40 protein-coding genes and 4 pseudogenes are annotated in these 53,406 nt (G+C 72.3%); 24 read left to right on the top strand and 20 right to left on the bottom strand.

The annotated features are described in order from the left end of the window. Positions 1-269 precede the first annotated feature (269 nt). Complete coding sequence (locus ACFYQA_RS31970) at positions 270-1,508, bottom strand: IS701 family transposase (protein WP_388925377.1); 1,239 nt, start codon at positions 1,506-1,508, stop codon at positions 270-272. A gap of 205 nt (positions 1,509-1,713) precedes the next feature. Here ACFYQA_RS31970 and ACFYQA_RS31965 point away from each other — a divergent pair, with 205 nt between their 5' ends. The 4 genes and pseudogenes from ACFYQA_RS31965 (at position 1,714) to ACFYQA_RS31950 (ending at position 5,167) form a co-directional block, all read left to right on the top strand. Then, a complete protein-coding gene (locus ACFYQA_RS31965) occupies positions 1,714-2,217 on the top strand; it encodes a GNAT family N-acetyltransferase (RefSeq protein ID WP_388925374.1) in 504 nt (167 codons plus the stop codon). Between the two features lie 231 nt (positions 2,218-2,448). Next, positions 2,449-4,014, top strand: coding sequence for an ArnT family glycosyltransferase (locus ACFYQA_RS31960; RefSeq protein WP_388925386.1), 1,566 nt, complete (start codon positions 2,449-2,451; stop codon positions 4,012-4,014). 97 nt (positions 4,015-4,111) lie between these two features. Beyond that, positions 4,112-4,437, top strand: a pseudogene (locus ACFYQA_RS31955) (MurR/RpiR family transcriptional regulator); the annotation flags it as partial. Between the two features lie 355 nt (positions 4,438-4,792). After that, a complete protein-coding gene (locus tag ACFYQA_RS31950) occupies positions 4,793-5,167 on the top strand; it encodes a hypothetical protein (protein ID WP_388925371.1) in 375 nt (124 codons plus the stop codon). A 40-nt stretch (positions 5,168-5,207) separates the two neighbouring features. Here the strand turns inward: ACFYQA_RS31950 and ACFYQA_RS31945 are convergent, their stop codons facing one another. Beyond that, positions 5,208-5,996, bottom strand: a complete 789-nt coding sequence (locus ACFYQA_RS31945) for a peptidoglycan-binding protein (protein ID WP_388925368.1) — start codon at positions 5,994-5,996, stop codon at positions 5,208-5,210. A 73-nt stretch (positions 5,997-6,069) separates the two neighbouring features. Continuing rightward, positions 6,070-6,909, bottom strand: a complete 840-nt coding sequence (locus ACFYQA_RS31940) for a hypothetical protein (RefSeq protein ID WP_388925364.1) — start codon at positions 6,907-6,909, stop codon at positions 6,070-6,072. Between the two features lie 227 nt (positions 6,910-7,136). On the opposite strand from ACFYQA_RS31940, the gene ACFYQA_RS31935 reads away from it, so the two are divergent. Beyond that, positions 7,137-7,553 (top strand): Zn-ribbon domain-containing OB-fold protein, encoded by a 417-nt coding sequence (locus ACFYQA_RS31935; RefSeq protein ID WP_388925361.1) that lies wholly within the window; start codon positions 7,137-7,139, stop codon positions 7,551-7,553. A 45-nt stretch (positions 7,554-7,598) separates the two neighbouring features. On the opposite strand, the gene ACFYQA_RS31930 is transcribed toward ACFYQA_RS31935, so the two are convergent. Continuing rightward, positions 7,599-7,985: a PPOX class F420-dependent oxidoreductase gene (locus ACFYQA_RS31930; protein WP_388925358.1), complete on the bottom strand. Its 387-nt coding sequence runs from the start codon at positions 7,983-7,985 to the stop codon at positions 7,599-7,601. Between the two features lie 217 nt (positions 7,986-8,202). On the opposite strand from ACFYQA_RS31930, the gene ACFYQA_RS31925 reads away from it, so the two are divergent. Then, complete coding sequence (locus ACFYQA_RS31925; protein ID WP_388925355.1) at positions 8,203-9,570, top strand: S1 family peptidase; 1,368 nt, start codon at positions 8,203-8,205, stop codon at positions 9,568-9,570. A 221-nt stretch (positions 9,571-9,791) separates the two neighbouring features. Here ACFYQA_RS31925 and ACFYQA_RS31920 read toward each other — a convergent pair whose 3' ends face one another. Beyond that, positions 9,792-9,977 (bottom strand): hypothetical protein, encoded by a 186-nt coding sequence (locus tag ACFYQA_RS31920; RefSeq protein WP_388925352.1) that lies wholly within the window; start codon positions 9,975-9,977, stop codon positions 9,792-9,794. A gap of 435 nt (positions 9,978-10,412) precedes the next feature. On the opposite strand from ACFYQA_RS31920, the gene ACFYQA_RS31915 reads away from it, so the two are divergent. Continuing rightward, the gene (locus tag ACFYQA_RS31915; RefSeq protein WP_388925349.1) at positions 10,413-11,615 is read left to right on the top strand and encodes a Gfo/Idh/MocA family protein; all 1,203 of its coding nucleotides are present in this window, start codon (positions 10,413-10,415) and stop codon (positions 11,613-11,615) included. Between the two features lie 32 nt (positions 11,616-11,647). On the opposite strand, the gene ACFYQA_RS31910 is transcribed toward ACFYQA_RS31915, so the two are convergent. The 3 genes from ACFYQA_RS31910 to ACFYQA_RS31900 all read right to left on the bottom strand — a co-directional run bounded on the left by ACFYQA_RS31910 (position 11,648) and on the right by ACFYQA_RS31900 (position 14,437). Next, the gene (locus tag ACFYQA_RS31910) at positions 11,648-12,574 is read right to left on the bottom strand and encodes an SDR family oxidoreductase (RefSeq protein WP_388925346.1); all 927 of its coding nucleotides are present in this window, start codon (positions 12,572-12,574) and stop codon (positions 11,648-11,650) included. Positions 12,575-12,719: 145 nt separating this feature from the next. Further along, on the bottom strand, positions 12,720-13,349 hold the full coding sequence (locus ACFYQA_RS31905; protein WP_332432446.1) for an MBL fold metallo-hydrolase: 630 nt from the start codon (positions 13,347-13,349) through the stop codon (positions 12,720-12,722). After that, the gene (locus ACFYQA_RS31900; protein ID WP_388925342.1) at positions 13,349-14,437 is read right to left on the bottom strand and encodes an S-(hydroxymethyl)mycothiol dehydrogenase; all 1,089 of its coding nucleotides are present in this window, start codon (positions 14,435-14,437) and stop codon (positions 13,349-13,351) included. The genes ACFYQA_RS31905 and ACFYQA_RS31900 overlap by 1 nt, the downstream gene beginning before the upstream one ends. A 204-nt stretch (positions 14,438-14,641) precedes the next feature. Between ACFYQA_RS31900 and ACFYQA_RS31895 the strand changes: the two genes are divergently transcribed. From ACFYQA_RS31895 to ACFYQA_RS31845, 11 genes and pseudogenes are all read left to right on the top strand, one after another. Next, entirely contained in the window at positions 14,642-16,396 is a 1,755-nt protein-coding gene (locus ACFYQA_RS31895) for an ABC transporter ATP-binding protein (protein ID WP_388925339.1), read from the top strand. Positions 16,397-16,589: 193 nt separating this feature from the next. Beyond that, positions 16,590-16,955: a nuclear transport factor 2 family protein gene (locus ACFYQA_RS31890; protein WP_388925336.1), complete on the top strand. Its 366-nt coding sequence runs from the start codon at positions 16,590-16,592 to the stop codon at positions 16,953-16,955. Between the two features lie 258 nt (positions 16,956-17,213). Beyond that, a complete protein-coding gene (locus ACFYQA_RS31885; protein WP_388925333.1) occupies positions 17,214-17,690 on the top strand; it encodes a (2Fe-2S)-binding protein in 477 nt (158 codons plus the stop codon). Further along, positions 17,687-20,083: a xanthine dehydrogenase family protein molybdopterin-binding subunit gene (locus ACFYQA_RS31880; protein ID WP_388925330.1), complete on the top strand. Its 2,397-nt coding sequence runs from the start codon at positions 17,687-17,689 to the stop codon at positions 20,081-20,083. The genes ACFYQA_RS31885 and ACFYQA_RS31880 overlap by 4 nt, the downstream gene beginning before the upstream one ends. After that, positions 20,080-20,934 carry an FAD binding domain-containing protein gene (locus ACFYQA_RS31875; protein ID WP_388925327.1) on the top strand — a complete coding sequence of 285 codons (855 nt, stop codon included), beginning with the start codon at positions 20,080-20,082 and terminating at the stop codon, positions 20,932-20,934. The genes ACFYQA_RS31880 and ACFYQA_RS31875 overlap by 4 nt, the downstream gene beginning before the upstream one ends. A gap of 83 nt (positions 20,935-21,017) precedes the next feature. Beyond that, entirely contained in the window at positions 21,018-21,875 is an 858-nt protein-coding gene (locus ACFYQA_RS31870; protein ID WP_388925383.1) for an AAA family ATPase, read from the top strand. A gap of 122 nt (positions 21,876-21,997) precedes the next feature. Continuing rightward, complete coding sequence (locus tag ACFYQA_RS31865) at positions 21,998-23,224, top strand: VWA domain-containing protein (protein ID WP_388925380.1); 1,227 nt, start codon at positions 21,998-22,000, stop codon at positions 23,222-23,224. Further along, positions 23,217-24,326 carry an XdhC family protein gene (locus tag ACFYQA_RS31860; protein ID WP_388925324.1) on the top strand — a complete coding sequence of 370 codons (1,110 nt, stop codon included), beginning with the start codon at positions 23,217-23,219 and terminating at the stop codon, positions 24,324-24,326. Before ACFYQA_RS31865 ends, ACFYQA_RS31860 begins: the two co-directional genes overlap by 8 nt. 90 nt (positions 24,327-24,416) lie before the next feature. After that, on the top strand, positions 24,417-25,100 hold the full coding sequence (locus ACFYQA_RS31855) for an SRPBCC family protein (RefSeq protein WP_388925321.1): 684 nt from the start codon (positions 24,417-24,419) through the stop codon (positions 25,098-25,100). A 360-nt stretch (positions 25,101-25,460) separates the two neighbouring features. Next, the gene (locus tag ACFYQA_RS31850; protein ID WP_388925318.1) at positions 25,461-27,398 is read left to right on the top strand and encodes a glycosyltransferase family 2 protein; all 1,938 of its coding nucleotides are present in this window, start codon (positions 25,461-25,463) and stop codon (positions 27,396-27,398) included. A gap of 3 nt (positions 27,399-27,401) precedes the next feature. Further along, positions 27,402-28,019, top strand: a pseudogene (locus ACFYQA_RS31845) (dTDP-4-dehydrorhamnose 3,5-epimerase family protein). Here ACFYQA_RS31845 and ACFYQA_RS31840 read toward each other — a convergent pair. The 5 genes and pseudogenes from ACFYQA_RS31840 to ACFYQA_RS31820 all read right to left on the bottom strand — a co-directional run bounded on the left by ACFYQA_RS31840 (position 28,009) and on the right by ACFYQA_RS31820 (position 34,993). After that, entirely contained in the window at positions 28,009-28,812 is an 804-nt protein-coding gene (locus ACFYQA_RS31840) for a class I SAM-dependent methyltransferase (RefSeq protein WP_388925315.1), read from the bottom strand. The pseudogene ACFYQA_RS31845 and the gene ACFYQA_RS31840 sit on opposite strands and share 11 nt — an antisense overlap. A 295-nt stretch (positions 28,813-29,107) precedes the next feature. Continuing rightward, positions 29,108-29,359: pseudogene (locus tag ACFYQA_RS31835) on the bottom strand (NAD-dependent epimerase/dehydratase family protein); the annotation flags it as partial. Then, positions 29,356-30,423, bottom strand: a complete 1,068-nt coding sequence (locus ACFYQA_RS31830) for a glucose-1-phosphate thymidylyltransferase (protein ID WP_388925312.1) — start codon at positions 30,421-30,423, stop codon at positions 29,356-29,358. The gene ACFYQA_RS31830 and the pseudogene ACFYQA_RS31835, both read right to left, overlap by 4 nt. Positions 30,424-30,775: 352 nt before the next feature. After that, positions 30,776-33,229: a SpoIIE family protein phosphatase gene (locus ACFYQA_RS31825; RefSeq protein WP_388925309.1), complete on the bottom strand. Its 2,454-nt coding sequence runs from the start codon at positions 33,227-33,229 to the stop codon at positions 30,776-30,778. A gap of 429 nt (positions 33,230-33,658) precedes the next feature. Continuing rightward, positions 33,659-34,993, bottom strand: a complete 1,335-nt coding sequence (locus tag ACFYQA_RS31820; protein WP_388925306.1) for a S1 family peptidase — start codon at positions 34,991-34,993, stop codon at positions 33,659-33,661. 638 nt (positions 34,994-35,631) lie between these two features. On the opposite strand from ACFYQA_RS31820, the gene ACFYQA_RS31815 reads away from it, so the two are divergent. The 4 genes from ACFYQA_RS31815 to ACFYQA_RS31800 all read left to right on the top strand — a co-directional run bounded on the left by ACFYQA_RS31815 (position 35,632) and on the right by ACFYQA_RS31800 (position 41,866). After that, complete coding sequence (locus tag ACFYQA_RS31815; RefSeq protein ID WP_388925303.1) at positions 35,632-35,847, top strand: type A2 lantipeptide; 216 nt, start codon at positions 35,632-35,634, stop codon at positions 35,845-35,847. A 160-nt stretch (positions 35,848-36,007) separates the two neighbouring features. Beyond that, entirely contained in the window at positions 36,008-36,814 is an 807-nt protein-coding gene (locus tag ACFYQA_RS31810) for an HlyD family efflux transporter periplasmic adaptor subunit (RefSeq protein WP_388925300.1), read from the top strand. Next, positions 36,811-39,036: an NHLP family bacteriocin export ABC transporter peptidase/permease/ATPase subunit gene (locus ACFYQA_RS31805; RefSeq protein ID WP_388925297.1), complete on the top strand. Its 2,226-nt coding sequence runs from the start codon at positions 36,811-36,813 to the stop codon at positions 39,034-39,036. Before ACFYQA_RS31810 ends, ACFYQA_RS31805 begins: the two co-directional genes overlap by 4 nt. 1 nt (position 39,037) lies before the next feature. After that, positions 39,038-41,866, top strand: coding sequence for an NHLP bacteriocin export ABC transporter permease/ATPase subunit (locus ACFYQA_RS31800; protein WP_388925294.1), 2,829 nt, complete (start codon positions 39,038-39,040; stop codon positions 41,864-41,866). Between the two features lie 178 nt (positions 41,867-42,044). On the opposite strand, the gene ACFYQA_RS31795 is transcribed toward ACFYQA_RS31800, so the two are convergent. Next, positions 42,045-42,479, bottom strand: coding sequence for a subtilase-type protease inhibitor (locus tag ACFYQA_RS31795; RefSeq protein WP_388925291.1), 435 nt, complete (start codon positions 42,477-42,479; stop codon positions 42,045-42,047). A 336-nt stretch (positions 42,480-42,815) separates the two neighbouring features. Between ACFYQA_RS31795 and ACFYQA_RS31790 the strand changes: the two genes are divergently transcribed. Beyond that, the gene (locus tag ACFYQA_RS31790; RefSeq protein WP_388925288.1) at positions 42,816-43,985 is read left to right on the top strand and encodes an alpha-hydroxy-acid oxidizing protein; all 1,170 of its coding nucleotides are present in this window, start codon (positions 42,816-42,818) and stop codon (positions 43,983-43,985) included. A 119-nt stretch (positions 43,986-44,104) separates the two neighbouring features. Here the strand turns inward: ACFYQA_RS31790 and ACFYQA_RS31785 are convergent, their stop codons facing one another. The 3 genes from ACFYQA_RS31785 to ACFYQA_RS31775 all read right to left on the bottom strand — a co-directional run bounded on the left by ACFYQA_RS31785 (position 44,105) and on the right by ACFYQA_RS31775 (position 46,697). After that, positions 44,105-45,733, bottom strand: coding sequence for an RICIN domain-containing protein (locus tag ACFYQA_RS31785; protein WP_388925286.1), 1,629 nt, complete (start codon positions 45,731-45,733; stop codon positions 44,105-44,107). A 337-nt stretch (positions 45,734-46,070) separates the two neighbouring features. Further along, positions 46,071-46,448, bottom strand: coding sequence for a hypothetical protein (locus ACFYQA_RS31780; RefSeq protein WP_055595341.1), 378 nt, complete (start codon positions 46,446-46,448; stop codon positions 46,071-46,073). Between the two features lie 3 nt (positions 46,449-46,451). Continuing rightward, positions 46,452-46,697 (bottom strand): hypothetical protein, encoded by a 246-nt coding sequence (locus ACFYQA_RS31775; RefSeq protein WP_388925283.1) that lies wholly within the window; start codon positions 46,695-46,697, stop codon positions 46,452-46,454. Positions 46,698-47,383: 686 nt separating this feature from the next. Here ACFYQA_RS31775 and ACFYQA_RS31770 point away from each other — a divergent pair. Further along, positions 47,384-49,771, top strand: a complete 2,388-nt coding sequence (locus tag ACFYQA_RS31770; RefSeq protein ID WP_388925280.1) for a SpoIIE family protein phosphatase — start codon at positions 47,384-47,386, stop codon at positions 49,769-49,771. 22 nt (positions 49,772-49,793) lie between these two features. On the opposite strand, the gene ACFYQA_RS31765 is transcribed toward ACFYQA_RS31770, so the two are convergent. The 3 genes and pseudogenes from ACFYQA_RS31765 to ACFYQA_RS31755 all read right to left on the bottom strand — a co-directional run bounded on the left by ACFYQA_RS31765 (position 49,794) and on the right by ACFYQA_RS31755 (position 53,299). After that, positions 49,794-51,722 (bottom strand): ricin-type beta-trefoil lectin domain protein, encoded by a 1,929-nt coding sequence (locus ACFYQA_RS31765; RefSeq protein ID WP_388925277.1) that lies wholly within the window; start codon positions 51,720-51,722, stop codon positions 49,794-49,796. Between the two features lie 463 nt (positions 51,723-52,185). Next, a pseudogene (locus ACFYQA_RS31760) lies at positions 52,186-52,786 on the bottom strand (flavoprotein); the annotation flags it as partial. Between the two features lie 12 nt (positions 52,787-52,798). Further along, positions 52,799-53,299, bottom strand: a complete 501-nt coding sequence (locus ACFYQA_RS31755) for a nuclear transport factor 2 family protein (RefSeq protein ID WP_388925273.1) — start codon at positions 53,297-53,299, stop codon at positions 52,799-52,801. Positions 53,300-53,406 lie beyond the last annotated feature (107 nt).

Raw genomic sequence — 53,406 nt, 5'->3', positions numbered from 1 at the left:
AGTTGCGCTCGCGTCATGCACTACGGACTACCTGATCCGCCCCCGATGAGGGGACGGAACTCGCAGATTGATCGCAACCGGATACAGGCCCTAGTACTCCAGCAGTACTTCGTGGCTTGACGTGGGGAAACGTCGAGCGGTGGGAGTGTAGCGGGCGGGATACCGTCACGGACGGCTTCTGCCCACAGGCCCCTCGAAGGAGTGCCCACGACGGCGATAGTGGCAGCGGCGGGCCACCGCCTGGCGTCGTCGGCGCCACCGCGACCAACTCAGCGCGCGGGTGCGGGCGCGGGGATCTCGGGGCGCACGAGCTGCCAGGAGCCGCCGCACTTCTGCCACAGTGAGCGCGATGACCTCTGCATCCTCACTGGTAGACCCCCCTTTTCGGCTGCTTGCGCGCTCATCACGGCGAGGAAGGCGTGGGCGAGCATGGCGAGGGTGATGTGCCGGTACCAGCCCACGTAGCGGCGGACCTCGTACTCGTCCAGACCGCACTCGTTCTTCGCCGCCTGGAAACACTCCTCGATCACCCACCGGACGCCGGCGACGCGCACCAGCACGTCCACGCCGACATCCAGCGGCGCATAGCCGAGGTAGTAGGCGATCTCGTCCGGCCGGCTCACGCTGCGCCGTGCCAGCGCCCACCGTCGACGGATCAGCACACCGTCCTGGTAGTCGTACTCGGCCACCGGGCGCAACTGCACGGCCGCCCAGTCGTACTCGCGCTGCCCCTTGGCTCCCGCGCCGCAGGAACGGCGTTCCCAGGCCTGTTCGGGGGCCTGGTCGAAGACCATGTCGATGCGCGGGCCGGCCAGGGAGAACTGGGACTTGGGAACGGCCAGGACGTAGCCGACGCCGGATGTTTCCAGCATCCGGCGGAAGCGGTTGTCCTGTCCGTAGGCGGCGTCCGCCGTCACCCAGGCGATCGGCAGCGGCGAGGCCAGCGCCCTGCGGACGATCGTCGCCGCGAGGGTGTTCTTGGTGGCGAACTCCCGCTGATCGGGGATCTTGGCCGCGCGGCAGCGGTCGCGGTCACCGGTCCAGGACTTGGGCAGGTAGAGCTCCCGGTCCACCAGGGCGCGGCCGGCCGTGCTGGCGTAGGCGGCGAAGACGCCGATCTGGCAGTTCTCGGTGCGGCCTGCGGTGCCGGAGTACTGCCTTTGGACTCCGGCGGAGGTGGTGCCCTTCTTCAGGAACCCGGTGTCGTCGATGATCAGTACCCCGTCGGGGCGGCCGAGGTGTTCGGCGACGTAGGTCTGCAGGTCGTCGCGGATGTCGTCGGGGTTCCAGCGGGCTCGGGAGAGCAGGTGCTGCAGTCCGTCGGGGGTGGAGTGTCCGGCGTGTTCGGCGAGTTGCCAGCTGTTTTTGCGGGCCACCGGGGCGAGCAGTGCGCGCACGTAGTCCCGCATGCGGCGGCGTGGTTCGATGCGGCCGAAGTGGTGCCCGATGGTGGTGAAGAGGTGGTCCAGGTCGCGGTCCCAGGTCTCGGCTGCCTGTTCGGTGATCACGGCCTGAGGCTTCCCAGGGCCCGGGTCGACCTTGCCGTCGTGGGCACTCCTTCGAGGGGCCTGTGGGCAGAAGCCGTCCGTGACGGCATCCTGCCCGCTACACTCCCACCGCTCGACGTTTCCCCACTTCAAGCCACGAAGTACTGCTGGAGTACTAGCTGCTGCCGATGGACGCGGCTCGGTCCGGTGACTCATGCTCCGGTCCATGATTCGAACCGCCACCGTGCACGACGTCCCCGAGATCCACGCGATGATCCGCGAACTCGCCGCCTACGAGAAGGCCGCCGCGCAGGCCCGCGCCACCGAGGAGCAGCTGCGCGAAGCCCTGTTCGGCGCGCACCCCGCCGCGTCCGTCCTGATCTCCGAGGACGACGCCGACGGCCGGATCGCGGGCTTCGCCCTGTGGTTCCCGCGTTTCTCCACCTGGACCGGCACGCGCGGGATGTATCTGGAGGACCTCTTTGTACGCCCGCACACCCGGGGTGCCGGGCATGGCAAGGCACTACTGGCCGCCCTCGCGGCGATCTGCCAGGAGAACGGTTTCGAGCGCTTCGAGTGGGTGGTGCTGGACTGGAACGAGCCGGCGATCGGCTTCTACCGGTCGCTCGGGGCGGAGTTCCTGGACGACTGGACGGTGTGCCGGCTGAGCGGCGGCCCGCTGGCGGACCTCGCCGCTCACGCGCCGGCCGTCGCGCGGCGCACTCCCTGACGGTCGCCGGGCGCACCCTGGGTCCGCCCCGAAGGAACGGCACGACCCACCGGCCCCTTGACACCCGTCCGGGGTTCGGCGGTGCGAGAGTGGGGCGGCATGAGTCGGCTTTCGGTGGGGCGCGGGCAGCAGCGAGCGTTGCTCGGCCGGGGTGAGCGGGGCCCTGTGCCGGCGGTGGCGGCCGTGGTCCACTCGCCCGGGCCGGGGCGGCGGTGGCTGGTGGCCGTGTTGATGGTGCTGCTGCTCGGGCAGATGGCCGTCGCGATGGTGACCGCCGCCGTGTGGCAGACGCCGACGATCGACGAGCCGGTGTACGTGGGCACGGCCGCCGTGTTTCTGGAGGAGCACAGCCTGCGGTACAACCCCGAGCATCCACCGCTCGGGAAGCTGGTGGTCGCCGCCGGGGTCGCGGTCGCGGATCCGCACCTCGATCCCGGCTTCCGCGGAAGCCAGAGCGAGTTGGGGCGGCATCTGCTGTACGAGTCGGGCAACGATCCCTGGCGGCTGATGCTGTGGGCCCGTCTTCCGGTGATCGCACTGACGCTGCTGTTCGGGCTCGTGGTGTTCGCCTTCGCCCGCCAACTCGCGGGTGACGCGGGCGCTTTGGTCGCGCTCGCGCTGTACTGCCTCTCCCCCGACGTGATCGCTCACGGTTCGCTGGCGACGCTCGACGTACCGGCCGCCGGGTTCGTCCTGACCGCGGTGTGGCTGCTGTGGCGGGCCCGGCTGCGGCCCCGGCTCCATCTGCCGCTCGTGGGTGCGGCGTTGGGGGCTGCGCTGGCGACGAAGATGAGCACCCTGCCCGTGGTTCCGGTGGTGTTGGCGCTCGCCGCGGTGTCCGTCCGGTACGCGTCCACGGGTGTGGCGGGGCGCCGGCTGCTGCGGGCGCTCGCCGGTTGCGTGGTCGTCGGGCTGATCGCGGTCGCCGTCGTCTGGGCCACATATCTGGCCGTCGATCCGCGACTGCGCTGGGCTCCGCAGCAGCAGGTGCCCGTGGTGCGCGGACTGCGGGGCCTGGCCGTGGAGCTGATGCCGTTTCCGGAGCCGTACCGGGACGGCATGCGCATCCAGTTCGCCCTCGAGAACCACCCATGGGAGGGCTTTCTGTTCGGCAGGCTCTACAGCGGTTCCCTCTGGTACTACCTGCCGGCCGCGCTGCTGGTGAAAACGCCGCTCGGCGCGCTCTCGCTGTGGGCCGCCGGAACCGTCGTGGTGGTGGCGGTGCGGCGGCTGCGGCCCGCGGCGTCCTACCTGCTGGCGGCCCCGGCGGTGCTGCTGGCCGCCGCCATGTACGGCAGCCGGGACTTCGGCACGCGGTACGCCCTGTTCCTGCCGATGTTCCTCGCGATGGCGGCGGGGTGCCTGGTCGCGGTGCGCCGACGGTGGGTGCCGGTGGTCGCCGCGGTGCTGGTGGCGTTCGTCGCGGCCGGCTCGCTGCGAGCGTATCCGTACTATCTGCCGTACGCCAACGAGGCCTTCGGCGGCCCCGCGAAGACCCGGCTGCGGCTGCACGACTCCAATGTGGACTGGGGCCAGGATCTCGGCCGGCTCGCCGACCGACTGCGCGAGCGGTACCGGGGTGAGCGGATCTGGCTGGTGTACAAGGGCAGCGGGGTGCCGTCGTACTACGGCATCCGCGCCACCGATCCGCTCCGGCTGCCGCCGGGCCGGGTGCACGGGGTGCTGGCCGTGTCGGACTCGGCGGCGGCCAAGGCGACCGGCAGGTTGGCCGAGTTGATCGACAGCAGCCGCCCGGTCGACGACGTCGGCCACTCCATCACCCTCTACCGGCGGTGACGCGGGCCCGTACGAACGTCGGCCGCCCGGCAGCCCTCGGTATCGCTCGGTATCGCTCGGTATCGCTCGGTATCGCTCAAGTCTGGTCGCCACCGTGCGTGAACCAAGCGGCATCTGGGTGCTGGCTTTCTCCATGTCGCGGCACGCCCAGGAGACCCTGACTGCGGTGCGGGTCGCCCGGGACGCCGGACTGAAGGTCGCACTCATCACCGACCGGGCACTGGGCCCCTCGCGGACGAGGCCGACGTCACCTTCGCCACCGGTACCGGTTCACGCCTGGTGTTCGACTCGTACGCGACTCCGGACGTGATGTGCGCGGCGCTGCTCCAGGCCATGACGGATGCGGACCCGGAGCGGACACAGGCCCTGCTCGACGAGTACGAGCAGGTCGCCGACCAGCACCAGTTCTTCCTCAGGCACTGAGCCCCTCAGGACCCGTTCCCCGCCGGCACCGCCAAGCGGACCTTTCACTTCAAAGCACGCATGAATGTTTTCATGCACCTTGCAAACCACATGGCATATGTAAATACTGCTGACGGATCACGACATGTCCACTCCGGACCGCGATCCCCATCCACCGCGTCATCACCCGCTCCGCCCGGAAAGCCGACGGTCCGCCCTTGCGCAGCCAGACACCTTCGCAGCGGATGACGCCGGCCCCGACCGGACACCTGCACGAACGTCCGAACCCGCCGGCTCCTACCCGCTCCGACGGCCGCGCCGGACCAGGGCCGCCCCACCCGTCGCCCACCCCAGCGACGCCGCACACCCGGAAGCGATGATCATGACCGTGACCTCCACGCGCCTCAGTCCGGACTGGCCCTGCCAGGTCAAGGCACCCGGCAGCTACGACTGGGAACGCTCGGCGGCCAAGTGGCTGCGCGAGCTGGTGCCGGCGCGCTACGCGAGCTACCCCGCGTTCATCCGGCACCCCGTCCTGCTGGCGCGGCACGCCCAGATCCAGGTCGAGCACGAGATCCGAGTGACGCGCACCGCCCTGCAGACGGCACGGGCCGACCTGCCCCGGCTCGGCCTGCACGAAGGAGTCATCGAGCACACGATCAAGCTGTACGCGGCCGAGGTCCTGCAGTTGCAGCACATCGCGCGCAGCGTGCGCGCGGTCACTCGGGCCCTGGTGGAATCGGGTCGCTGACCGGTCGGAACGCACCGGCTCGGAACGCACCGGTCGGGCGTCACCCCGTACGGGACTCCAGCGCGCGGCGGGTGTCGTCGCCGTAGACGCCGGTCTCGTCCCCCTGGACGCCGTACCAGAGCTGGAACCGGGCGACGGCCGCGGACAGGGTGGCGTCATAACGGCCGCCGGTGGCGCCGTCGCGGTAGACGTCCGGGACGCGCAGGAGGCGTTCCTGGAGTTCGGCCACCTCGGGGCCCGAGTCGCCCTCGCTGAGGAATCCGGGGGCGGCCGGGGCCCGCTCGGGCGGCGTGGCGGGCGCTGTCGCGGGCGGGCTCGCGGAGGGGCGCGGGTCCGGCACGGCTCGGTCCTCGGCGCGCTGCCCCAGGAGCAGGACCGCACCGCCGAAACCCAGTACCGCCGCCGCGGCCACGGCGATCGCCACGGCTGCCCGCCGCGTCGCGGGGCCGTGCGGGGGCGGACGCACGGGGGTGCGTGAGGTCCGGCCGGGCCCAGTGCTGTCGCACGAGGGGCCTTGGGGCGCACGGCGGCCGGGTGGCGTGCGCCCGGATGCCGGACCGTGGTGGGTGAAGCTCTCGTCGGCGGGGCCGGGCACGGTCGTCGGCGGCCGGGCGGGCGGTTCGGGAGCGACCGACGGGAGCTCCTGTGTCTCGTCCTCCGCGCCGGTCGCCGGCCGGGGCAGGGTGACGGACTCGTAGTCTCCGCACTCCTCCCGTTCGAACTCCTTGAACAGTTCGGCGAGGGCGTCCGTGCGGCGCGGGCGCAGGACGCGGACGGGCTCGAGGGGCGGGCCGTCGTGCGGCTGCCCGGGGTCGGACGGCGTCGGCACGCTGCTCTCCTTCCGCTGCGCACGAGGGCGGAGCCGCCCACGAGAAGAGATACGCGCCCAGAGGGGCGGAAGTTCAGCCGGCGGCGCGCAGAAAACGGTGCAGGGAAGCCGTCATGGCGGACACGAAGGACTCCCGGGACTCCGCGCCCAGGGCGTCGAGGGACAAGTACGGGTTCAGGTCCTCCAACTCGACCAGCAGCAGTTCGCCGTCCGGGGCGCGGCAGGCGTCGACCCGCTGGATGCCGTGGTCGAGGGTGTTCCAGTCGATGAAGCTCCGGGCGAACTCCAGGTCGCGCGGGGTGACTTCGTAGGGCTCCAGCTGCCAGCGCCGGCCGGGGTCCGGGGCGTACAGGGCGTACTGGAGGTCGTGGTCGACGAAGTAGAAGGAGACCTCGTACGCGAAGTCGATGTGCGGCTGCACCAGGACGCTGCCGTCGATGAACTCCCGCACGGTGTCCCCGGCGACGACGCGCAGCCCCATCGAGTCGGCACCGAGCCTGGGTTTGACCACGTACCGGTCCGCCGCGGGCAGCAGTCGCAGGTCCTCGGCGCGGTCGACGGTGGGGATCACCGGCCGCCCGGCGGCGCTCAGTTCGAGCAGGTACTGCTTGCCCGCCATGTCGCCCCGGCCGGTGAGCGGGTTGTAGACCGGCTTCCCGGTCTCCATGGCCCGCCGGCGGAAGGCTTCGTAGGCCTCCGGGTACGTCAGCACCGGGCCGCTGTTACGGACGACCACGGCGTCGAAGCCGTCCAGCAGCGCGGCGGTGTCCCGCGGGTGGCAGAGCGCCAGGTCGAAGTCGGCGCGCAGCCGGGAGGTGAGGTGGGCGTCCTCGTCGCCGTAACGGCGCCCGCGGGCCGGATACGCCAGGTCGGTGACGTACAGGAGGCGGGGACGGGGGTGGGCGGGCGCCATGCGGGGCTCCTCGGAGGACGACAGAGGCTTGATCATATGAATTGATACGCAGGTATAGAAACAGCCCGGGGACGCGGTGGACGCAAAGAAGGGGTACGGAGTGCCTTTACGGGTGGCACTGAGTGCCATACGCTGTCGCTGTGCACGGTGGCACACGACACACCGGGCACGTGCGTGCCGGGCATCGTGCACGCGGGATGGCGGCCGAGTGCAGGGAGTTGACCAGCGTGTACCACCACTCAGGAAGCGTGGCTCAGCAGGCAGCCGGCGCCACGACGGGGCTGCTCGCACCCCAGGGCGCGAACAGCGCGGAGGCCATGGCCTTCCAGCGGTGCACGTGGTGCGGCACCGCGATGTACCACCGGCTGCTGTGCCCCGTCTGTCAGGGCAGCGACCTGCGCACGGAGCACAGCGCGGGCGTCGGCACGGTCCGTCACTCCACGACGCTGCACCGCAATACGCCGGCCGCCAGGAACGTGTCCCTGATCGAGATGGCCGAGGGCTTCGTCATCCGCGGCCGGGTCATGGGCCCGCCCATCGGCATCCACAGCGGGGACCGGGTACGGCTGTCCACGGCCAAGGACCCGGTGCGCGGCGAGCCGGTCTTCCAGCTCGTCGACGAGCCCTACCGCGCCTGGACCTGACCGCCCGGAACCGGTCCGGGCGGCCCGAGTCCGGGCGGCCCGGGTTCAGCCGGCCAGGGTGACGCGGAGACCGACGGTGCCGTCCCGGCCCCGGCGCAGCCGGCTGCCGAGCAGCGTCAGCCGACCCGGTAGGCCGTACTTGCGGCCGATCAGCCCGCGGTAGCGGGCGGTGGTGGCCGCATCGCAGATCTCCGCGGTGGCCGGGACCTGGCCGCCGGTCGGACGGCCGCGCACGTCGCAGGGGCCGACCAGGACGTCGGCGCGGGCCCGGATCCGCTTGACCTTCCAGGAGTCGGCGACGGTCCAGACCCCGAGCGCGTTCCCGTCCCGCACCACCCACACCGGGGTGGCCACCGGCGTACCGTTCCGCCGGTAGCTGGTGACCAGCAGGTACTTTCCCGCTCCGAGCCGTTCGAGCAACGCGTCGTCCATACCCGGCAGTCTAGTGTTCGAGCACCGTCTCCTGCCCGTCGTGGGCGCCGCCCCATGCCTACGCCGGGCCTTTCGACACGCGGGCCGACGCCTCCCGCACATCGGATCGCTCCGGCGGTGAACACCGCGGGGCCCGCGTCCGTATGGACTGAGGGCACTCGACTCAGCGGAGGCCCCGTGGTGTTCGCACCGCGCTGTTCTGGTTCGGGAGTCTTGCATGAGGCACGCACGACGACGGGTCGTCCGGCGAGTGGCACGGCTGGCGGCCGTCGGCGGACTCCTCCTCGGAGCGACGATGGTGACCCGCGCCGTCGCAAGTGAACCGCCGGCGCCGGACCCGGTTCCGTACGCCGCGGCCGAGGAGGGCACCGGCCCCGGCTCCGCCCTCGTGGCGCGGCTCGGCACCTCCCGCAGTGCGGGCAGCTGGCTCGGCGAGGACGGACGAACGGTCGTCGCGGTCACCGACGAGAAGGCGGCGGCCGAGGTGCGGGAGGCCGGCGCCGACCCGAAGATGGTGCGCCACAGCATGCGCGATCTGAAGTCGGCCACGAAGACGCTGGGTTCGGCGCCGCGCGTGCCGGGGACGGCCTGGGCGCTGGACTACCGGTCCAACGAGGTGGTGGTCCGCGGCGACAGCACGGTGTCCGCGAACGACTGGTCCGACCTGACCCGGGTCGCGGAGGGGGCCGGTGGTTTCGTCCGTATGGAGCGCACCGAGGGCACCTTCACCACGCGGATCAACGGGGCGGAACCCATCCTGTCGACCGCCGGGCGCTGTTCCGCGGGCTTCAACGTGACCGACGGCAAGCGTGAGTTCATCCTCACGGCCGGGCACTGCGGGCCGGACGGGTCGGTCTGGTTCGCCGACGACGGGGGCAGGAAGAAGGTCGGCACCACGGTCGGCGGCAGTTTCCCCGGCGACGACTACTCCCTGATCGAGTACGACGGGGGCCGGGTGGGCGAAGGCGCCGGTGTCGTGTCGGTCGGCGACGGCCAGGGCGTACGGATCACCGGCGTGGGCGACCCCACCGTCGGCCAGCGGGTGTTCCGCAGCGGCAGTACGAGCGGACTGCGCGACGGGGAGGTGACCGCGCTCAACGCGACGGTGAACTATCCGGAGGGTACGGTCAGCGGCCTCATCGAGACCAACGTGTGCGCCGAACCCGGTGACAGCGGCGGCCCGATGTTCTCCGAGGGCATCGCGCTCGGGGTGACGTCGGGCGGCAGCGGAGACTGCCGGCAGACGAGCGGTACGACGTTCTTCCAGCCGGTCACGAAGGCGCTGGCGCAGCTGAAGGTGGACCTCCTGGTGGCCCCGAAGGCCGAGGGCGGCGCGGACACGACCGCTCCCGCTCCGTCGGCTTCGGCGGGCGCGGCGGCGGCCCCGGACGCCGCGTCACCGGGTTCGCCGGCGGCGGGGATCAACGCGTCGACGCTGCTGTCCCGCCTGGCCGACCCGCGGAACGTGGGACCCGGGATGCTGGTCATCGGGGGCAGCCTGATGGCCCTCGTGGCGACCCGCTGGATCCGCGCGGAGCAGGACCGCAAGGCGTACCAGCGGTACTACTCGACGACATGGGGCTGAGCCGGGTACCGGTACCGGTACCCGCGCGCGGACACCGGAGCCCGGGCGCCGGTGAGGACGCTCACACGTGACACAGGCGGCCCGGGCCACGAGAACGGCGATGCGCCCGGGCCGGCGAGCCGGGCCGGGGATACAGCCGGGATCAGGGCCCGAGCCGAGGCCGAGGGGCCGAGCGGAAGAAGCCCGGCGAGGATGACGGACGACGGGGCCTGTGCGGCGCCTCAGGCCGCCTCGGCCCGCTCCGGGAAGGCCTCGGCCCACTCCTGGACGAGACGCTGGTACTCCGCGCGCTGCTCGCCGCTCAGTGTCCCGCCCGACCGGAGCCACAGGGCCCGGATCTCCTCGTTGACCTCGGCAGCCGATCGCTCGGATGAAGGTTCAAGAGTGGTGGACATGTTGTGAAGCATAGGGCCACCGGTGTGAAAGCCGCGTGAGTAATCATAAGCCAACCAGGCATACCGGACAGTGTCGCTGATCACGTCCATCTGCCATGGAACATGGGCGAGTTCACATTCCCCACCCCCGGATGGCACCCCTCCCGGCCTCCCCGGCCCCTCCCCGCCCGGCGCGGTCGACGGATGACGGTGGGTGCGGAAGCCCTCGCGGCCTGCGAGCCGACGGAGTCCCCGTCGACATGAGCGAACCGTCCGGTGTCGGACAAGTGCCCCCGTACCGGGGGCCATTGCGGCATTGTGTTCCCCGACCCTCCGAAGGGCACCGAGGAGGCGGCCGCCGGCCGAAAGGACTTCCCGACGTTCAGCTCCCCGATCACCCACTACGCGGCCTGCGTGTGCGCGTCGCGGACCGGCCTCGTTCCCTCCCAGTGAAAGGGCACGCATTCCATGACGTTCTCGCTCGGCATCGTCGGCGCCGGCCAGTTCTCCGGCCAGTTCGCCACCCTGTTCCAGGCACACCCCGGCGTCGGTGACATCCACGTCACCGACCTGCTGCCCGAGCGGGCCCGGCAGCTCGCCGCCGCGCAGGGACTCGCCGGCACCTTCCCGTCGTACGGGGCCATGCTGGAGTCGCCGCGGATCGACGCGGTCGCGATCTTCACCCAGCGCTGGACCCACGGCCCCCTGGTGCTTCAGGCTCTCGACGCGGGCAAGCACGTGTACTCGGCGGTCCCCATGGCGATCCGTACGGAGGAGATCGCGGCGATCATCGGCGCCGTCAAGACGACCGGTCTGACGTACATGATGGGTGAGACCAGCCAGTACCATCCGGCAACGGTCCACGCCCGCGACCGGATCGCCGAAGGCGCCTTCGGCCGGCTGTTCTACGCCGAAGGCGACTACGTCCACGACATGGACCTCGGCTTCTACGAGGCGTACCGGTACAGCGGTGGCGACAACTGGAAGGCCACCGCCAGCTATCCCCCGATGCTGTACCCGACACACGCGGTGGGCGGGGTGCTGGGCGCCTGGCAAACGCACGCGATCGGCGTCTCCGCGATCGGCGTCAGGGACGAACGTGGGGACGGCGTCTTCGACAAGGAGATCAGCCGGTTCGACAACGACTTCTCCAACGCCACGGCCCTGTTCGAGGTGGCGGGCGGTGGCGCGTTCCGCACGAACGAGTTCCGGCGGGTCGGCTATCCCTCGCACATCAGGGAGTCGCGGTTCCGGTTCTTCGGTACGGAGGCGAGCATGGAGCAGCTCGCCACGGTCGCACTGTGGCAGGACAAGAGCGGCGTCCAGGACATCAGCGAGCTGCTGCAGCCCAAGGAGACCCTGTCCCCGGACGACCCGTCCCTCCGGCACGTGGCGCCCAAGCTACGCTCCGCCTTCACTTCGGGATCGGCGGCGGTGCACGATCGGTCCCGGCTTCCCCGCGAGTTCGACCTGCTGCCCAACGGCCACGAGGGCAGCCACCACTACCTCGTGGACGACTTCGTGACCGCCGTGAACACCCGCACCCTGCCCTCGGTGAACGCGTGGGTCGCCGCCCGCTACACCCTGCCCGGCATCGTCGCCCACCAGTCGGCGTTGCAGGGTGGCACCAGGCTGGAGATCCCGGACTTCGGGGACGCCCCGAAGGGGTGACCGCCGGTCACCGCGGCAGGGCGGGCGGACCGTCAGCGATACCCCGTGACGTCCGCCGGCCTACCCGGGTCCTGGACCTCGACGAGGTAGCGCCAGGCGTCCGGACGGCTGCCGTCGAGGTCGGTGAAGCCGTACTCCCGGGCGAGGCCGCCACTGGAGAGGGAGGTGCCGTTGAAGCGGGACACCCGCGGGTCGGCGGCGAGCGCGGCGACGGCCCGCCCCACATAGCGCGGGGTCTCCGAGATGGCGAAGTGGGGGACGCGGGGCAGGGCGTCCCGCCAGTTGTCCTCCCGCACCCCGAACTCGTCGAGCATGATCTCCGAGCGGAGCCAGCCCGGGGTGAGGGCCACCGCGGTGGCGCCGCGTGGGCCGAGTTCGTGGCCGAGGGCGAAGGCCATGCGCAGGACGGCCGTCTTGGCGAGGTCGTAGAAGAAGGAGACGCGGTAGGTGTCGCGGTTGTAGTCCGCGGTGCCGTCGGTGACCTCCACGACCAGGCCGCCGGGGTGGCGCAGCAGCAGCGGCAGGGCGTGGTGGCTGGTGACGGCGTGCGTGTCCACCGCGAGCCGGAGCAGGCGCAGCCCCTTGTCCAGGTCGTGCTCCCAGACGGGAGCGTCCCACTCGAAGAGCTTCTCGCCGCCCCAGATGTCGTTGACGAGGACGTCGAGGCGGCCCTGCTCGGCGGCGATGCGGTCGACGAGGGTCTTGACCTGGGCGGGGTCCAGGTGGTCGGTGGGGACGGCGATGCCCCGTCCGCCTGCCTCGGTGACCAGGTCGGCGGTGTCCTCGATGGTCTCGGGGCGGTCGTACTCGGAGCGCTCGGCGCGGGTGCTGCGTCCGGTGACGTAGACGGTGGCGCCCGCCGCGCCCAGTTCGACGGCGATGCCCCGTCCGGCTCCCCGGGTCGCCCCGGCGACCAGTGCGACCTTGTTCTGCGACGACCCGGTGGTCGACTCCGGCATGTCCGGCCTCCCGTCACGCGTGACAGCGATCTGCTGTCGCTACGAGAGTGACGGGTAAGCCGGACATCCTCTGTCACCTTTTCCCGGCAGTCGCCCGGTCGGACATGACCGCGCCGGGCACCGGGGCGAAGTCGCCGGAGCGGCCTCAGTGGCCGCGGGCGATCCACTCCTCGAGGTGCGGGGCCTCCGCGCCGATGGTGGTCGAGTCGCCGTGGCCGGTGCGCACCTTCGTCTCCGGCGGGAGCGTGAGCAGCCGCTCCCGGATCGAGTCGACGATCGTCGGGAAATGGGAGAACGAGCGGCCGGTGGCGCCGGGACCGCCCTGGAACAGGGTGTCTCCGGTGAACACGGTGGCGAGCCCGGCGTCGTACAGGCAGACCGCGCCGGGCGCGTGCCCCGGCGTGTGCAGCACCGTGAGGTCGGCGCCGGCCGCTTCGATCACCTGGCCGTCGACCAGCCAGGCGTCGGGATCGCGGTCCGGGTGGGTCTGCTTCCACAGCGGCAGATCGTCGTGGTGCAGCCAGATGGTGGCACCGGTGCGGTCGGCGAGGGCCGGCGCGGCGTCGATGTGGTCGTTGTGGGCGTGGGTGCACACGATCGCCTTCAGGCGGCGGTCGCCCACCGCCTCGACGATGGCGTCGGCGTCGTGGGCGGCGTCGATGACGATCACCTCGTGGTCGTCGCCGACGATCCACACGTTGTTGTCGACGTCCCAGGTGCCGCCGTCGAGGCTGAACTGTCCGGAGGTGACGAGGTGTTCGATGCGAGTGGTCATCAGAGCACCACCACCGAGCGCAGGACGTCGCCCTTGTGCATCCGTTCGAAGGCCTTCTCGACCTCGTCGAGCTGGATGGTCTCGGTGACGAACGCGCCGAGGTCCAGGCGGCCCTGCTGGTGCAGGTCGATCAGCATCGGGAAGTCGCGTGAGGGCAGGCAGTCGCCGTACCAGGACGACTTCAGGGAGCCGCCGCGGCCGAACACGTCGAGGAGCGGCAGTTCGAGCTTCATCTCCGGGGTGGGCACGCCGACGAGGACGACGGTGCCCGCCAGGTCACGGGCGTAGAAGGCCTGTTCGTACGTCTCGGGTCGGCCTACGGCCTCGATGACGACGTCGGCGCCGAAGCCGCCGGTGAGTCCGCGGATCGCCTCGACCGGGTCGGTCTTGCGGGAGTTGACGGTGTGGGTGGCACCCATGGAGCGGGCGGTCTCCAGCTTGCGGTCGTCGATGTCGACGGCGATGATCTTCGCCGCTCCGGCGAGCCGGGCCCCGGCGATGGCCGCGTCGCCGACGCCACCGCAGCCGAAGACCGCGACGGAGTCGCCCCGGCCGACGTTGCCGGTGTTGATCGCGGCGCCGATGCCCGCCATGACGCCGCAGCCGAGCAGTCCGGCGACCTGCGGGGAGACCGCGGGATCGACCTTGGTGCACTGGCCGGCGGCGACGAGCGTCTTCTCGGCGAAGGCTCCGATGCCCAGGGCCGGGGAGAGTTCCTGGCCCGTCGAGGCGAGGGTCATCTTCTGCTTCGCGTTGTGCGTGTCGAAGCAGTACCAGGGGCGTCCGCGCAGACAGGCGCGGCACGCGCCGCACACCGCGCGCCAGTTGAGGACGACGAAGTCACCGGGGGCGACGTCGGTGACGTCGTCGCCCACCGACTCCACGACACCCGCGGCCTCGTGGCCGAGGAGGAAGGGGAAGTCGTCGTTGATGCCACCCTGCTTGTAGTGCAGGTCGGTGTGGCACACCCCGCAGGCCTGGATGCGGACGACCGCCTCACCCGGCCCCGGGTCGGGTACGACGATCGTCTCGATGCGTACCGGCTCGCCCTTGCCCGGTGCGATCACGCCGCGTACTTCCTGCGCCATGGTGCTGGCTCCTTCATCTCCCGGTGGTACCTCCTTCCGACCCTACGCGACCTGCGCGGGAACCGACCGGTGGACTCCACGGCAGGTCGGAACGTGGGGAGGGCCGGGGGGTTTCGTGCCGAGTGCACGAGGGCGGGCCCGACGGCCCGTGGGCGGACCGCTGCGACGTAGCCTGAACTCTCCGCCCGACGCCGAGGGAGCGACGTGAGCATCGCAGCACAGAAGTCCAACCCGCCCGCCTGGCGGGCGCTCCTCGGTTACGTACGGCCGCACCGGTGGGCCCTGCTGGGCGGCGCCTCGCTGTCCCTGCTGACGGGGGCGACCGGCCTGATGCTGCCGCTGGTCGCCCGCGACCTGATCGACGACCTGTCCAACGATCAGACCATCACCGGCGCGCTGATGCTGATGTCGGCCCTGGTGATAGCCAACGCCGTGCTGGGCGCGCTGGGTTCGTACGTGCTGCGGCGCACCGCCGAGTCGGTGGTGCTGGGGGCGCGGCGCTCGTTGTCGTCGTATCTGCTGCGGCTGCGGATCACGGCCGTGGACCGCAGCGAGCCGGGGGACCTGATGGCCCGCATCACCTCCGACACCACACTGCTGCGGGAGGTCACCACGGACTCGCTGGTGGGCCTCGGCACGGGTGGTCTGACGCTGATCGCGACCATCGCGCTGATGGGTTTCGTCGATCCGGTGCTGCTGGGGGTCACCCTGGCCGTGATCGCGGGCGCCGGGACGGTCCTCACGCTGATCGTGCCGCACATCAGCCGGGCCAGCCGGCGGGCGCAGGACGCGGTCGGCGTGATGGGGGCCTCACTGGAGCGGGTGCTGGGCGCGCTGCGCACGGTGAAGGCGTCCGGTGCCGAACCGCGGGAGGAGCGTGCCCTGCACGAGGCGGCCGAGGAGTCGTGGCGGCAGAGCGTGCGGGCCGCCAAGTGGTCGGCGGCGGCGGGCAACACGGCGGGGCTCTCGATGCAGGTCGCGTTCATCACGGTGCTCGCGGTGGGCGGGGCCCGGGTGGCGACGGGCGCCATCGACATCGGCACGCTGGTGGCGTTCCTGCTGTTCGTCTTCTACCTCATGATGCCGATCCAGAGTGTCGTGGGCGCGATCACGCAGTACCAGACGGGCAGCGCCGCTCTGGCCCGGATCCAGGAGGCGCTGCGGCTGCCCGCCGAGCCTGCCGCGGGGCCCGCGGCCCTGCCCACGCCGGGTGCCGCGCCCGCCGCGCTCGCCTTCGAGGACGTGCGTTTCCGTTACGCGGACGATCTGCCGTACGTGCATCACGGGGTGACGTTCGCCGTGCCCGCGCGGGGCATGACCGCGTTCGTCGGTCCGTCCGGCGCGGGCAAGACCACCGTCTTCTCCCTCATCGAGCGCTTCTACGAGCCGGACTCCGGGATGATCACCCTCGACGGGCGGGAGCTGGCCGACTGGGAGCTGTCGCGGCTGCGGTCCTCGATCGGCTATGTGGAGCAGGACGCGCCCGTCCTGTCGGGTTCCCTGCGCGACAATCTGCTGCTCGGGAACCGGGAGGCGGACGACGACGAGGTGGCTCGGGTGGTGAAGACAACCCGGCTCGACGATCTGGTGGCCAAGCTCCCGGAGGGGCTCGACACGCTGGTCGGGCACCGTGGCACCAAGCTGTCCGGCGGGGAGCGCCAGCGGGTCGCGATCGCCCGCGCGCTGCTGCGCAGTCCCCGGCTGCTGCTGCTCGACGAGGCCACCTCGCAGCTCGACGCGGTGAACGAGGCGGCGCTGCGCGACACCGTCGCCGATGTGGCGCGGACGACGACGGTGCTGGTGGTCGCGCACCGGCTGTCGACGGTGACGATGGCCGACCGGATCGTGGTGATGGACGCGGGCCGGGTCCGCGCGGTCGGTACGCACCGGGAACTGGTGACCGCCGATCCGCTGTATGCGGAGCTGGCGGCGACGCAATTCCTGGCGACCGGCGGGTGATTCCCGATGGCCGCGCCCCCGCCGCCCCGGGGCGGCGGGGGCGCGGCCATCGGGTCCGGACGGCGGGGGCTGTGCCGAGTCAGGAGGAACGCGCGGGCCTGGCTTGCCGTGCCCGGCGGGCGGGGGGAGGCTCGTAGGTGAGGCCCGGCGTGGCCCTCTCCGGACCGGGCCGAGGCCCTCGAAGGAGGTCATCATGGCAACCTCGGCAGCACCTCGCTTCGGCACTGACACACTGCGCCGGGGGCTCGAGGCCCCGACAGCTGCGCCCCTGACGGCGCTCTACGCGGACGACGCCGAGCTGCGCGTCGTGGACCGCAACACCCAGCCCAGCCGCCCCATGGTCCTGCACGGCAGGGACGAGATCGCCACCATGCTCGACGACGTCTACAGCCGTGACATGACACACCAGTTGGAGCGGTGCGTCGTCCAGGACGACCAGGCCGCCTTCAGCGAGACCTGTGTGTACCCGGACGGGGTGCGGGTGTACTCGGAGTCGATGGTCTCGCTGCGGGACGGAAGGATCACCGAGCAGACGATGATCCAGGCCTGGGACGAGTGAGCGATCCGGTTCGGCCGGACGCCAAGGAACACAGGACGCGGTCGGCACACACGCTCCGGTAGTGGAGCACGGGTGCCGGCGTCGACGCCGGCACCCGCAGAAATCTGTCGTGCGCACGTCGAACAGTAGCAATCGACCAACGCTCAACAGATCCGTGCCGCACCACTCGCCGTCCCCCAGGGCCGGCCATAGAGTGACCTTCGTCACCCCAAGGTCCGCCGACGCTCCGTATCCGCCCGCACGGTCTCTGGAGGGCACATGACCCGCATCTCGGTGAAAGTGGACGGCACGGCATACGAGGACGAGGTGGAACCCCGTCTGCTGCTGGTTCATTACCTGCGCGACCGGCTCGGTCTGACCGGCACCCCGGTCGGCTGCGACACCTCGAGCTGCGGCGCCTGCACGGTCGAACTGGACGGCATGAGTGTGAAGAGCTGCTCGGTGCTGGCCGTCCAGGCCGACGGTGGCGAGGTGACCACCGTCCAAGGGCTGGCCCGGGGCGGCGAGTGGACGCCGCTGCAGCGGGCCTTCCACGAGCAGCACGCGCTGCAATGCGGCTACTGCACTCCCGGAATGATCATGGCAGCGCGTGATCTGCTGCGCGAGAACCCGGACCCCGACGCGGACGAGGTGCGCGAGGCGCTCGAGGGCAACATGTGCCGCTGTACCGGTTACCAGAACATCGTCCGCGCGGTGCTCGCCGCTGCCGCCGCTTCGGAGGAGGTCACGGCATGACGGATCAGAGTACCGACCGCAGCACCGGGCAGCGCGCCGAGCGTGAGGTGGGCCGGGGCCGGCTCCGCAAGGAGGACGCCCGGCTGGTCACCGGGCAGACCAACTGGACCGACAACATCTCCGTCACCGGTCTGCTGCACATCGCGTTCCTGCGCAGCCCCATGGCGCACGCCCGCATCGAGCGGGTCGACGTCTCCCCCGCCCTCGAACGCCCCGGGGTGGTGGCCGCGTTCAGCGGCCGTGACCTGGCCGAAGGGCTCGGTTCGCTGCCCTGCGCCTGGCCGGTCACCGAGGACATCGTGCTGCCGGACCACCCGCCGGTCGCGGTCGACGAGGTGCGGCACGCGGGCGACCCGGTGGCGGTCGTGGTGGCCCGCGACCGGTACGCGGCGGCCGATGCGCTGGAGGCGGTCGAGGTCGACTACGAGCCGCTGGAGCCGGTGCTCGACCTGGAGGCGGCGCTCGCCGAGGACGCCCCGCTGGTCCACGCGGACAAGGGCACCAACCGCAGCTACGTGTGGCCGCTGAAGACCGGCGAGGACTACGAGACGGTCAAGCGGCGTGCCGACGTGGTCGTCACCCGCCGCTTCCACCAGCAGCGACTGATCGCCAACGCGATGGAGCCGCGCGCGGTCGTCGTCACCCCGCTCGCCGCCTCCGGCGAGTACACGGTCTACTCGGCGACCCAGGTCCCGCACATCCTGCGGGTGATGCTGGCGATGGTCACGGGGATCCCCGAGCAGAAGCTGCGGGTGGTCGCCCCGGATGTGGGTGGCGGGTTCGGCTCCAAGCTCCAGGTGTACGGCGAGGAGGCCGTCGCACTGGAGGTCGCCCGGCGGCTGGGCCAGCCGGTGAAGTGGACCGAGTCGCGTTCCGAGGGCTACCTGGCCACCCACCACGGCCGAGGCATGATCCAGGACGTCGAGGTCGCCGCCACCGGCGAGGGCAGACTCCTGGGCCTGAAGGTCGAGCTGCTCGCCGACATGGGCGCCTATCTGATGCTGGTCACGCCCGGCATCCCGATCCTCGGCGCCTTCATGTATCCGGCGATCTACAAAATGGACGCCTACGACTTCACCTGTACCGGAGTGTTCACCACCAAAACGCCGACGGACGCGTACCGCGGCGCCGGGCGCCCGGAAGCCACGTTCGCCATCGAGCGGATCATGGACGAGCTGGCGGCCGAGCTCGGCCTCGACCCCGTCGAGGTGCGGCGCCGGAACTGGATCCGGCACGAGGAGTTCCCGTACGACTCGATCGCGGGTCTGACGTACGACAGCGGCAACTACGAGGCGGCCACCGAGAAGGCTCTCGCGCTGTTCGGGTACGACGACCTGCGCGCCGAGCAGCAGAAACGCAACGAGCGCGGCGACCCCGTACGGCTCGGCATCGGCGTCTCGACGTACACCGAGATGTGCGGGCTCGCCCCGAGCCGGGTGCTGCGGGACCTGCGGTACGGGGCCGGCGGGTGGGAGGCGGCGAGCATCCGCATGCTGCCCACCGGCAAGGTCGAGGTGGTCACCGGCACCAGCCCGCACGGGCAGGGGCATGTGACGAGCTGGAGCCAGATCGCCGCCGACGTGCTGGGCGTGCCGTTCGAGGACATCGAGGTGGTGCACAGCGACACCAGAGTGGCCCCACAGGGCATGGACACGTACGGTTCACGGTCCCTCGTGGTCGGCGGGTCTGCGGTGCACCACGCGGCCGGGAAGGTGGTGGAGAAGGCCCGCAAGGTCGCCGCGCACCTGTTGGAGGCGAACGAGAACGACCTGGACTTCACCGACGGCGTGTTCACCGTCAAGGGCTCCCCCGAGGCCCGGAAGACGATCCAGGAGATCGCGTTCGAGACGTTCACCTCGCACGACGTGCCCGACGGCATGGAGCCCACCATCAACGCCGACCAGGTGGTCGACCCGGAGAACTTCTCGTACCCGCACGGCACGCACCTGTGCGCCGTCGAGGTCGACACGGAGACCGGGCGGACCCGGATCCGCTCCTACGTCTGCGTCGACGACGTGGGCCGGGTGATCAACCCGGTGATCGTGGAGGGCCAGGTGCACGGCGGCCTCGCCCAGGGCATCGCGCAGGCGCTGTACGAGGAGGCCGTGTACGACGACGAGGGCAACCTGGTCACCGGCACGATGGCCGACTACCTGGTCCCGGTGGCCGGTGATCTGCCGGAGTTCGTCACGGAGCGGACCGAGACGCCGGCGACCTCCAACCCGCTGGGCGTCAAGGGCGTCGGCGAGTCGGGGACGATCGCCTCGACGCCCGCCGTGGTCGGCGCGGTCGTGGACGCGCTGCGGCCGCTCGGGGTGAACGACGTGACGATGCCGTGCACGCCCGAACGGGTGTGGCGGGCAGTGCGCTCGGCGAAGGAGGCCTCCGCATGATCCCCCCGGCATTCGACTACGCCCGGCCCACCAGCCTCGACGAGGCGCTGCGCGTGCTCGCCGACGGTGGTGAGGACGCGAAGGTGCTGGCCGGCGGGCAGAGCCTGCTGCCGTTGCTCAGGCTGCGGCTGGCCTTCCCGGAACTGGTGGTGGACGTCGGCCGCGTCCCCGGGCTGCGCGGGGTGCGTGAGGACGGCGACACACTCGTCATCGGCGCGATGACCACGCACCACGAGGTCGTCCGCGACCCGCTCGTGCGCCGGCACGCCGGGCTGCTGGCCGCCGTCACCCGCACGGTCGCCGACCCGGCCGTACGGCACCGGGGCACCTTCGGCGGCTCGCTGGCGCACGCGGACCCGGCGGCGGACCTGCCCGCGGCGGTGCTCGCCATGGACGGTGAGCTGGTCGTCGCGGGTCCGGGCGGCCGGCGCACGGTCCCGGCCCGTGAGTTCTTCGTCAACTATCTGGAGACGGTGCTGGAGCCCGACGAGCTGCTGGTCGAGGTGCGGGTGCCGAAGGCGGACGGCTGGGGATTCCACTACGAGAAGTTCCAGCGGGTGGCGCAGTCCTACGCGATCGTCGGTGTGGCGGCGCTGGTGCGCCGCGACAACGGGCGGATCGCCGAGGCGCGGATCGGGCTGGTCAACATGGGCGCGACCCCGCTGCGGGCCACGGCGGCCGAGCAGACCCTGGCCGGCTGCGACGACGCGCCGGCCGTGGCGCGGGCCGCACAGTCGGCGGCGGACGGCACCCAGCCGCCCCGGGACACCTCGGGTTCGCCCGAGTACCGGGAGCACCTGGCGCAGGTGCTCACCCGGCGGGCGGTGCTGACCGCGGCCGGAATGGGGTGAGGCCGATCAGCGGTGGAGCGGACGCGGCGGCTGCCGGGCCGGGAACGGGCGGGCCGGACCGGGTGACTTCCGGGCCGGACGAGGTGCGGGCCCGGCTGGAGGCGACGGGGTATCTCCTCGACGACGGACTGGCCATGGCCTGCTTCCTCGCCCTGAAACTGCACCGGCCGGTGTTCTGCGAGGGCGACCCTGGCGTCGGCAAGACCGCGCTGGCGACCGCCCTCGCCGAGGCACTGGACGCTCCGCTGATCCGGCTCCAGTGCCACGAGGGCATCGACGCCTCCCAGGCACTCTACGACTGGGACTTCCCCCGCCAGCTGCTGCATCTGCGGGCCGCCGAGGCGACCGGGATCACGGACGCCGACCGGCTGGAGGGCGAGCTCTACGACCGCCGCTTCCTGATCGCCCGGCCCCTGCTGCGAGCCCTTCAGACGCAGCCGTGCGTACTGCTCGTCGACGAGATCGACCGGGCCGACGACGAGTTCGAGGCGCTCCTGCTGGAGCTGCTGTCGGAGTTCTCGGTGACGATCCCGGAGCTGGGCACCGTACGGGCCGAGGTGCCGCCGGTGGTCGTGCTGACGTCGAACCGCACCCGGGAGGTGCACGACGCACTCAAGCGACGCTGCCTGTACCACTGGTTCGGCCATCCGGACTTCGCCCGCGAGCTGGCCATCGTCCGGCGCCGGCTGCCCGGGGTGTCGGCGCGGCTGGCCGAGCAGGTGACCGCGCTGGTGCAGGCGCTGCGCGCGCAGGACCTGCTCAAGCCGCCGGGGGTGGCCGAGACGATCGACTGGGCGCAGGCCCTGGACGCGCTCGGGGCGAGCGAGGTCGACGCGGACCTCGCCATCGCGACGCTGGGGTCGGCGCTGAAGTACCGGGAGGACACCGAGCGGGCGCGGGGACTCGACCTGGCGGCGGTACTCGCCGCACGAGGGACGTGACCGACATGGCGGGCGTGGCGGACGTGACCGGCGGGGCCCCGCCGGGACGCTCGGCGCCGGACGGGGAGCGGGACATGCGGGACGACGATGTACAGGCGGAGGACGTGCGGGACATGCGGGACATGCGGGACGACGGTATACGGGCGGAGGACGTGCGGGACGGTGGCCCGCCCGAAGCGGTCGCGGTGCTTCTCGGATTCGCCCGCGCCCTGCGCGCGGCGGGCGCCGACGCGAGCGCGGAGCGGGTGCACACGTTCCTGCGCGCGGTGGACGCCCTGCGGCCCGGGGCGCGGACGGACGTGTACTGGGCGGGGCGGCTGACGCTGTGCGCCGGCCCGGACGACCTGGAGCGGTACGACCGGGTCTTCGCCGCGTACTTCGGCACCGGCGAGCCCGGCGGACCACCGCAACCGGCCGCTCCCCGCCCGCGGCAGCGGTTCGTGGTGCGCGACGCCGCGGGCCGCCGTGCGGGCGGCACGGAGGAGGAGCGTCCGGGGCCGCCCCTGGCCACACGGGCCAGTTCCACCGAGACGCTCCGCCACCGCGACCTCGCGGACCTGGCCGCCGCCGAGCGGGAGCAGGTGCGGCGGCTGCTGGCGGCGCTGACGCCGCGCGGCGAGGTCCGGCGCACGGCACGGCGCCGGCCTGCCCGGCGCGGGGAGGTGGATCCGCACCGGACCGTGCGGGAACTGCTGCGGCAGGGCGGCGAACCGGCCCGGCTGCGGCGCCGGGCCCGGGCCGAACGGCCACGCCGTCTGGTGCTGCTCGTCGACGTCAGCGGGTCGATGGCGCCGTATGCGGATGCGTTGCTGCGCTTCGCGCACGCCGCCGTACGGGGCCGGACGGCGGAGGTGTTCACGATCGGCACCCGGCTGACCCGGGTGACCCGGGAGCTGTCCCACCGGGACCCCGATCCGGCCCTGAGCGCGGCCTGGGCCGCGGTACCCGACTGGCGTGGTGGGACCCGGCTCGGTGTACTGCTGCGGGAGTTCCTCGACCTCTGGGGGCAGCGGGGCATGGCCCGTGGCGCCGTGGTGGTGCTGCTGTCGGACGGCTGGGAGCGCGGCGACCCCGAGCTCCTCGCGGCCCAGATGCGCCGCCTGCACCGGCTGGCCCACCGGGTGATCTGGGCCAATCCGCTCAAGGCACGCCCCGGTTACGCCCCGCTGGCCGCGGGGATGGCGGCGGCGCTGCCGAGCGTGGACGCGTTCGTCGAGGGTCACAGCCTGGCCGCCCTGGAGAACCTGGCGGCGGTGGTACGGGGTGCCTCCCCCGACCGGGCCTCCCCCGGCCGGGCTGCCGCGCCCGCCCCGGCCGCCGTACCCCGGGAAGGAGCCCACCGTGCGTGACATCCTCCCGGCGCTCACCCGCTGGTACACCGCGGGCCGGCCGTTCGGCCTCGCCACCGTGGTCGGCGCGAGCCGCAGCACACCGCGTGATCCGGGCGCGGCGATGGCCGTGGGGCCGGACGACGAGGTGGTGGGCAGTGTCTCCGGCGGGTGTGTCGAGGGTGCGGTGTTCGAGCTGGCCCGGGAGGTCGTCGGCGACGGTGACGCCCGGCTGGAGACCTTCGGCTACAGCGACGACGACGCCTTCGCGGTCGGCCTGACCTGCGGCGGCGAGATCACCCTGCTCGTGCGCCCGGTGACACCGGAGCGGGACCCCGCGTTCGGCGCCGTCGCCGAGTCGGTCGCCGCGGGCGAGCCGGTGACCGTGGCGACGGTGACCGACGGTCCCGCGCCGCGCGGAGCCACGCTGGCCGTGTGGCGGAACCGGCTGGCGGGCACGCTGGGGACGACCGGCCTGAACGCGGCGGTCACCGCCGACGCCCGCGGCGAACTCGCCCTCGGCGCCACGGGGCTGCGCCACTACGGGCCCCGGGGGCAACGCCGGGAGGACGCGGTGAGTGTGTTCCTGCAGTCCTTCGCGCCGCCGCCGCGCATGCTGGTCTTCGGGGCGATCGACTACGCGGCGGCCGTGGCCCGGATCGGTGCCTTCCTCGGCTACCGGGTCACCGTCTGCGACGCCCGCCCCGTGTTCGCCACGCCCCGCCGCTTCCCGGAGGGCGTCGAGGTGGTCGTGGACTGGCCGCACCGGTATCTGCAGGGCACGGAGACCGACGAGCGCACGGTGATCTGCGTCCTCACCCACGACCAGAAGTTCGATGTGCCGCTGCTCCTGGAGGCGCTGCGCCGGCCGGCCGCCTACATCGGCGCGATGGGCAGCCGCCGCACCCACACGGACCGGAGGGACCGGCTGGTCGAGGCCGGGCTCACCGGGGACGAGCTGTCCCGGCTGCGCTCACCGGTCGGGCTCGACCTCGGGGCCCGTACGCCCGAGGAGGTGGCGGTGTCGGTGGCCGCCGAGATCGTCGCGCTGCGCTGGGGCGGCACGGGCGCACCGCTGTCCGCGACCGGGGGAGCGGTCCATCCACCCGTGCCCACGCCCTGAATTCCCTTGAGCCGCCCGGGCCCGGTCGAGCCCCCCGGTCCCTGCCCCCCTTCCCTGGTCACCCGAGAACCGAACCGCGAGGTGGAAGACATGGAACTGCATCACGAGTTCACCGTTCCCGTCCCGGTCGACGACGCCTGGCCGGCGCTCCTCGACATCGAACGGGTCGCACCGTGTCTGCCGGGGGCGACCGTCGAGGAGTACGACGGCAAGACGGTGACCGGCTCGGTGAAGGTCAAGGTGGGTCCGGTCACCGTGACCTACCGGGGCACGGCCGTCTTCGAGGAACGGGACGAGACGGCCCACCGGATGGTGCTGGTCGCCGCCGGCCGGGAGACCAGGGGCCAGGGCACCGCGCGGGCGACCGTCACGGCGACGCTCGGCGAGCAGGACGGCGGCACGACGGTGTCGGTGCGTACCGACCTGACGGTGACCGGGCGGCCGGCGCAGTTCGGTCGCGGGGTGCTGGCGGAGGTCGGCGAGCGGCTCATCGGCCGGTTCGCCGCCTGCCTGTCCGAACAGCTGACGCAGCCGCCCGGCACGGCCGACGAGACCGGTGCGGCCGGAGAGACCGGTGCGGCCGGAGAGACCGGTGCGGCTGTCGTGGCCGGTGCGCCGCAGGCCGTCCGGCAGGTCGAGGCCCCGCCGGACGAGCCCCTCGACCTGCTGCGCACCGCCGGTCTGCCGATCGCCAAGCGGGTCGCCGCGGCGCTTGCGGGCGCCGTCGCCCTGGGCCTGTTGGTCGCACAGATCCGCAGGCGGCACCGCTCCTGACACCAGGGTCGACAAATAGACGCAAAAGGTATGTGTGAGCCGTGCCGGTGCGGGTAATCGGCCTCGTAACACCTTCGATCGCGGAAGGAGGTCCGTGAAAAGCGCATCTACTCGCAGAGTCCGGACCGCTTCCACCGACACGAAGCGGTCCGGCCCTCCCGGCACCGGTCCTTCAAGCTCTGCCCCTTCATCACATCCCCCTTTGCGTACGCCGATCGCTCCGACGTGCAAGAGGCGGGCACGGCACGGTCTCGGCGGCGTTTGAAAAGCGGGACCGGGGTGGTCACAGGGTTACGATTCGGGCAACGCGTACCAAGCCGCCCGTCCGACGGCAAGCGACCCGAAGGGCCACACATCCAGATGCCGGTCAAGGTCAGCGTCATCGTTCCCGTGTACAACCCGGGGACCTACCTCGAGGACTGTGTCTCCTCCCTGCGACGGCAGTCCCTGCCCACCGAAGAGTACGAGGCGATCTTCGTCGACGACGGTTCCACCGACGGGACTCCCGCACGGCTCGACCGGCTGGCCGCCGAGGACCCCCGGATGCGGGTGATCCACCAGGAGAACTCCGGCTGGTCCGGCAAGCCGCGCAATGTCGGGATCGCCGCAGCCCGAGGCGAGTTCGTGATGTTCGTCGACAACGACGACCACCTGGGCGACGAGGCTCTGGAGCGGATGTACGCGTACGGGGTGGCCCATGGCGCGGACGTCGTCGTGGGCAAGATGTCCGGCAAGAACCGCGGTGTGCCGGTGGAACTGTTCCGCCGCAACCATCCACGGGCCACGGTGGAGAACGCTCCGCTGATCGACAGCCTCACCCCGCACAAGATGTTCCGCCGGGCGTTCCTCGACGAGATCGGGCTGCGCTTTCCCGAGGGGCGGCGGCGTCTGGAGGACCACGTCTTCGTCACCGAGGCGTATCTGCGCGCGGCCAACGTCTCCGTCCTCAGCGACTACGTCTGCTACTACCACATCCGGCGCGACGACGCCTCCAACGCCGGTTTCCAGCGCTTCGACCCGGTGGGCTACTTCACCAACCTCCGCGAGGCGCTCGACGTGGTCGAGCGCTACACCGAGCCCGGCCCGGTGCGTGACCGGCTGTTCCGCCGGTGGCTGCGGGTGGAGATGGTGGAACGGCTGCGCGGCCGGCGGCTGCTCGGGCTGCCGGACGACTACCGCAGGGAGTTGTTCGGAGAGATCCACAAGGTGGTGGTCGAGCGGTTCGGGCCCGCCGTCGCGGCCGGGCTGCAGCCGACGCAGCAGGTCGTCGCCTCACTGACGGCGGCGGACCGATACGACGACGTGGTGGCGCTCGCCGAGTGGGAGGCCGGGGTTGCGCCGAACGTGGCGCCCACGAGCGTAGAGTGGGAGGGCGGTTCGCTGCGCCTCGGCTTCACCGCCGAATACGCCTCCGGGGGCACGCCGATGACGTTCCCCGCCGATGCCGGCCGTGCCCCGCTGACCGATACGCCGAAGAACGTGGAGGCGGCGGTGGCGTGGATCGGCACGGAGAACGTGGCCCGCTTCGACCAGGCCACCGTCGATCTGCTGCTGCGTGAACGCGCCAGCTCCGCCCAGTACTTCCAGCCCGTGGAGTTCGCCCGGGAGACGGTCGCGGCCGACGGCGGGGAACAGGTGCGGCTGGTGCTGCGGGCCACGGCCACGGTCGACCCGGCCGTGCTGCCGGGTGACGGGGTCTGGGACGCCGTCGTGCGGCTCAAGCTCGGCGGCTGGACCAAGGAGTGCCGTCTGGGCCCGGCCCCGCGCGCCACCCGCCCGGAGCCGTACGCGGGGGTGACGGCGGGCCGGGCGGTCCTGCCGTACTGGACGGAGCCGCACGGCAACCTCTCCCTGGACGTCGGTGTGAAGGGCAGGCGGCTCGGCCTCGGTCAGGTGCGGCGGCCGGACGTCACGGTCTCCGGGGCGCGGCTGCGCACCCGGATTCCACTGCACGCGGCGGACGGCACACCGGTACGGCTCCGGTTCACCTCCGCGGGCCGGACCCTGTACACACCGGGCGCGCTGACCGCGGAGCCGGAACGGCCGGAGTCCCGGCTGGAGGGGGCGCTGCCCTCGGGTCTCCCCCGCGGTATCTGGCGGGTGGCGCTCTGTCTGGACCCGGATACCGCCGAACCGCGTTTCGGCGGGCTGCCGTTCGCGCTCCGTGCCGGCCGGGGCGGGGTGCTGGTGGTGCAGGTTCCGCGCCTCGGCACCGGACAGAAACTGCTGCGCAGGGCGCGGCGGGTGCTCGGCGTCGCCCGTGCGAGGGTGGCGCCGCTGATCGGAGGAAGGCGGTGACCGGTGCGCGCACTGGACCTGGAGGGTGCCTGAGTCCGGGAGCCCAAGGTACTCCCGGACGACCGGGGCAGTTTCCACGAGTAGGTGCGGCGGTGAGGAGTTCCGCGAGGCGACGGGGTACGGCCTGTCGCCGGCCGGCGCAGGCCGACTGCTCGGTGTCGCGTCGCGGCGTGCTGCGCGGGGTGCACTTCACGGACGTGCCGCCCGGCCGGGCCACGTACGCGACCTGTGTGCGCGGGGCGGTGCTCGACGTGGTGGCGGACCTGCGGGTGGGGTCACTCACCGGCGTACGGGAGCTGGGAGGCCGTGCGGCTGGACGACGACAGCCGGCACACGGTGTTTCTCGCCGAGGGGCTGGGACGCGCCTTCATGGCCTTCACCGACGACGCGACGGTGGTGTACCTGTGCTCGGCGGGCTACGCGCCGGGCCGGGAGCAGGGGGTGCACCCGCTGGACCCGGCCCTGGGCATCGAGTGGCCGTAGGGCATCGGCCCGGTGCTGTCACCGAAGGACGAACAGGCGCCGACGCCGGCCGAGGCGGAGCGCCTCGGCCCGTTGCCGTCGTACGAGGCCTGCCGCGCACGCTACGAGGAGCTGCGCGGCAGGGGGCTCAGCGGCTGACGCCGACCTGGTCGAGCGCGCGGCGCAGGGGCTCCCAGCCCAGGCGCCGCGGCAGACCGCGGTTGCGGGCCTGGGTGAGCGGGCGCCAGAAGCCGGCCTCGATCAGTGCCTCGGGCGGCACCGCGCCGGCCCGCTCCAGGATCGTCTCGGGCACCTTCTGCGGGTCGGGCACCTTGTACTCGGCCATGATCTCGTCGTACTTGTCGTGCAGCACGGTGTTGTCCGGGTCGGCGCCGAAGATCACGAGCTGGCCGGTGGGCTGGGTGTCGACGAGCACCGTCACCAGATCGGGGCGGTAGCGCGCCAGCACCTCGGTGATCTTGTAGACGTCGCCGGTCCAGGCCGTGGTGTGGCGGTCCCGGGCGGCCTCGTCGACGCTGCGCGGCAGCATGTCGTCGAGGACGATCACGCTGGACCAGTCGGAGTGCTTCTCGACGTTCATGAAGTCGCGCAGGGCGTATTCGAACAGGTGCATGCCGTCGATGAAGGACAGGTCGAGCGTGGTGCGCCGCCAGTGTCCGATGGGGCTGCGGCCGCGGCGGAGGTTGCGCAGCGGGTGCCGGCCGCCCTTGAGGTGGGCCAGTGGATTGTCGCGGGCGAAGAAGTCGTCACTGGTGGCCTTGACCAGGTGGACGTCGCACTTCAGTTCCGAGACGACCTTGAAGGCGGGGTCGACCGCGATGCTGGGGACGCGTGACAGGCACAGGCTGCGACCGTCGTTGACGCCGATCTCCAGATAGTTGCGGTTGGCGCTGGCCTTGTGCAGTGCGCGCAGGAACTCATGGCGTTTCACGAAGAGGACTCTCCTTGCGGATGCGGGGCAGTGCTTCGTGCAGGGTGACGCGCCGGTCACGCGGTGCCGACAGGCCGATGTCCTGCCGGCGGTCGTGCGCGAGGACGCTGTATGCGGGGCGCGGCGCGGGCCGGGGAAGGCCGCTCCGGTGAGGGGCCGCGCCCGGTCGGGGTCGGCGCCGGTCAGCCGGAACATCTCCCGGGCCGGGCCGTACCAGGCGGCCTCGCCGGAGCTGGTGGCATGCAGGACGCCGTGCACGTCGTCGCCGACGCCGGGGGCCGAGGCCGGCCATGCGGGCGGCGAAGTGGACCACTTGGTCCGCCTCGGCGGTCGGTTTGCCCACGAGGTCGGTGTCATGGATGTCGCCGTGAACGAACTCCGGCCGGGAGTGGCCGAGTTCGAGGTTGTCGAGGGTGCCGGCGTGGGTGAGCGCGGCCGGCACTGTGATCCTCGGCATGTCGGCGGCGTCGGGCCCGTCGGCGGCGAGCAGCGTACGGACGTAGCGGGAGCCGATGAAGCCGGCCGCTCCGGTGACGAGGAGGTTCACGTGTGGATCTGCACCTTGCTGTGGTCTCCGAGGACGAATCGGTGTGCGCTGGGAACGCTGGGGGCCGGGGTCACCTCGACATGGCGGCCGATCAGTGAGGACTCGATGCGGCGGACGCCGTCGATCGAGGAGTCCCGCAGCACGATGGAGAATTCGACTTCGCTGTCGGTGATCCGGCAGTTCTCCGCGACGGAGGTGAAGGGCCCGACGTAGGAGTCGCCGATGACCGTGCCGGCGCCGATGACGACGGGACCGACGATGCGCGAGTTGCTGATGTGGGCCCCTTCCTCGATCACCACCCGGCCGATGGTCTCGGAGGCGTCGTCCACCTCGCCGTCGATCCGGCGTTCGATCCCCTCGAGGACCGACCGGTTCACCTCCAGCATGTCGACGACGTTACCGGTGTCCTTCCAGTAGCCGTGGATGACCGTGCAGCGCACGTCGGCGCGGGAGTCGATCAGGTGCTGGATGGCGTGGGTGATCTCGAGTTCGCCGCGCCAGGAGGGCTTGACGGCGCGCACCGCGTCGTGGATGGCGGGGGTGAACAGGTAGACGCCGACCAGGGCGAGGTCGCTCTTGGGACGCTCGGGTTTCTCCTCGAGGCCGGTCACCTGTCCGCTCGCGTCGAGTTCGGCGACGCCGAAGGAGCGGGGGTCCGCGACGTGGGTGAGCAGGATCTGGGCGTCGGGCCGGTGCCGGCGGAACTCGTCGACGAGTCCGGTGATGCCGCCGACGATGAAGTTGTCGCCGAGGTACATCACGAAGTCGTCGTCCCCGAGCCAGTCGCGGGCGATCAGCACGGCGTGTGCCAGCCCCAGGGGCCGTTCCTGGGGGATGTAGGTGATGCGCAGGCCGAACTTCGATCCGTCGCCCACCGCGTTCTCGATCTCCTCGGCCGTGTCGCCGACGATCATTCCGACGTCGGTGATGCCGGCGTCCGCGATCGATTCCAGCCCGTAGAAGAGCACGGGCTTGTTGGCCACGGGGACCAACTGCTTCGCCGAGGTGTGGGTGATCGGCCTCAGCCGGGTGCCGGCGCCGCCGGACAGCACGAGAGCCTTCATCTGCCTCACCCTAGTGGTGCGCGGCACGTGGAACGTCACTTGTTTTAACGGCTCATTACGAAATCCCCGATGAGAACCGTCCGGTCACGGTGTTTTCGGCCGATGACCGCTGATTCGCGTCGCGCGGGAGCGTCCGGCCCGCCTGTCGGGCGCGTCGGACCGTCCCGGGCCGGTGCGTCAACGCCCGTGCCCGGGCGGCGGTTTCCCGCGATGCGGTCCGGACAGGCCGGGTGCGGAGGCGGGCCGAGCCGGTGGCGGCGGGTTCGGAACCGGGCCGCCCACTCGACGGCGTATCACCCGAAGGGATGACAGCGATGCCGGGAGTGTTGTCGACGGCCGGGACGGCTCCCGCTCACCGGTGCGTGCCGAGTTCCGCCCACACCTGTTTGCCTCCGCTGACCGGCAGCGTCCCCCAGGCCGCCGACAGGGCCTCGACGAGCAGGATGCCCCGGCCGCCGGTGGCCTCCCAGCCGATGCTGTTCGGCTTGGCGGGGCTGCGGGGCGATGCGTCGGCGATCGCGAGGCGCAGCCGCTCGCCGACGAGGGTGAGGTCGAGGCGGACCGGCCCCTCGGTGTGCACCAGCGCGTTGGTGACCAGTTCGGAGACGATGAGCAGGGCGGCGTCGAGATCCTCGGTCACACCCCAGGAGCGCAGGGTGCGCCGGGTGAAACGGCGGGCGTGGCCGACGGCCTGCGGCACCCGCCACACCGTCCAGGTCTCCCGCAGCGGGCGCAGGGTCATTCCCTCGTAGCGCATCAGCAGCAGGGCGACGTCGTCACTGCGCGGGGCCTTGCCGAGCAGGCCGTCGGCGACCAGCCCCAGGTCGGCCGGGTCGGCGGCGGCCAGCCGGCGGGCGAGGTGGTCCATGCCCTCGTCGATGTCGGCCTCGACGGTCTCGACCAGGCCGTCCGTGGTGAGGGCGACCACCGTGCCGGGCCGCAGCCTCAGGGGGCTCATCGGGAAGTCGGCCTGGGCCATGACGCCGAGCGGCGGTCCGCCCTCCGTCTCCGTGATCTCGGTACTGCCGTCCGGGTGGCGCAGCACCGGCGGCAGATGCCCGGCGCGTACGCACCAGGCGGAGCCCTGTTCCAGGTCGACCTCGACATAGCAGCAGGTCGCGAAGAGGTCGCTCTCCATGTCCACGAGCAGCCTGTTGGCGTGCGACACCACCACGTCGGGCGTGTGCCCCTCGACGGCGTAGGCGCGCAGCGCGGTGCGCATCTGTCCCATGAGGGTGGCGGCACCGGCGCTGTGGCCCTGGACGTCGCCGATGACCAGGGCGACGTGGTTGTCGGGCAGCGGGATCACGTCGTACCAGTCGCCGCCGAGTTCCAGGCCCGCGGTGCTGGGCAGATAGCGGGCGACGGCGACCGCGCCGGGCAGCCGGGGCAGCCGGCGCGGCAGCAGCTGGCGCTGGAGCATGCCGACCAGTTCGTGCTCGGCGTCGAAGGCGCGGGCCCGTATGAGGGCCTGCCCGGCGAGACCGGCGGCGGCGGTGAGCAGGGCACGCTCGTCGGCGCCGAAGTCGTGCGGGGTGTCCCAGCCGATGAGGCAGGCACCGGCCGTCCGGTTGCCGGCGGACAGCGGCAGCATGGCGAGACCCCCCGGGCCGACCTCGGCGAGGGAGGTCTCCAGTGCGCTGTCCGCGGACCAGGTCCGGGCCCGGCCCTCGCGCAGGACGGCGGCGAGGGTGGGCATGGTGCGCAGGGGCGCGTCGGGCCACTCGGCCCGCCACTCGGCGCGCCACAGGTCCGGCCAGGCGTCCGGTTCCGGTGGGTCGAGGATGACGACGACGAGCCGGTCGCTCTCCAGTTCGGCGACCGCGATCCGGTCGGCTCTGAGCGGCCCGCGCAGGGCCGTGACCACGGCCCTGCCGACATCGCGGACGGTGACCGCCGTGGCGAGTGCGGTGGCCAGGCGCTGCACCCGGGCCACGTCGGTGACGTCGGCGCGCAGGGTGGAGGCGTCGGCGACGGAACCCACCAGACGGGCCGGGCGGCCCTCCCCGCCCGGCAGCAGCCGGCCGCGCAGTCTGAGCCACTTCGGTGGGCCGGCGGGCTGCACGATCCGGAAATCCAGCTCGCGTTCACCGATGGTCATGTGATCGGACTCGACGACCGACATCACGGAGGGCAGGTCCTCCGGCACGGTCAGGCCCATGAGGGTCTCGACGCGGCCGTCGAAGTCGTCCGGGCCCAGGCCGAAGAGGTCCAGGATGACGTCGCCCACCCGGACCCGTCCGGTGTCCATGGCGAGGACGAAGGCATCCGGCGCCGGCTCGCCGCCGCCGTCGGCCGCGGGCTGCCGCCCCGGAAGGATGACGGCGTCGGCGACGAGCCCGAGGCAGACGCGGTCGTCGGGGCCGAAGCCGCCGGGGCGCTCGCTGACGGCGAGCAGGCAGCCGCCGGCCCCGTGGTGCACGGGCAGGGCGGCGAGGGAGAAGTCGCGGGCCGGGACGCGCCGCGCCTGGGCCCGGGCGGCGAGTTCCTCGGGGCCGAGCCACACCGGCCGCCCACCGCGTACGGCCTCGGCGGCCGGGGAGTGCCCGGCGACGGAATAGCTCTCCCGCACTCCGCACAGGGTCCGCGGTATACCGGCCGACTCCACCAGGCGCAGCTGCTCGCCGTCCTCGCTGGGCGTGTACACGGCGACGAAGGCTGCGCCGGCGAAGACCAGGGCCTGCTCCAGGACCCGGCGCACCCGGTCCGGCGACTCCGGCTCGGTGGTGATCGCCGTGAGGGCACCTTCCGCGCGCAGCGTTCTCGTGCTGCGTCCCGCAGCGCCCTCACCGACCACGTTGGCCATTACAGCGCTTATACGACACCTGCGCAGCCCCTGCGGCATGACGTCGCCCTCCGACGGGGCGATGCACAGCGGGGCGATGCACGGCGGGCCTCCGCGTGCGGGACGACTGCGCGTACCGGCGTGGCGCCCCCCCCCGGGCCCCCCCGGGGGGGGGGGGGGGCCCGGGGGGGGGGGGCCCCCCCGCGGGGGGGGGGGGCGGGGGGGGCCGCCGGGGGGGGGGGGGGGGGCGGGGGGGGGCGCCGGCCCCCGGGGGGCGCGGCCGGGGGGCCCCCGGGGGGGGGGCCCCGGGCGGGGCCGGGGGGCCCCCCCCCCCCGGCCCCCCCGGGGGGGCGGGGGGGCCCGGGGGGCGGCGGGCCCGGCCCGTCTTCGGCTCTGCCGGGGTGCGATCAGGGCTGGGGCGGGGATGCCGGGGCGGTCAGCGGGATTCGGTCAGTGGGTCTCGGTCAGGCCGTCGTCGCCTGCGCCCTCCTCGGCACCCTGGCCGGCACCGTAACCGGTCCCGTCGTCCTGGCCCACTTCCTCACCGCCGACTTCGCCGGCCTGGTCGCCCGTACCGGCGTCCTCTCCGCCGGCCTCGCCGGCGCCCGCATCCTCACCGCCGGCCTCTTCGCCACCCGCCTGGTCGCCGGCTCCGGCGCCCGCACCGGCCTCGCCGAGGGTCGCGCCGACCGCCGCCAGGGCGGTGGTGACCGGCTGGAAGAAGGTCTCGCCGCCGACGGTGCAGTCGCCGCTGCCGCCCGAGGTCAGACCGATCGCGAGGCCGTCCTGGGTGAACATCGAGCCGCCGCTGTCACCGGGCTCGGCACAGACATCGGTCTGGATGAGACCGGTGACCGTGCCCTCCGGGTAGTTCACCGTGGCGTCGAGTCCGAGGACCTGGCCGTCAGCGAGCCCGGTGGTGCTTCCCATCCGGAACACCTCCTGACCGACGGTGGCCTCCGCGGCCTCGGTGATCTGGACCGTCTGGCCGCCCACGTCGACGTCGCTCGGCGCCTCGGTGGCCGGGTCGTCGTACCGGACGAGTGCGAAGTCGCCCTCGCCGGGGAAGACCGCCTGGTCTACGGTGGCGATCGGCTGACCGTTCTGCGCGTCGGACCACTCGTCGGCCGCGACCGCGCAGTGACCGGCGGTCAGGAAGGCGGGCGCGCCGTCGTCCGCGGTGACGTTGAAGCCGAGCGAGCAGCGTGCGCCGCCGGAGAAGATCGCGTCCCCGCCCGAGGCGAAGGTCCTGAACGTGCCCTCCGACTTCTTGATGGTCGCCATGCCGGAGCCGAGGCCCTGCACGGTGGACTCCAGTCTGTCCCACTTCTCGCCGGTCACCGTGGAGTCGGCGGTGACCAGGATCTTGTTGGTGCGCGGGTCGACGGCCCACGAGGTACCGGGGATGGTGGCCTCGGTCTTCAGCGTCCGCTTGCCCTCGGCCAGTTCGGTCATGCTGTTGTCGACCTCGCGGACGGTCGCGCCCGCCTTCTTCGCCTGCACGATCACGTTGTTGTTGTCGCCGGGTACGACGTTGACGACGAGCTGCTGCTTGTCGCCGTCGTAGTAGGAGCCGGCGAACGCGTCGCCGAGCAGCCCGGCGAGCTGTGAGGCGAGGTCCGAGGCATCCGTCGCCTTGAGGGTCTTCGGCGCGGCCGCCGCGTCGCCCGACGCGCCGTCCTGTGACGCGTTGGCGTGGGGGAGCAGGAGCGCGGCGGCGCCGAGCGCCACCACGCCGCCCACCGCTATCGCGGCCTTACGCTTCGGAATTCGCTTGTGACTCAAACTTCTCGACCTCCTGGGGGGACCGGAGTCGTGCCGCCGTTCGGCGGCTGTCGGGGGCGCCTGGATGGCTGTTGGTACGCACGGGTCCCGCTGGGCGTTCAAATCCGTTTGCGGTCAACCGGTTTGGGACACGAAATCGGCCGACCGGCGTGTCCGGCCCGGCATACGGCGACCCTCCCGGAAGCAACACGTACCGCGACCGGACGCGCACACTCCGCCTCTCCCGGAATGCGGAATCCCGGCTTCGGTGAATCTGCACATCGAATGCCCAGCCCGGTCACCGGAGCCGGGAGCCCTCCACAAGCCGGCCGCCCCACTCGTACCTTTGGGGCCGTTGTGCCCGATTCCCTCTCGAGGGGTGCAACCCGTAGGAGGGGGTGATGCGGTGACCCCTGTGAAGAAGTCGCCACCGGGCCGTTTCCCGGTCTGCACTCTTGAGCGTGACGGGGCCGCAAAGTGCCTGGTGAGGGGTTTGACCGAGTGGAGGGCCGGAGCCGGGGCGTGCTTTGATCCATCGCACCGCAGGGCCGTTCCGGACACCCGGTGACGGGGGTCCGGTGCCCGCGGCCGCGGCCTTCGCTCTGTCCCCGGAGGGCCGCTCCCCCTTGTGACATATCCATACGAAGGGAAGTTCCATCATGAACTCCACCCCCCAGGTCGAGACCGTCGAGATCTCCGACGCCGAGCTCGACAACGTCTCCGGCGGTCTGTCCGTGAACACCGTGAACACCCTCACGGGCGCGGTGGACGGCATCGCCCCGGTCTCCGGCCTGGTCGACACGGCCGTCGGCACCGTCGAGGGTGTGACCGGCCTGAACACCGCTCCGGTCACGAACCTGGTCGCCGGTCTCTGATCGCGCCCTTGTGCCGCCGAGCCCCGGAGCCGCCCCCGGCTCCGGGGCTCGGCGTTGCTTCCGTGACGCCCCGCCGTCCTCGGCGGCCCTTCGCGGTCCGTCCCGGTCCTCGCAGTCCGTCTCCGTCCTTCGCAGAGTTCACACAGGTGAGGGAAGAACCGTGCAGTTCCGCCAACAGGCCCTCGCCAAGCTCCAGTCGCCCGAGAAGCTCGACCTCCCGGTGCGCTTCGCCCGGCCTCAGGGCTGGCTCGTCCTCGCCGTGACCGTGGTCGCCATGGCCGCCGCCTCGGTGTGGGCGGTGACCGGATCGGTGACCTCCACGGTGACCGCACCCGCCGTCCTGACGCACGGGCAGGGCAGTTACGTACTGCAGAGCCCGGTGGCCGGCCAGGTCACCGCGGTCCTCGTGAAGCAGGGCGAGCGGCTGCCCGCCGACTCCCCCGTCCTCGAGGTCCGAACCGAGCGGGGCGACACGGTCGTCCGGGCCCTGGACGCGGGCCGGGTCACCACGCTCGCCGCCGACGTCGGGCAGATCATCAGCACGGGCACGGACGTAGCCGCCGTGGAGAAGGTCTCCGGTTTCGACGACCCGCTGTACGCGACGGTGTACGTCCCCGCCGAGAGCGCGGCCGGCATCCCCGCGCGCGCGGCCGTCGATCTCACCGTGCAGTCGGTGCCGAGCCAGGAGTACGGGGTGCTGCGCGGCAGGGTGAAGTCGGTGGACCGCGCCGGGCAGTCGGCCCGGCAGATCGCCGCCTTCCTCGGGGACAGCCAGTTGGGCGAGCAGTTCACGGAGAAGGGCAGGCCGGTGGCCGTCACGGTCGAACTGGAGAAGTCGTCCGCCACCCGGAGCGGTTACGCGTGGTCCTCGGCGGACGGTCCGCCGTTCCCCCTGACCTCGATGACCCTGGCCTCGGGCTCCGTGCGGCTGTCCGACGAACGCCCCGTCGACTGGCTGCTGCCATGACGACAACCACGCAGGAGACCCGCGGCCGCCGCCGGGCCGCCCCGGCCCGGCGCAAGGTGCCCAAGGCACGCGGGAAGAACGTCCGGACGCCCACCGTGCTCCAGATGGAGGCCGTGGAGTGCGGGGCCGCGTCACTGGCGATGGTGCTCGGCCACTACGGCCGCCATGTTCCACTGGAGGAGCTGCGGATCGCCTGCGGTGTCTCCCGGGACGGCTCACGCGCCAGCAACCTACTGAAGGCGGCCCGCAGTCACGGACTGACCGCCAAGGGCATGCAGATGGATCTGGCCGCGCTCGCCGAGGTGGCGGCGCCGGCCATCCTGTTCTGGGAGTTCAACCACTACGTCGTCTACGACGGCATGGGCCGCCGGTTCGGCCGGCGCGGGGTGTTCGTCAACGACCCCGGCAAGGGGCGCCGCTTCGTGCCGCTGGAGGAGTTCGACAGCAGTTTCACCGGTGTCGTCCTGGTCCTGGAACCCGGGCCGGACTTCACCCGGGGCGGCCGTAAGCCAGGGGTTCTCGGCGCGATGCCGGCCCGGCTGCGCGGCACGGCGGGGACGATGCCCGCGGTGGTGCTGACGAGCCTGCTGCTGGTCACGGTCGGCGCGGCGGTTCCCGGGCTCAGCCGCACCTTCATCGACGAGTTCCTGATCGGCGGCCGGACGTCCATGCTGGGCGCGCTGTTCACGTCGATGGGCGCCTGCGTCCTGCTCACCCTGGTGCTGACCTGGCTCCAGCAGGCCAACCTGCTGCGCGGCCGCATCATTTCCTCCACCCTGTCCAGCGCCCGCTTCCTGCGGCATCTGCTGCGGCTGCCGGTGACGTTCTTCGGCCAGCGCAGTCCGGCGGACCTGGTGCAGCGGCTGCAGTCCAACGACGCCGTGGCCGAAACGCTGTCCCGCGACCTCTCGGCGGCCGGCGTGGACGTGGTGGTGGTCGTGCTGTACGCGGTGCTGCTGTACACGTACGACCCGCAGCTGACCTTCGTCGGGGCCGGGGTGGCACTGCTGAACATCCTGGCGATGCGGATCGTCATCCGGCTGCGCGCGACCCGTACGGCGAAGCTGCGCGCGGACACCGCGCGGCTCACCAACACGGCGTACACCGGTCTGCAGCTGATCGAGACGATGAAGGCGACCGGCGGCGAGGACGGCTACTTCCGCAAGTGGGCCGGGCAGCACGCCACCACGCTGGAGGAACAGCAGCGGCTCGGCGTGCCGACCGCCTGGCTCGGCGTGGTCGCGCCGACACTCGCCACCCTGAACAGCGCGCTGATCCTGTGGATCGGCGGCATGCGGGCGGTCGAGGGGGCGATCACGGTCGGTCTGCTGGTCGCCTTCCAGGCGCTGGTCGTCCGGTTCACCGCGCCGCTGACCCGGCTGAACGGGGTGGCGGGCCGCATCCAGGACTTCGCGGCCGACGTGGCCCGGCTGAAGGACGTGGAGAACTTCCGCGCCGACCCGCTCCACGACCGTGCCCGCGCCGGCGACTCGACGCGCCGGCTGCACGGGCATGTGGAGCTGCAGAACATCACCTTCGGCTACAACCCGCTGGACAAGCCGCTGCTGACCGGTTTCGACCTGACGGTCGGCCCCGGCCGGCAGGTGGCGCTGGTCGGCGGCTCCGGCAGCGGCAAGTCGACGGTGTCGCGCCTGATCTCGGGGCTGTACGAGCCCTGGGAGGGGGTGATCCGGATCGACGACCGGCGCATCGAGGACATTCCGCGCGGGGCGCTGGCCGCTTCCGTGTCCTTCGTCGACCAGGACGTGTTCCTCTTCGAGGGCACCGTCCGCGACAACGTGGCGCTGTGGGACCCGTCGATCCCGGACGAGGCCGTGGTGGAGGCGCTCAGGGATGCGGCCCTGTACGACGTGATCGCCCGCCGGCCGGGCGGCATCCGGAGCCGGGTCGAGCAGGACGGCCGGAACTTCTCCGGCGGGCAGCGCCAGCGGCTGGAGATCGCGCGGGCGCTGGTGCGGCGGCCGAGCATCCTGGTCCTGGACGAGGTGACCAGCGCGCTGGACGCCGAGACCGAACTGGTCGTGATGGACAATCTGCGCCGCCGCGGCTGTGCCTGTGTGGTGATCGCGCACCGGCTGAGCACGGTCCGGGACAGCGACGAGATCGTCGTCCTCGACCACGGCACGGTCGTGGAGCGCGGGCGGCACGAGGAGCTGGTGGCGCGCGGTGGCGCGTACGCCGCGCTGGTCAGGGAGCACTGAGATGACGACGACCGTGCAGGAGGGACACGGGGGCGACCTCGTGCTGGGCGCGCTGGGGTCGCTGGGCACACGGGTGGACTGTGCCGGGTTCGGCCGGCTGGACCTGACGGGGCCGCAGACCCTGTGGCTGATCGTGTCGGGTGCGGTCGACCTGTTCGCGGTCGACGCCGAGGAGCAGGGCCACTGGCACCATCTGGGCCGGCTGGAGGCGGGATCGCTGCTGCTCGGTCCGGGAGCGGGGCCGCGCCACACGCTGGTGGCCCGGCCGCTGCGGGACTGCGTGGTGCACCGGATCGGCCTGCGCGAGCTGTACCAGGGCGCGGGCACCCAGACCTGGTCGTACGACGAGTACGGGACCCCGCAGTACGTCCCACCGACGACGAGCCCGCTGGAGTACGCCCTCGCCCTCGGTGTCGGCCGGAGTCTGTCGGTGCTGTTCCAGGCGCCGATGGCCACCGAGCGGGCCGCCGCGCCCGGCGACGACGACGTGTTCTGGATGCAGGTGCCGCCGGGCAGTGTGCAGTACGGCTCGCTGTACGGGGCCGAGGCGGCGGCCGACCTGCTGATGGACCCCGCGTTGTGGCAGAGCCTGGTCGAGCAGCAGTACCGGCTGATGACCACGCTGGACCGCTGGATCGAGCAGCTCGAGCACACCCACGAGACGCGGACCGCGGAGGGCATCAGGGCCGGTGAGGCGGTCCGCGCCCAGGCCGACCGGACGCTGCTCGCCTCGATCGGCAAGCGGTCGTCGAAGGGGACGACCGCGGCCGATGCGGACGCCACGTACGCGGCCTGCAGGCTGGTCGCCCGGGCGGCCGGGATCCCGCTCGCCGAGCCGGCCCGGTCGGGCACCGGCGGCGACCGTCTCGATCCGGTCGAGCGGATCGCCCTCGCGTCCCGGCTGCGCACACGTGCCGTACGGCTGGACGGCCACTGGTGGCGGGACGGCGTCGGGCCGCTGGTGGGGCACCGGGCGCTGTCCGGGGCGCCGGTGGCGCTGCTGTGGCGGCGCGGCGGCTATGTCGCGGTGCATCCCGCGACGGGGCGCGAGACACCGGTGGAGAAGGCCAACGCCGCGGAGTTCGAGCCGCACGCGGTGATGTTCTACCGGCCGCTGCCCGAGCGGCGGCTCGGCCCGCTGCGGCTGATGCGGTTCTGCATGGCGGGCACCCGGGGCGATCTGACCGGGCTGCTGCTCAGCGGTCTGGTGACCGTGGCGCTCGGGGCCCTTGTGCCCATCGCGACCGGGAAGGTGCTCGGCGAGTTCGTGCCGAAGGCGCAGACCGGGCTGATCGTGCAGGTGTGTCTCGCGGTGATGCTCAGCAGTGTGGTGGCCGCCGCCTTCATGCTGCTGCAGAACCTCACCCTGCTGCGGCTGGAGGGCCGGGTGGAGGCGACGCTCCAGCCCGCTGTGTGGGACAGGCTGCTGCGGCTGCCGACGTCGTTCTTCACCGAGCGTTCGACGGGCGAGCTGGCGAGCGCGGCCATGGGCATCAGCGCGATCCGCCGGCTGCTGGCCGGGGTCGGGCCGACGGTCGCCCAGTCCGTCACCGTCGGCGCGATGAACCTGGGGCTGCTGCTGTGGTTCAGCGTGCCGATGGCGCTGGCCGCGATCGGGATGCTGCTCGTGGTGGCGGCGGTGTTCACGGGGCTCGGGCTGTGGCAGGTGCGGTGGCAGCGGCGCCTGGTGGTGCTCACCAACAAGCTGAACAACCATGCCTTCCAGACGCTGCGCGGCCTGCCGAAGCTGCGGGTGGCGGCGGCGGAGAACTACGCGTACGGGGCGTGGGCGTCCGAGTTCGCCCGCAGCCGGGAGCTCCAGCAGAAGGCCGGCCGGATCAAGAACCTGACGGCGGTGCTGGGGGCGGTCTACCTGCCGCTGTGCACGCTGGCGATGTTCATGCTGCTGGCGGGGCCGGCGCGCGGTTCGATGACGGCGGCCGAGTTCCTCACCTTCAACACGGCGGTGACGATGGTGCTGACCTCGGTCACCCAGCTGACCGGCGCGTTCGTCTCCGGGGTGGCCGCGCTGCCGCTGTTCGAGCAGATCCGGCCGGTGCTGGACGCGACGCCCGAGGTGCGGGCGGCCAGCACCCGGCCGGGCCCGCTGAGCGGGGCGATCGAGGCGCGGCGGGTGTCCTTCCGGTACTCGGACGACGGTCCGCTGGTCCTCGACGACGTCTCCTTCGAGGTCCGGCCGGGCGAGTTCGTGGCGGTCGTCGGCCCCAGCGGCTGCGGCAAGTCCACGCTGCTGCGGCTGCTCATCGGCTTCGACCGGCCGCTGTCGGGGAGTGTGCTGTACGACGGTCAGGACCTGGCCGCGCTCGACCGGCCGGCGGTGCGCCGCCAGTGCGGTGTGGTACTCCAGCACGCCCAGCCGTTCACCGGCTCCCTCCTGGACGTCATCTGCGGCACCGAGCCGTACACGCCCGAGGAGGCGATGGCGGCGGCCGAGATGGCGGGGCTCGCCGAGGACATCGAGCGGATGCCGATGGGGCTGCACACCATCGTCTCGGGCAGCGGCGCGGTCTCCGGCGGCCAGCGGCAGCGGCTGATGATCGCCCAGGCGCTGATCCGCCGGCCGCGCATCCTCTTCTTCGACGAGGCGACCAGCGCCCTGGACAACGAGACGCAGCGCACGGTGATCGAGAGCACCAAGGCGCTCCGGGCGACCCGGGTCGTCATCGCCCACCGGCTGTCCACGGTGATGGACGCGGACCGGGTGGTCGTGATGGAGGACGGCAAGGTGGTCGAGCAGGGGCCGCCGGCCCGGCTGCTCGCCGACCCGGGCGGCCGGTTGCGCGAGCTGGTGCGGCGTCAGCTGGCGTGACGGGGGCGGGTGTCCGCGGCCACGAGCCCCGGACACCCGTTCCCGGACATGCCGGAGGCCGGCGGGCGGCCCCACTCCGCCCGCCGGCCTCCCTTGCGGGGCCGCACGTTCCGCGAGGAGGTCGGCACTCCCCAGTACCCGACCGCCACGCGGTCACGGGAACCGTGCGGTCCCGGTCTCAGAACGTGAGGACGCCCGAACCGTGGGCGTTCATCACGCACTCGTTGGCGAAGGTGCGCTCGTACGAGAGCCGCTGCCCCTGCCACACCCCGTCGACGGTGACGACGACCGGGTCGTACTGCTGGGTGCAGAACACGCCGTCTCTCACCGCGAGAGCCTGCAGATCGCCGTCCACCTGGGCCAGCTCCCCGCACGCCGCGGCCGCGGCCGGGTGGGTGCCGGAAGGACCGGGGGCACAGGTCAGGGTGACCGCGCGCTTCGGTGTGACGGTCATGGCGCTCTCCCCGTGGCCCATGGTGAGCACCAGGGCCGACGGGGCGTAGAGCGCGGAGGGTTCGCTTCCCGGCACGGCCGACGCGGCCCCGGACAGAGGTGCGCAGACGGCTGCGGCGGTCAGGCCGATGGTGGTGGCCCAGCGCGCGGTGTTCCGCATGGTGTGCATCCTTCCGCTCGTTTCGACAAGTGGCCGGCCCGTGCTCGGTGGTGTCGGACCGGCGAGCGGGAGTCTGCCGAGTCCGCCGCGGAAACACACGTCGACCGGACCGCTTTCAGTAACATTGCGTATTGAATCAGTGGCGTGAAGTAACGGAATGTGCGGGCGTGAACCCGGTAACCGCACGGCCGGCGCTTGTGCGAAGTGGTCAGATGGCCGAATTCCCACTGCTTCGCAATAGGCCTGAAACATTCCGTTTCCGTTCCCGACAGACCGTTCCGCGACGCCTTCTGTTCATGATTCAGTCGGCTCGACGAGGAGAGGCGGGAACGTCGTATGGCCGAGCACTGGGCGGACTTCCAGTACGAGATCTACCTGAACGGGATGACGGGTGCCGTGCCCCGGCTGCCCACGGACCTGACCCGGCTGGAGGAGCTGACCGAGCGACGGCTCGGGCCGGGTCCGGTCGGTTACGTGGCGGGCAGCGCGGGCGACGGCAGTACCGCGCGCGCCAACCGGGCGGCTCTCGCGCGCCACCGGATCGTGCCGCGCATGCTGCGGGACGTGCACGAGCGCGATCTGTCGGTGGAGGTGCTCGGCCGCGCGCTGCCGGCGCCGCTCGCGCTGGCGCCGGTCGGGGTGCTGTCCCTGATGCACCCGGACGCCGAACCGGCCGCCGCGCGGGCCGCCGCCGCGCAGGGAGTGCCGTTCGTGCTGTCCTCCGCGTCCAGCACGCCGATGGAACAGGTCGCGGAAGCGATGGGCGACGCGGAGCGCTGGTTCCAGCTGTACTGGCCGAAGGACCCCGAGGTCGCCCGGAGTTTCCTGGGCCGGGCCAAGGCCGCCGGGTTCACGGCTTTGGTGGTCACCCTGGACACTCCCCTGCTGTCCTGGCGGCCACGTGACCTGGACCAGGCCTTTCTGCCGTTCCTGCACGGGGTGGGCACCGCCAACTACTTCTCGGACCCCGCCTTCCTGGCCGGCCTGGCCAAGCCCGTGCACGAGGACCCGAACGCAGCGGTGATGCATTTCGTCGGTATGTTCTCCGACCCCGCCAAGACCTGGCCCGACCTCGCGTTCCTGCGGGAGAACTGGGACGGTCCGATCCTCCTCAAGGGCGTGCTGCACCCGGACGACGCCCGCCTCGCGGCCGATGCCGGGATGGACGGGGTGGTGGTGTCCAACCACGGCGGCCGTCAGGTGGCCGGGGCCGTCGCGGCGGCGGACGCGCTGCCCGGGGTGGCGGCCGCCGCCGGCGACCGGCTGACCGTGCTGTTCGACAGCGGTGTCCGCACCGGCGACGACGTCTTCAAGGCGCTCGCCCTCGGCGCCCGGGCCGTACTCGTCGGACGGCCGTACGTATACGGGCTCGGCCTCGACGGGCAGGCGGGGGTCGAGCACGTGATCCGCTGTCTGCTCGCCGAGCTGGACCTCACCCTCGCACTGTCGGGGCATGCCGGCCCGGCCACGATCGGGCCCGGCGACCTCGTGGAGGGCACCGGCTGACCCGGCCGGGGCACCGGCTGACCCGGCCGGGGCGCCGCGCGCCGGGCCGGGGCGGGTGGACTCCCGTGTCCGCTCCCCCGGCCCGGCACGCGGTTCATGTCACCGCCCCGGCGCGCCGTTCACACGACCGGCCCGGCCGGCTCCATGTGCCGTGCCGCCGGGGTACGGGTGCGGCTGATCGACAGGCCCTTCTCGGCCGAGGCCGGCGGCTCGGTCACCCAGCGCTGGTTCTCGGTCCGGTCCCGCACCTTGATGACGATGTCGGCGTTCGCATCGGGGGCGGCCGGGGTGAGCGCCAACCGTTCGTCCCAGCGGGGCAGCAACTCGCCCTGCCCGGTGAGGTCGTAGCGCACGTCGTCGGCCCGGTCCTCGCCGGCGTCGGCACAGGTGGCGAGGACGACGACCCCGGCGTCCTTGTGCGCGTCCAGGCACAGGCCCGGGTCGGCCACGCTGCGCAGCAGCCCGTCCTCCTCGTAGGTCCACTGCTGGCTCAGCCGCGAGGAGCAGCCCGTGAGCCGGGTACCGGCGCCGTCCTGGGGCTCGCCCCGGGTGTCGAGGCACAGGTCGGAGGCGACGTTGCGCAGAAGGGCCGGCTGCGGCCCCGTGGGCAGTCCGGCCACGCCCGGCGGGGACTCGGTCGGTACGACCCCCCGGCCGCCGGCCGCGCTGGTGGCGCCGGTCGGGTCGGTGCCGCTGCCGTCGGGTGAGGAGCCCCCGGCGATGAGCACGCTCACCAGCACACCGGCCGAGACGGCGCCGAGGCCGGTGAGCAGGGTCCTGGTGGAGCGCACGGCGTCCGGGAGTCCGAGGCCGGTGAGGCGGGCGGGGGCGGGGACCCGGGACAGCAGGCGGTGCCGGCTGCCGCCCGACCGGTGTCCGCGGCGGGTGGTACGGCCGCCGCGCGGGCCCGGTGTCGCCCGGCCGGGGCGCGAGTCGAGGTAACGGCGGGCGCCCCAGCCGAGAACGGCCTCGGCGATGAGCGTGCCGAGCTCGCCCTCGAAATGGCTCAGCTGCTCGGCCGCGTTCCGGCAGTAGCGGCATTCCGCCAGGTGCTGCTGGACATCGGGGAGCAGGGTTTTGCCACGACGGATGGGAACGTCGAGGAGCCGGTTGTAGAACCGGCAGTCCTTCGTCGGCGCGAGTTCCTGATGGGCGTGGACACAGCCCTGGCGGAAGGTGTCACGCGCCTGCTGGAGCGTGCCCGAGGCGATGTCGGGATCGATGCCGAGGAGACCGGCCGGGACGGATATGGGTTCGGCCTCGACCTCGACGTGCCAGAGCACGCAGCGGGCGAGGGCGGGCAGGGCCCGGAACGAGCGCTGGGCGAGCGTACGGTTCTCCGGCGTCATCGTCCTGGCCGCGCGCATGCCGCGCCCGCCGGCCGGCTTCAGCAGCTCCGGCAGCGCACCGGCGGTCCGGTCGTCCGAGGCCCATTCCCGGACCGTGTCCCGCACGGCCACCAGCAGCACCGGGCGCAGGGCGACGGCCGGTTCGCCGAGGGCGACCCGGTTCAGGACGCGGTGCTGTGCCGCCGCGGTGACCATGGCGGCGGTCGGCCCCGACGAGGCGAGGCAGACGGTCGCGTAGTCGTGCATGGCCGGCCAGTGACGTGCCGTCAGCATCGCGACGGAATGGGTGGCCTCGCCCTCCGGACGGCCTCGCAACCGTGCCGCGAGGGACTCGTCGGACTCCCCCGGATCCCCTCCGGGAGGGGGATGAGGAGACCGAGAGGAATGAGGGGTGGGCACTGAGATGGTTCCTTCCCACACACAGGTGACACAGAATTTCTGACGCCGAAAAGGGAAGCCCCACGTGGTCCGTACCTCTTTGGCGGCGTTGCGCGGGAGGGCGCGAATTCACCGATGGTGAAAGCGGACCCGGTTCATCAACGCGCGTGCGACCCCGGATTTTACCCCCTCACGGGTGGCTCACTCTCGCACAACCGGCACACGGCCAACAAGGCACCGGGGAGACCGCCACTCGTTGACAGGAAGTCAAAAGGAAAACCACGTCCGGAGTCGCCCGCATCGGCTTTCCACCTGCGTTTTCCCGTGGTTCACCGGTTCTCGCATTCCGGCGGTGGTGTCAGATCTGCCAGGAGCGGAGCCGGTCCGCGGCTCCGTAGACATCCGTCGTACCGGACATCAGATCGCGGGCGAGGTCGACGATCGCCCCGTAGGGCGGGTCGATGCCGACGCCGCTGACGAACATGTACGCCACCGCCGTGGCACAGGCGAAGCGGGCGTTGGCCGACGGCAGGGGACGGAGCAGGGCGAGAGTGTGCAGCAGGGCGGCGGCCCGCCAGGCCGCGTCCGAGTCCACGCCGAGACGGGGCGGGTCGACGCGGTGCCGGGCGACGGCGGCGACCAGCGCCGAGAAGTCGTTGACGGTGGGCTGGTCCGGGAGGACCTCCTCGTGCCGCTGGAGCAGCCAGGGCACGTCGATGTGCAGAACGGATGCCATCGGTCAGGCGGCCCGTCCCGCGCCCCTGGCCCGCGGTTCGTCGTCCGGGAAGGCAACGGCGAATTCGTCGGCGTGCGAGGCGAAGAACCGGCGGAACGCCTCCGCGCCCTCCTGGAGTGCCCGGTGGCGGGCGATGTCCGCCGCGGCCGCCTCCCTCACCAGCGCCTTCATCGATGTACCGCGTTCCTTGGCGATCTGCCGCAGGTCCTCGAGTTCACGGTCACTGAACTCCACATTCAGAGCAGGCATGACATCACGGTACCGCTCGGGTACTCGATCGTAAATATCACCAGTTCAGAGTGGGTATGGGGCGGTACCGAAAGGGGTACGCCGGGGGTGTCGCCCCGGAGGACGACACCCCCGGCGCCGGGGTCCTGGATGCTCGAGTCGGATCCGACGGCGAGGGTCCCGGCGGGCGGGTCAGGCAGCACCGGGTCGAGCCGGCGGGCGTACCGGCGGCTGCGCCGGCACTGCGCGCGGGCCTCGCCGTACCCGGTGACGTAGGAGATGTTCAGGGTGTCGCGGCCACGGAGGAAAGCGCTGCCATCCGTACACGGACACCGCCGTAACCCATGTGGCACTCCGTCAACAAGCGGGACAGGACTGGTGACGGACGTCGGCGGACGACGGGCGTATGCCGGACACGTGCCGGACCGGTACTGGACCGGTACCGGACGGTATCCCGATGGGAACCGGGCGCGACCCGGTCGGGCACCAGGCGATTGCCGGGGCCGAAACCGGACGGGAACCGGGACCGGGGGCCGGATCGGTCCGCCCGGGCGACTGTCCCGGGGGTGCCGCTCCCCGCCCCTCCCGTCCGGCCCGCGGGGCCCCGGCCCGGACGGGGTTCCGGTCCACACCGGCCTCCGACGCACTAGGGTGGAATTCTGGCGATCGACCAGTTCACGGTGAGTGTGCGCGATGGAGTGGCGACGATGAGGGCGGACGACCCGTTCGACGATCCGGTGACGGCTCGGGCCGTCATCGCCGCCGACGGCACCGTCACCCGGTGGAACGAGGCCGCCCGGCAACTGCTGGGCCACCGGGCCGAGGACGTGGTCGGCCGCCCGGCTGCCCGCCTGCTCGCCGACGGGGCGCAGCCTCCCCGGCCGTCGGCCGACACGCGCTGGAGCGGCACGCTCGCGCTCCGGCACCGGGACGGCGGCACCGTCACCGTGTGGCTGCTCGCCCACCGCGGCCGGCCGGAGGACGGTGAGCCCGACGCATGGCTGGCCGTCACCCCGCTGCCGTCCGGGCCCACCGGTCCGGCCGGAGATCCGCTGCTCCGGGCGGCGATGCTCCAGTCCGCGTGCGCCACCGTCGTCTTCGACACGGAACTGCGCCTGCACAGTGCCAACGACGCGATGGCGGAGCTCCTCGGGCTGCCGGCCGCCCATCTGCGCGGTCTGACGCCCACGGACGTCGGCGGCCGTCCCCGGCACAGGGAGCTGGAGCGGCACATGCGCCAGGTGCTGCGGACGGGCCGGGGCCACGACGTCCAGACGAGCCTGCGGGTCACTGGCAAGAGTCACGAAGAGACCTGGCTGGCCCGGATCGTGCCGCTCACCGACGACTCCGGCCGGATCGTCGGTGTCTGCGTGACGGCCCACGACTTCACCGAGCAGAACCGGGCGCGGGCACGGCTGCAACTGGTCAACGAGGCCAGTCTGCGCATCGGCACCACCCTCGACGTCACCCGGACGGCGCAGGAGCTGACAGAGGTCTGTGTCCCCGCGCTGGCCGACTTCGTCAGCGTCGACCTGCTCGAGCACGACCAGGGTGCCGACCCCACCGATCCGCTCACTCTGCCGGTCCCGTTGCGCCGGATCGTCCACCGGTCCCGCACGGCGGGCGACCCCGAGTCGGTCACCGCCCCGGGCGAGGTGGTCGTCTACCCGGCCGCCGCACCCCAGGCGGACTCACTGATCGCCGGCCACAGCGTCGTCGCCTCGGTGCCCTCCGGTGATCTCGATCCGTGGCTCGCGGTCGACGACGCCCACGCCCGGCAGGTGCGGGAGTTCGGTGTCCACTCGATCCTGTCCGTCCCCCTCCGGGCCCGCGGTGTCACCCTCGGCGTCGCGGCGTTCACCCGTTTCCGGCATCCCGAGCCCTTCACCCACGACGACGTACTGCTGGCCGAGGAGATCACCGCCCGTGCGGCCGTCTGCATCGACAACGCCCGCCGCTACTCACGCGAACGCGAGACGACCCTCACACTCCAGCGCAGCCTGCTCCCCCGCGGCCTGCCCCGGACCGCGGCGGTGGACGCCGCCTCCCGGTATCTGCCGGCCGCGCACACCGGCGTGGGCGGCGACTGGTTCGACGTGATCCCACTGTCCGGGATGCGGGTGGCCATGGTGGTGGGGGACGTCGTCGGCCACGGCATCCAGGCGTCGGCGACGATGGGCCGGCTGTATACGGCCGTCCGCACCCTCGCCGACATCGACCTGGCCCCGGACGAACTGCTCACCCACCTCGACGACCTGGTCCTGCATCTCTCGCACGAGTCGGGCGGCGACGCCGGCCCCGGCGAGGTCGGCGCGACCTGCCTGTACGCGGTGTACGACCCGGTGTCACGGCGCTGCACCTTGTCGAGGGCGGGGCATCCGCCACCGGTCCTGGTCTCGCCGGACGGGTCGGTCCGCATACTGGACATGCCGTCCGGGCCGCCGCTGGGCCTGGGCGGGCTGCCCTTCGAGTCCGTGGAACTGGAGCTGCCCGAGGGCAGTGTGCTGGGTTTCTACACGGACGGTCTTGTCGACGGCCGGGAAAGCGGCACGGACACGGACGCGGGCCCGCGCATGCTCTGCGAGGCCCTGTCCCACGCTGCCTCCGGGGTGCTCGACGAGGCCTGCGACCGTGTTCTGCACGCCATGCTTTCCATGGGTCCCGCCACGGACGACGTGGCGCTGCTGCTGACCCGTACCCGTGGGCTGCCGTCTTCCCGGGTGGCCACCTGGGACATCCCGGCCGACCCGGCGCTCGTCGCACCGGTCCGCAAGCAGGTCCTCGAGCAGCTGGGCGTGTGGGAGCTGACCGACGTGTCGTTCACCGTCGAGCTGGTGGTGAGCGAGCTGGTCACCAACGCGATCCGCTACGGCGCGCCACCGATCCGGCTCCGGCTGATCTGCGACGCGTCGACGCTGATCTGCGAGGTGTCCGACGCCAGCCACACCGCTCCGCATCTGCGGCGCGCCAAGACCTGGGACGAGGGTGGCCGGGGGCTGCTCCTGGTCGCCCAGCTCACCCAGCGGTGGGGCAGCAGACACACCACCGAGGGCAAGACCATCTGGGCCGAGCTGGGGTTGGCGGAGGAACTGTGAGCGTCCGGCCGGTCCGGACCGCCTAGTCGTTCTTCTCGCCCTCGTTCTCTTCCCCGTTCCCGACGAGGCCCCAGGTGACGACCTTCACCTGGAGGTCGGGTTCCGAGGTGTCGATCGCCCAGCGCTGGGCGTCCGTGTCGTCGCGGGCCTTGAGGACGAGGGCGCCCGAGCCGTCGGTCGCGGCGGGTGCCAGGCCCAGGTCCTGGCCGGAGCGGGGCACCAGGGTTCCCTGGACGGTGAAGTCGTAGCGTGCGCTGCCGGCGTCCTTGTGTGCCTCGCCGGTGCACCGGGCCAGGCGCACCGAGTAGCCGAGGCGCGAGTCCAGGCACAGGTCCGGCTGCGCGGCGTTGCGCAGCAGCCCGTCGGTCTCGTACGTCCACTGCTGGACCTTGCCCGCCGAGCAGGCGGTAAGTTCCGTCTCGGCGCCGGCGACCGCCCGGCCGCCGACGACACCGACGCACAGGCCGGAGGCGGTGTTGTGCAGCCGGCCACGCAGGGCGCCCTTCGCCACTTCTCCGGAGCGGAACCACGACGGGTCGCCGGGCGGACTGCCCACGGCGGCGCCGGGGGATTCGGAGGGACGGTCGTCGCCCCGTGCGACGGCGTCGTCGGAACCGCCCATGGTCCACAGCACCAGCGGGAGAACGACCAGCCCGCTGACGGTGAGGATGCCGGCGGTGAGGTTGCGCCGACGCGCGGCCCGGCGGGCGGCCTTCCGGGCGACCCGGGAACCGGCGCGGAGCACGGCACCGCGAGGGCCGGTGCGGGAGGCCCCGGCGCGCCGCCGGGAGCGGGCACCGGGCCGGGAAGCCGTGCGCGCGGAGGTGGCAGGGGCCGCCGTGGCCGGGGCGGTGGCCGGTATCGGGGGCACCGTGGGGATCGCGGGGGTGGTGGGCGTGGTGGGCGTGGTGCGGGGCGCCCCGGTGGGGCGGGGCGGGGCTGGTGGCCCCGCGTCCGTGAACGACTCGCCCGCCGCTGCCGGGGATTCGCCCGCGGGCACGGCGAACGGATCGCCCACCGTGTCCGGACGTCCGCCGGCGGGGCCGGAGAACGCCGCGCCGATGACGCCCTCGGGCGACGGCCGCTCCTCGGCGGCCGACTCGTCGGTGACGTCGGCCGCCCGCGCCCTGCTCTCCGTGTATTCCCGTGCGCTCCAGCCCAGGACAGCCTCGGCCAGGGCCGTACCGAGTCCACTGGTGAAGCAGGCGAGTTGGTCCGCCGCGTGCCGGCAGTGGGTGCAGTTCTCCAGGTGGGTGCGCAGGTCCGGGTCGATTTCGGTGCCCGGGCGCCGGTAGGCCACCTCCAGCAGGCGCAGATAGCTTCGGCACTCCTGGTCGGAGGCGAGTTCTCCGTGGAGTTGGAGGACTTCGTCGCGCAACCGGTCCTGAGCGCGGAGCAGTTCGATGTGGGCGCCCTCCTCGTCCAGGGCGAGCAGCCCGGCGGGGACGTGGAGCGGTTCGGACTCGACCTCGGTGTGCCACAGCAGACAGCGCGCGGACTGCGGCAGTCTCTGGAACGCCCCCGACAGCAGGCGCCGTTCGGGTGGTGGCAGCAGCCGTGCGGCCGGCTGTCGGCCGTCGTCGGAGGCGGTGGTGGTGAGGTCGGGATGGAGCATGTCGCGCCGGTGGTCGCCGTCCCATTCGGCGGCGATCCGACGTACCGTGACGAGGAGTTGGGGGCGCCATGCGGAGCTCGGGCCGTTGCGCCGCAGGGTCTCGCCGAAGAGCCGGGTGAACGCGGCGGTGGTGAGCATCCCGGCGGAACGGGGGCCGTCGGTGCACAGCCGGGCATAGCCGAAGACCGACCCCCAGTGCCGGTCCAGGAGTTCACCGACGGGGTGCAGTGCCGGGGTGGCCCCCGTCCACTTCCGCAACTCGTCACCCAGTTGTTCGTCCGTCACGTCGAACGCGGCGGCCGGGGCCGGGAAATTCGACAGGCCGGTGTCCTTCACGGGTGCAGTCCTCTCGGGGCGCGCGGGATAAAGTCCGAACCAGCGGACCCGGGGCCTCGCCGACAATACAGCGGGAGCCCGCCCGTGGGCGATTCGGCATCTCGAACATCCGCCCGGAGCAGCTCTTTGGGAGCCTGGGTGGCGCACTGGAGCGGCCTCGTGCACGCCAGGACAAAAGGTATTGCCCGCGTGCCGGCGAGACCCACTTTTGCACAGGCCAACGACTTGGAACAAGAGATGCCGCGGTTTCCCGCATTCCCTGTGCGGATGCCGTACTTTGACAACGTGTCGATGGGATTCGAGCCACTTAATTCACGCGCCCAATGATCCGATTCGACGGCCGGTGTCCGAAAAGGCGATGCGGACGCGCGCCGCACAGCCCCTCCGTTTCCGGGTGAGCGTGTGCGGGTCTTCCTGTCCGGGGTGTACGGGTGCGCCCGGGATCACTCGGCGCCGGTCGCGCTCATCGTGGCCGTACGAGGTCCAGGGCCCGTTCCCGGCGGAACTCGGGCCGTCCGCCGTCCGGCGCCGTCTCCCCGGCGTACGGGGCACCGAAGCGGACGCCCATGGCGGTGAGCCGCTCCAGGCTGTCCCGGTAGGCGGGGGGGCGGCCAGGGCGGCGCCGCCACACGGCAGGACGGCGATCGGCACGCCGAGCCCCACACCCTCGCGCAGGGTGCCCAGCGCGAGGGTGTCGGTGATTCCGGCCGCCCATTTGTTGACGGTGCTGAAGGTGGCGGGCGCGACCACCACCGCGTCGGGTTCCGGGAAAGGGCGCGGTCCGCCGGGGGTGCGCCAGGCGATTGGGGCCCCCTGCTCATGGGGGTCCCCCGCTCGAGCGGAGTCGAGGGTGGGGAGGAGTCGAGAGCTTGGGGAATGATCGGCCTGCCGGTCTGCGCGCGGACCGCGAGGGCGTCGAAGAACCCGTTCGTGGCGACGGGTGTCGCGATGACGCCGGCCTCCCAGCCCCGCTCCTGCACGGCAGTGATCAGCTTGCTGACGTCCGCGGCGGCACCGGCGGCGCAGACGGCGACGTGGAGGAAGGGCTTGGGGGCCTGTTCGGTCCCCCGGAAAGCCTACGACCCGGCCGGCGGCCGCGGTACGAAGGCGCGGTGCACGGAGAGGCTGTCCTCGTGGACGTGGTGGCGGACGACCAGGCCGTCCCGCACGGTGAGCAGCAGGGCGAAGCGGGCACGGTAGGGGCGTCCGGTGGGCCGGGCGGTCTGCCGGATCTCACCGAACACCACCGCGTCGTCGCCGTCGACCAGAATGCGCTCGATCTCGGTGGCGGCCGCGTCGGACACGTGGTGGGCGGCCAGTTCCCGGTAGTGGGCGGCAGCGTCGGCGCGGGTGGCCCGGTGGCGGATCCAGGGGGTCGCGGTGCTGCCGTGCTCATCGTCCGGCCAGTCGAGTCGCCAGTCGCAGGGGTCGGCGTACAGCTCGGCGATGCGGTCCGGGTCGCCGTGGCCGATCCGGCGCAGCAGTTCCTCCACGGTGGCGCGGGTGCCGGTGGGCGGGGCGGTACGGGTCGGGCTGGTCCGGGTCGGTGCGGCCGGGGCCGGCGTGGGCTCGGTCATGACGGGGGTCTCCTAGGGCCTGTATCCGGTTGCGATCAATCTGCGAGTTCCGTCCCCTCATCGGGGGCGGATCAGGTAGTCCGTAGTGCATGACGCGAGCGCAACTG

Source organism: Streptomyces sp. NPDC005774 (assembly GCF_042871645.1).
GTDB classification, from domain to species: Bacteria; Actinomycetota; Actinomycetes; order Streptomycetales; family Streptomycetaceae; genus Streptomyces; species Streptomyces pratens.
The sequence above is the reverse complement of the archived record's forward strand: the minus strand, read 5'-3'. Positions and strand labels throughout refer to the sequence as shown.

What these genes read in the sequence shown, in the direction of transcription:
- ACFYQA_RS31965 (WP_388925374.1), top strand. Translation starts at nt 1,714, where the DNA reads ATGATTCGAACCGCCACCGTGCACGACGTCCCCGAGATCCACGCGATG.
- ACFYQA_RS31960 (WP_388925386.1), top strand. Translation starts at nt 2,449, where the DNA reads ATGGTGCTGCTGCTCGGGCAGATGGCCGTCGCGATGGTGACCGCCGCC.
- ACFYQA_RS31950 (WP_388925371.1), top strand. Translation starts at nt 4,793, where the DNA reads ATGATCATGACCGTGACCTCCACGCGCCTCAGTCCGGACTGGCCCTGC.
- ACFYQA_RS31940 (WP_388925364.1), bottom strand. Translation starts at nt 6,909, where the DNA reads ATGGCGCCCGCCCACCCCCGTCCCCGCCTCCTGTACGTCACCGACCTG.
- ACFYQA_RS31930 (WP_388925358.1), bottom strand. Translation starts at nt 7,985, where the DNA reads ATGGACGACGCGTTGCTCGAACGGCTCGGAGCGGGAAAGTACCTGCTG.
- ACFYQA_RS31925 (WP_388925355.1), top strand. Translation starts at nt 8,203, where the DNA reads ATGAGGCACGCACGACGACGGGTCGTCCGGCGAGTGGCACGGCTGGCG.
- ACFYQA_RS31920 (WP_388925352.1), bottom strand. Translation starts at nt 9,977, where the DNA reads ATGCTTCACAACATGTCCACCACTCTTGAACCTTCATCCGAGCGATCG.
- ACFYQA_RS31915 (WP_388925349.1), top strand. Translation starts at nt 10,413, where the DNA reads ATGACGTTCTCGCTCGGCATCGTCGGCGCCGGCCAGTTCTCCGGCCAG.
- ACFYQA_RS31910 (WP_388925346.1), bottom strand. Translation starts at nt 12,574, where the DNA reads ATGCCGGAGTCGACCACCGGGTCGTCGCAGAACAAGGTCGCACTGGTC.
- ACFYQA_RS31905 (WP_332432446.1), bottom strand. Translation starts at nt 13,349, where the DNA reads ATGACCACTCGCATCGAACACCTCGTCACCTCCGGACAGTTCAGCCTC.
- ACFYQA_RS31900 (WP_388925342.1), bottom strand. Translation starts at nt 14,437, where the DNA reads ATGGCGCAGGAAGTACGCGGCGTGATCGCACCGGGCAAGGGCGAGCCG.
- ACFYQA_RS31890 (WP_388925336.1), top strand. Translation starts at nt 16,590, where the DNA reads ATGGCAACCTCGGCAGCACCTCGCTTCGGCACTGACACACTGCGCCGG.
- ACFYQA_RS31885 (WP_388925333.1), top strand. Translation starts at nt 17,214, where the DNA reads ATGACCCGCATCTCGGTGAAAGTGGACGGCACGGCATACGAGGACGAG.
- ACFYQA_RS31880 (WP_388925330.1), top strand. Translation starts at nt 17,687, where the DNA reads ATGACGGATCAGAGTACCGACCGCAGCACCGGGCAGCGCGCCGAGCGT.
- ACFYQA_RS31875 (WP_388925327.1), top strand. Translation starts at nt 20,080, where the DNA reads ATGATCCCCCCGGCATTCGACTACGCCCGGCCCACCAGCCTCGACGAG.
- ACFYQA_RS31865 (WP_388925380.1), top strand. Translation starts at nt 21,998, where the DNA reads ATGCGGGACGACGGTATACGGGCGGAGGACGTGCGGGACGGTGGCCCG.
- ACFYQA_RS31855 (WP_388925321.1), top strand. Translation starts at nt 24,417, where the DNA reads ATGGAACTGCATCACGAGTTCACCGTTCCCGTCCCGGTCGACGACGCC.
- ACFYQA_RS31850 (WP_388925318.1), top strand. Translation starts at nt 25,461, where the DNA reads ATGCCGGTCAAGGTCAGCGTCATCGTTCCCGTGTACAACCCGGGGACC.
- ACFYQA_RS31830 (WP_388925312.1), bottom strand. Translation starts at nt 30,423, where the DNA reads ATGAAGGCTCTCGTGCTGTCCGGCGGCGCCGGCACCCGGCTGAGGCCG.
- ACFYQA_RS31825 (WP_388925309.1), bottom strand. Translation starts at nt 33,229, where the DNA reads ATGGCCAACGTGGTCGGTGAGGGCGCTGCGGGACGCAGCACGAGAACG.
- ACFYQA_RS31815 (WP_388925303.1), top strand. Translation starts at nt 35,632, where the DNA reads ATGAACTCCACCCCCCAGGTCGAGACCGTCGAGATCTCCGACGCCGAG.
- ACFYQA_RS31805 (WP_388925297.1), top strand. Translation starts at nt 36,811, where the DNA reads ATGACGACAACCACGCAGGAGACCCGCGGCCGCCGCCGGGCCGCCCCG.
- ACFYQA_RS31800 (WP_388925294.1), top strand. Translation starts at nt 39,038, where the DNA reads ATGACGACGACCGTGCAGGAGGGACACGGGGGCGACCTCGTGCTGGGC.
- ACFYQA_RS31795 (WP_388925291.1), bottom strand. Translation starts at nt 42,479, where the DNA reads ATGCGGAACACCGCGCGCTGGGCCACCACCATCGGCCTGACCGCCGCA.
- ACFYQA_RS31790 (WP_388925288.1), top strand. Translation starts at nt 42,816, where the DNA reads ATGGCCGAGCACTGGGCGGACTTCCAGTACGAGATCTACCTGAACGGG.
- ACFYQA_RS31780 (WP_055595341.1), bottom strand. Translation starts at nt 46,448, where the DNA reads ATGGCATCCGTTCTGCACATCGACGTGCCCTGGCTGCTCCAGCGGCAC.
- ACFYQA_RS31775 (WP_388925283.1), bottom strand. Translation starts at nt 46,697, where the DNA reads ATGCCTGCTCTGAATGTGGAGTTCAGTGACCGTGAACTCGAGGACCTG.
- ACFYQA_RS31770 (WP_388925280.1), top strand. Translation starts at nt 47,384, where the DNA reads ATGAGGGCGGACGACCCGTTCGACGATCCGGTGACGGCTCGGGCCGTC.
- ACFYQA_RS31755 (WP_388925273.1), bottom strand. Translation starts at nt 53,299, where the DNA reads ATGACCGAGCCCACGCCGGCCCCGGCCGCACCGACCCGGACCAGCCCG.